The following is a 42,786-nucleotide window of genomic DNA, read 5'->3' on the forward strand; positions in this document are numbered from 1 at the left end:
AGATCGAGGAAGCTGCCTTCCTCCAATGTTTCCGCCCCGTGATGCCGCCTGAGGATCCCACTTTTCGCCATGGCGTATCGTCCCGTACCTTCGAGAAGAGGGCAGTCGCTTCATAAGCATATGGTTCCACGCCCTCGGCGGCCCGGGAGTGGACCCCTAGGGAGACCCCGCCGCCGCCTCGCGCCGCGAGAGCGGGATCCGCACACAGATCGTGACGCGGTAGAGGTCCTGGCCGTCCTTACGGCCGTACAGGGTCGCGGACTCCTTCATCTCGGCCGCGAGGCGGCGCTGGGCGAGCCGGGCGAGGGAGCGGGCCGCCATGGTGTTCACGAGGTAGTAGTCCCAGCCTTCGGGCAGCGCCTCACGCCAGGAGATCGCCTTGCGCCAGTCGGCGCGCGCCTCGTGCATCAGTTCGTCCCATTGGACGTCCAGCCGGGCGCGAAGCGCCCCCGCCTTCTCTCGGGGCCCATCGAGCGTGCCGCGTAGCTGGAGCTGGGCGGTGTAGTAGTGGCCGCTCTTGCGCGAGCACTCCGGGCAGGTGTGGTGATCGACCTTTACCGTGAGCGGGACCGCGACCTCCCGTTCGATCCCGCGGAAGCGCAGGCTCACCCGCCCGATGTACTGGTGCAGGAGCGCGCTCGACCCGGTTTCCTCCCAGCGCACCGTCCGGATGCCCACCTCGGGATGGGCCTCCAATGCCGGGGTCAGGTCCTCTCCGGTGGGGAGCAGAGAGGAGCCCGAGCGCTCCCAGTGCGATCCCACCTGCCGGGCTCCGCACGTCGGGCACAGGACTACGTTGAACCGCTGCGGGGCCCGCACGAGGATCGAGCGGCCCATCGTGCACTCCGCGCAGATCCCATCGATGAGCTCGACGTCCGTATGGCCACAAGCCGCACAGAACTCTCCCGTACCCATCTCGGCGCTCTCCTAGTGGCTCATGCTGAAGATCATCGCGTGCGGAACGCCGCCGAGGGTGCCGGATCCGCCGGCCCCGACGTACCCGGCCTCCTCGGCCGCTCGCAGAACTCGTGGGCCGAGTAGGTTCGCGCTCGTCGCTTGCTCGAGCGCCCAGAGGAGCTCCTCCAGCGAGACCTGGCGTTCGCCGTAGAACTGGGGGGTGACCTTCGTGGCGTGCCCCGGCCCGATGGGCAGCTCGCGGCCCAAGAGTTCGGCATCGCAGGCCGCCACGACGATCTCGGACCGTACGCGGTGGACCCGCATGACGATCCCATCTGCCGCGGCCACGGTCGATCCTCCGCCTTCTAGCACCAGCGACGGTTATGAGCGGCGCGGTCGGCGCCCGGGTCGGCCTCGCCTAGAAGCGTACGAGCTGGAGCGCTCCGGGCCGCGGCTCGAACAGCTCCCCGGAGTTCTTGAGGTAAGAGACCAACTGATCGACCCGGTCCTGGGGGATCCCCTGGGGCTCGGCGGCCGCCCTCAACTGCTCCAGGGTGAAGGTCCGGCCGGGGTCGTTCGACTGGAGGTCGCGCATGATCTTCAACAGCACGTCCTGGCGCTCCCGCTGGCTGCGGCTCGTCCCGGTCGTGACCAGATCGATGTCGAGCTTGCCCTCCGAGCTTGAGACGCGGTGCAGGAAGCTGTCCATGATGCGCGTCGCCCGTTGCGCGTCCTCGACCGTCACGACGTTCGACAGGCGCGCCCGCGCCGAGGCTTCGCTCATGCGGACCAGCGCCTCCAGTTGGCGCGCGGTGATCGGGACGGGGGCGTCCGGCTCCTCGCCCTGCCGTCGGACGGTGACATAGAAGTCCTCGAGCACAGTCAGCGACGCGTCGGAGAGCGCGGGCCGGATCTTCCGGCGCGCGTAGGCCACGTATTTCTTGAGGAGGTCCGCCGAGAACGGCGCGGCATGGGTCCCCGGGGTCCGGCCGGTCGCGTCAGGGATCGCGGGGAGCTCCGAATCGCGGTGCGAACCCAGGATCCCCTTCGCCAACGTCCGGTCCCGCTCCTGGTTGGGCCGGTCCTTGATCGAGTAGATCACGTCGAACCGGGAGAGCAGCGTCGCGGGCAGATCGATCTGTTCGGCGATGGTCCGGTGATCGTCAAAACGCCCCCATTTCGGGTTCGCTGCGGCGAGCACGGGGCATCGGGCATTCAGGGTCGCGGTGATCCCGGCCTTGGAGATGGAAACGGTCTGTTGCTCGAGGGCCTCGTGCATCGCGGAGCGGTCCTCGGGGGTCATCTTGTCGAGCTCGTCGACGACCGCCATCCCCCCGTCGGCGAGCACCAGCATGCCCGCCTCGAGGACCCACCGCCCTCCGGCGAAGTCGTCCTTGACCGCCGCGGCGGTGAGACCCGCCGCGGTGGCCCCCTTCCCGCTCGTGTAGATGCCGCGCGGAGCGACATCGGCGATGTAGCGCAGCAGTTGGCTCTTCGCGGTCCCCGGATCCCCGACGAGGAGAACGTGCATGTCGCCGCGGGTCCGGATGCCGTCCGGGTGGCGTTTCGCGACACCGCCGAAGAGCTGGAGGGCAATCGCCTCCTTCTCCTCCTCCATCCCTTTGATCGTCGGAGCGAGGGAGAGGACGATCTTGTCGATCACCGTCGGATCGTCCTGGAACTGGAGGAAGAGCCGCTCCTCCTCCTCGGTGATCTCGATCTCGTCGTACTCGAGCTGCTTCGATTCGACCGAGTTGCCGATCAGCATGAGGTCGGAGACGGTGTTGCGTACGAGACCGCCTCGGCCGCCTCCGCTCGTGCGCTGTACTCCCTTCAGGATCCCGTTCGCGACGATCCGGTTCCCGGGAATGACGTGGCCGGCGAGGTCCTCCGTCAGCAGCACCGGTATCCCCTGGGGGTGGGCGCCTCGACGGAGCGACTCCGGGTTCTCCTGGACCTCGATCCGCTGGGAGTCGACGTAGGTCGACTTGTCGGCGAGGAAGCGGAACCGCGTCCGCCCCTGGGGCTTCCCGCACCCGCCCTGGGCCTCGGGGCATTCGAGTGGTTCCCGGAAGAGCATCGCGTCCGCGTCCTGCATCTCGTGGATTTCGGTCCGGCACGCAACGCACTCGAAGACCGCCTCCCGGACCTGGGGACGGACCTCCGTGACCTTGCGGACGATCCCGTCGAGCGCGAGGAATCGGCCGAGATCGGTCTCTCGGACGTCGCGGATCACCCGATGCACGGTCGGAGGGAGTCCCGTGATCCGCAAGCGCAGCCCCGAGAGCTCGGGCCGGTCGAGGGGCAGGAGCTCGCGCAGGCCTCGGACGCCGGCCGGAAGCACGTCCTCGGGCCGATCGAGCAGCAGGTCCCCGAGGGTCGTATCGATCCGATCGAGGGTCTGGAAGGGGATCTCGAGCGAGCGCTCCTCCGGGAAGCGGTCGGCGAGCCCGAGGATGTCGGCCCTCAGCCCCGCTTCTTCGAACACCGCTTGCCACCGAGCATGGAGCTCGGTCGGCGCGGGCAGGATCCGCTTCGCTGCGACCATCGATGGGTTCCCCTCACGGTTCGAGCCGGTAACGGTCGCGAGGGAATAAGCGCGCCTCCCGTATGTTCGGGAGGCGGGCGAGTGCCTGAACGAGACGGTCGATGCCGAGCCCCCAGCCGCCGTGCGGTGGCATGCCGTACCGGAACGCCTCGAGATACCCGGAGAACGACGCCGGGTCGAGCCCGGCTTCGCGGATCTGCGCCTCGAGACGATCGAGGCGGTGCTCGCGGGGACCCCCGCTCGCGATCTCGAGGCCCTGGTAGTCCAGATCGAAGTAACCCGTCAGGCTCGGGTCGTCGTCTCGTCGGCCCGCGTAGAACGTGCCGGCCTTGACGGCCGTCGGGTAATCGATCAGGAAGTAGAACGGGTTGCCAAACCTCTCCACTGCGATCTCTCCGATCACGCGCTCATCCTCGGTGCCGAAGTCGTGGCTGAGGTCGGTCCGGTTCAGCCACGAGGCGGCGGTCGCGAACGGGATCCGCGGGAACGGCACCACGATCTCCGGCAATCCGGCCGCGAGAGGATTGTCGGCGCGCATGAGCTGTTCTCGGCTGCTGCGGATGGTGTCGGCGATCACGCCCTCGAGCGCGTCGCGGACGTCGTCGGGGCCATCGATGTAGCCGATCTCGGCGTCGAGGCTCGTGAACTCGGTGATGTGACGCACGGTGTCGGAGTGCTCCGCCCGGAACGCCGGCGCGATCTCGAAGACCCGTTCGAACCCGGCGCCGATGAGCATCTGCTTGTACAGCTGGGGGCTCTGTGCGAGAAAGGCCCGCCCCTCGAAGTACTGGACGGGAAAGAGCGTCGCGCCTCCTTCGGCTCCCTGGCGCAGGAGCTTCGGCGTCTCGATCTCCAGGAACCCCCGCTCGATGAACGAGTGTCGAAATCCGCTCAGGAGGGCGGCCCGCAGTTCGAAAATCGCGCGCACGGAGGGCTTGCGCAGATCGAGGACGCGGTGGTTGAGCCGGGTGTCGAGCTCCGCCGGGACCTTGTCCACGACGCCCAGCGGGAGCGGGACCTCCGCCCGAGAGATGAGCCTCACGCGCTCGGGGAGGAGCTCGATCCCCCGGTTCGCGCGCTCCGATCGATGGACCGTCCCCTCGACCTCAACAATCGATTCCCGAGGGAGTTCGCCGAGGAGCGCGAACAACGCGGGGTCGGCCTGGCCCTTCTTCAGGGTGACCTGGGTCGTGCCCGACCGGTCCCGCACGAGAGCGAATGCGACTCCCCCGAGCGCGCGGTACTCCTCGAGATGGCCGGCGATCCGAACGGACGTGCCGTCCAGTTCGCGCAGCTCACGGGACGATCGGCGGGGTAGCGGCAGGGGTCGGCACCTCCTTGCGTGCCAGTGCGGCCCGGACCAGGGCGAGGTAGAGCGGATGCGGGGCCTCGGGGCGAGAGAGGAACTCCGGATGGAACTGCACGCCGACGAAGAACGGATGGTCCGCGAGCTCGAAGGACTCGACGCGGCCGTCCACCGCGTGCCCCGTGATGTTCAGGCCATGTGCCTGGAAGCGATCGAGGTAGGCCGGGTTGATCTCGTAGCGGTGCCGATGCCGCTCCCAGATCTCGGTGGCGCCGTAGCACTGCGCGATCTTCGATCCCGGGGTCAGCACCACGCGCTGCGTGCCGAGACGCATCGTGCCTCCCATCTCCGAGAGTCCCTTCTGCTGCTCGAGCAGACAGACCACCGGGTCGGGGGTTTCGGCGTCCACCTCGGTCGTGTTGGCGCCGGGAAGCGAGAGGACGTTGCGCGCGAATTCGATCGCCGCCATCTGGAACCCGTAGCAGACCCCGAGGTACGGGATCCCGCGCGTGCGGGCGAGCTCGATCGCGAGGACCTTCCCCTCGACGCCGCGCGCGCCGAACCCACCGGGCACTAGGACCCCGTCCGACCGCTCGAGGCGGCCGAGGAGCGTCGGGTTCTTCGCGATGTCCTCGGCGTCGTACCATTGCAGCCGGATGTCGCACCCGAGGTGGCCCTGGCAATGGTGGAACGCCTCCGAATGTGAGAGGTAGGCGTCGCGAAGCTCGGTGTACTTCCCAACCACCGCGATCTCGATGGATCCCTGCGCGCGCCGGTAGGTTGCCAAGAACTCCTTCCACGCACTGTAGTCCGGGCGGCGCTCGGGCAGGCCGAGGAGACGTTCGAGGAGTGGGCCGACGCCCTGGGCCTCGAGCACGAGGGGAACCTCGTACACGGTCGACTGGTCCGGCACCGAGATCACGGCCTCGGGCGGAACGTCACAGAACAGCGAGATCTTCGCCTTGATATCCGGGGCGAGGGGCAACGGACCGCGCGCCACGATCAGGTTCGGCCGGATCCCGATCGCGCGCAGTTCGCGGACCGAGTGCTGAGTGGGTTTGGTCTTGGCCTCGCCGACCGGCCCGACGACCGGAACGAGCGTTGTATGGACGAACACCATGTGGCCGTCCCCCAGCTCGTAGGAGAGCTCGCGCAGGGCTTCGAGGAACGGCATCGACTCGATGTCTCCGACGGTGCCTCCGACCTCGACCAGGACCACCTCGGCACCGGCCGACTGCGCCACCTCGCGGATCGCCCGCTTGATCTCGCCGGTGACATGCGGGATAATCTGAACGGTGTTGCCGAGATAGTCGCCACGTCGCTCCTTCTCGATGACCGCTCGGTAGATCTTCCCCGTGGTCAGGTTGTGGGTCCCGGACAGGCTCTGTCCCAGGAACCGTTCGTAGTTGCCGAGGTCGAGGTCGGCCTCGGTCCCATCGTCTAGCACGAAGACCTCGCCGTGCTGGTACGGGTTCATCGTGCCCGCGTCGACATTGAGGTAGGGATCGATCTTGAGGATCGTGACCGGGATCCCGCGGGCCTTGAGCAGACGTCCGAGCGAGGAGGTGGTGATGCCCTTCCCGAGGCCCGAAATCACGCCCCCGCTGACCACCAGGACCTTCACAAAACACCTCGGCCGCGGGTAAGGAATCCCTCCCATAAGGTCTCTGGGCGAGCATTGGAATCTGCCCCGGCGTGACGGCCGGTGCGCGCTCTCGGAGACCCGCCTCAGAGACGCACGCGCCGTCCCGCGGGGTCGCGCTTGAACGCGCCGAACTCCGGAAGCTCGAGAAGCTTGTCCGTGGGGAAGACCGGTCCTTCCACGCAAACGTGGAACGGCCCGAGCGCGCAGGCGTCGCACATCCCCAGCGCGCACTTCATCTGACGTTCGACCGACCCGTACGACGCGACCCCGCGCGCCTGCGCGAGGAGGGCGACCTTGCGCATCATGATCTCCGGCCCACAGCTCCACACCGCGTCGAACGCGTGCGCCGCCAGGAGCGGCTCGACGACGACGGTTACGTACCCTCTCGTGCCCGCGCTCCCGTCGTCGGTCGCGACCTCGACCGCCGCGCCCATCGTGGCGAACCGTTCCCGGAACAGGAGTTCCGCTTCGGTCGTCGCCCCGAGGGCGACCGTGACCTTCGCGCCGCCCGCGATCGCCCGCTCGGCCCCGGGGGCGAGCACCGCTGCTCCCGATCCCCCCGCAACGATCAGGATCCGCCTCGGGGAAAGATCGAATCGGTTCCCGTACGGTCCCCGGATCCCGAGGCGGGTCCCCGTTTCGATCCGCTGGACGTTCCGGCTCGTCCCGCCCATGGCCTTGACGGTGATCCCTTTGGAGGCGCCTTCGGTGTAGGAGAGCGACATGGGCAGTTCATCGTCCCCTGGGATCCAGACCATCACGAACTGACCCGGCTCTGCCGTAGGAACGTACGGAAAGCGGAGCGTGACGGTCGAGGGGGTCTCCTCGACTCTCTCCTGTACCGTGACGATCGTCCGCACGCTCCCCGTCTACCCCGAGCGCGATATATGCCCTGGGGCGAGCCGGGCGTCGCGCTCTCGAGCGGAACCGACCCTCAGCTTGTCGCGGAGTGGGCGACCCCGGTGGCGTCGCTCGCCCGCGCGAAGCCGAGCCTGTCGAGCAGCTCGGAGAGCTCCCGGCCGATCCGGCCGAACGCGCCAATCCCCTCGAATGCGACCTGGGTGCCGATCTCCACCGCGCTCGCTCCCGCCATGAGGTATTCGAGGACATCCCGGCCTGACGCAATCCCTCCCACCCCGATGATTGGGATGCGGACGCGCTCGCGGATCTGCCAGACGCAGGCGAGCCCTATCGGCTTGATCGCCGGCCCGCTGAATCCCCCGAGCCGGTGCGAGAGGATCGGGCGGCGCAGTTCGACGTCGATCGCGAGCGCACGCAACGTGTTGATTGCGCTGACCGCGGCCGCTCCCCCTCGCTCGGCCGCGGCTGCGAGGCCGGCCGGGTCCGCCGCATTGGGGGTGATTTTCGCGATCACCGGAAGCGGAACGGCGCGCGTGACGGCCCGGACGACCTCCTCGACCTGCGTTGGATCGCTGCCGATCTCACTGCCGTATCCCTTGGCGTGCGGGCAGCTCAGGTTCAGCTCGATCGCGCAGACGCCCGTCTTCGCCATCGCCGCCGCGAGCCTGGCGAACTCCTCGGCATCTCCCCCGAAGACGGACCCGATCACGGTGGCGCCGGCGCCCAGGGCGATCGCTATCTCTTGGGGGTACTCCTCAATCCCGGGGTTCGGCAGGCCCATGGCGTTGAGCATGCCCCACCGGTCGTAGCTCTCGATCGTTGGGTTGGGGTAACCGGGCCTGGGGAGCGACCCGATCGATTTCGTGATCACGCCCCCGGCGCCGGCCTTCCATGCTCCGACCAGCGATTCCCCGCTCTCCCCCCAGATCCCCGACGCGAGCAAGAGAGGATTGCGCAGTGCGATCCCCGCGCAGCGGACCGAGAGCTCGGGCATGTTCCAGGGGACTGGTGGTGCGCTTAAATCGGCTCGCTGAGATGTATCGGTTCCGATGCATCTCGACCGCCTGACCGATGCGGGGCGCGAAGCGCTCGAAGGCGCGTTTCGCCGCGCATCGGACCTGAGACACCCGGCCGTCGAGCCGGAGCACCTGCTCTCGGCCCTCCTCGAGGCCCCTCAGGGACCCACGAGCGTTCTGTTGCAGGCGCTGCACGCTCCGGTCGACACGATTCGCGCACGAGTTACCGAACGGCTGGGCGAGCTCCCGACCGCCGACCATGTCACTCCGTCCGACCAGTACGTCTCGCGCGCGCTCACCCAGGTCCTCGATGCCGCGGAAGCGCAGGCTGCGAAGCGCAAGGACCGGTACACGAGCGTCGACCAGCTCCTCCTCGGCTTACTGTCGGTCCCCTCTCCAGCACGGCAGATCCTCGAGGATGTCGGGGTCCACCGGGCGGGCGTCGAGGCCCAGCTCAAGGAACTTCGCGGAGGGGACCGCCCGGTCACAAGTCGCTCGGAAGAGGCCCAGTATCAAGCGCTCGAAAAGTACGGTCGCGACCTGACCGCGCTCGCGCGCTCGCGGAAGCTCGATCCCGTGATCGGTCGCGACGAGGAGATCCGCCGGGTCGTCCAGATCCTCTCGCGCCGGACCAAGAACAATCCGGTGCTGGTGGGAGAGCCGGGGGTCGGCAAGACCGCGGTCGTCGAGGGACTCGCCGTTCGGATCGCCCAGAACGATGTGCCGGAATCGCTCCGCGAACGCCGGATCGTGGCTCTCGATCTCGGCAGCCTCCTCGCGGGAGCGAAGTTCCGAGGCGAGTTCGAAGAGCGGCTGAAGGCCGTTCTCCAAGAGGTCGAACGCTCCCAGGGCCAGGTGATCCTGTTCATCGACGAACTGCACACGGTCGTCCATGCCGGTGCGACGGAAGGTGGGGCGCTCGATGCATCGAACCTACTCAAGCCGGCCCTCGCGCGCGGAGTGCTCCACTGCATCGGAGCCACAACCACCCAGGAGTACCGGAAGTACATCGAGAAGGACGCCGCCCTCGAGCGCCGGTTCCAGCCGGTTCCAATCCAGGAGCCCACGGTCGAGGACACCATCTCGATCCTACGGGGCCTGCGGGAGCGCTACGAACTCCACCACGGAGTCAAGATCCACGACGCGGCCCTGGTCGCGGCCGCGACACTCGCCGCTCGGTACATCCCCGACCGCCGCCTTCCGGACAAGGCGATCGATGCGGTCGACGAGGCCGCCTCGATGGTGCGTCTCGCGCTCGACTCTCGGCCAAGCGAGCTCGATCAATTGACGCGTCGCGTTCGCCAGTTCGAGATCGAGCGGGCGGCGCTCAAGCGGGAGAAGGACGTCGCGTCCCGAGACCGGCTCTCCAAGCTCGAGAAGGAGCTCGCGAGCCTGAAGGAGTCGGAGAACGCGCTCCAATCCCGATGGAAGCACGAGCGAGAGCGGGTCGCGGGTCTGCGCAAACTGCGCTCCGAACTGGACTCAGCGAAGGCCGCCGAGGAGGCCGCAGAGCGCGACGGCGATCTCGAGGCCGCGGCGCGATTGCGATATGGAACGATGCCGGAGCTCCAGAAGAAGGTCGAGTCGCTCACCGCCGAGGTCGAGACCCCCGTCGGGGGAAGCCTCCTGCGCGAAGAGGTCACCGAGGAAGACGTGGCCCACGTCGTCTCGAAATGGAGCGGCATCCCGATCAGCCGGATGCTGGAGGGCGAAAAGGAGCGGCTGCTCCATATGGAGGACGAGCTGCGCCGGCGGGTCATCGGGCAGAACGAGGCCGTGGAGGCCATCTCCAGAGCCGTGCGCCGGGCCCGCAGCGGGCTCGCCGATCCGAACCGGCCGATGGGTACCTTCCTGTTCGTTGGTCCGACCGGCGTCGGCAAGACGGAGCTCGCGAAGGCGCTCGCGCTGTTCCTGTTCCACTCCGAACGCGCGCTCGTGCGGATTGACATGAGCGAGTACATGGAGCGGCACACGGTCGCGCGGCTGATCGGAGCACCGCCGGGGTACGTCGGGTACGAGGAGGGCGGTCAACTGACCGAGGCCGTGCGCAGCCACCCGTACACGGTGATCCTCTTCGACGAGATCGAGAAGGCCCACGCCGAGGTCGTCAACGTGCTCCTCCAGCTGATGGACGAAGGTCGCCTGACGGACGGACAGGGACGCACGGTCGACTTCCGCAACACGCTCGTCATCATGACGAGCAACCTCGGATCCGAGCTCCTCAGCGGGGTCAGTTCGGATTCCGCCCGCCGCGCGCTCATCGAGCCGGCGCTCCGGGAACACTTCCGCCCGGAGTTCCTCAATCGGTTGGACGAGATCGTGCTCTTCCACGCGCTCACCGAGAAGGAGATCACCGAAATCGTCGGGCTCCAGATCGCTCAGGTCGAGGCGCGATTGAAGGACCGACGCATCGCGTTGAAGGTCACCGCGAACGCGAAGAAGCTGCTCGCGCGCACCGGCTTCGACCCGGTCTTCGGCGCACGTCCCCTCAAACGAACGATCCAGCGACTCGTGGTCGACCCGCTCACGGAGAAGGTCCTCTCCGGCGAACTCAAGGACGGGACCGAGATGACGGTCGACGTGCGCGACTCAGAGATCGTCCTCCGTTCATCGAATCCGCGTGCGGGGACCGTTCCGTAGGAGGTTCGGTGGCCGGAGTCACGATCGCGATCATCGGCGCGCGGGACATCGCGAAGGAGTTCGGCAAGAAAGGCACGGCCTCGGACGTCACGCTGTTCAACCAGGTGGCCGAGGGTCACGTGATCACGTGCGTCGAACCCACCAACTTCCCCGAGAAGGTCCCGCCGCTCTTCGTGACCCTGGGGATGGCCGATCGCTGCCTGCTGGTCATCGATCAGCTCTCCCGCCCGATCGCCGAAACGATCGCGGTCGCCGATCTGTACGATCTTCTGACCACCGTCGTCCTCGGCCCGGCTGTCGGAGAGGAGGAGGTCGGCCGCCTACTGACGGGCACGCGCTTCGAGAGCGCACCGAGGTCCGCGCTCGACTTTCCGGCGCTCCGGCAGCTCCTCGACGGATGGACCCCTCGTGTCAAAGAGGGACCGGTCACCGTCCCGATCGACCATGCGTTCCCCGTCAAGGGGGTCGGGGCCGTCGCGCTCGGCGTGGTCCGTGTCGGTACTCTCCACGCTCACGAGAAGCTCCGACTCTGGCCAACCCCGAAGCTCGTCGAGGTCCGGTCGATCCAGGTCCATGATGTGGAAGTGCCGGAAGCGTCGAACGGGGACCGGGTCGGCGTCGCGCTGAAGGGGGTGGACCCCGACGAGCTCGCCCGCGGCCAGATTCTGGCGCCCGAAGGGTCGCTCCACGCGAGTGCGTCGCTCCGAGGAACGGACCTCGTCCCGTGCCGCTACCACCGCACGCCTTGGGGAGAGGGCGCCCAGATGCATCTCGCCGCCGGGCTGCAGGTCGTTCCTGTATCGGTCGGATCGCGCGACGACCATCAGGCGGTCTTTACCGCCGATCGCGCCGTAGCCTTCCGCCCCGGCCAACGGGCGTACGTCCTCGATCTCTCCTCGACCACCGGACCCCGGGTCGCGGCGCGGGTCGCCCTCCAAGACGGGCCGGACTGACGGCCCCGCACCGGGCCTCGCCGGCCACGAATCCCGCTCGCCCGGCTTAGGCGAACATCGTGACGGACTCCTTGCGGAGTTCCTCTTCGCCGATGACCTTCTCGATCGCGCGGTCGAAGTCGACCGCCGTGACCTGGTCCCGCTCTTCGCGGATCGCCCACATGCCGGCCTCGGTGCAGATCGCCTTGATGTCGGCCCCCGTGGCGCCTTCGCAGCGTGTCGCGAGCGCTTCGAAGTCGATCGGGTCGCGGATCGTCATCGGGCGGGAGTGGATCTTGAAGATCTCGGCGCGTCCGGACGCGGCCGGCACCGGGATCTCGATGATGCGGTCGAAGCGGCCGGGTCGCAGCAGCGCCTCGTCGAGGATGTCGGGCCGGTTGGTCGCGGCGATGATCTTCACGTTCGACAACGGCTCGAAGCCGTCCATCTCGGCAAGCAGCTGCATCAGCGTACGCTGGACCTCGCGGTCTCCGCTCGTCGCGACCTCGAGTCGCTTCGCTCCGATCGAGTCGACCTCGTCGATGAAGATGATGGTGGGCGCCTTCTCCCGGGCCATCTGGAATAGCTCGCGGACGAGGCGGGCCCCCTCCCCAATGTACTTTTGAACGAGCTCGCTGCCGACGAGGCGCACGAACGTAGCGTTCGTGTGGTGCGCGACCGCCTTCGCGATCATCGTCTTGCCCGTTCCCGGGGATCCGATGAGGAGCACTCCGCGGGGCGGGTCGACCCCGACGCGCTTGTACAGCTCGGAGCGCAAGAGCGGATACTCCACCGACTCTCGGATCTCGCGGATCTGTTCGGAAAGACCTCCGATGTCCTCGTAGGTGACGGTGGGCTTGTCGACGATCTCGCTCGCGGTCACGAGCGGATCGAGCGAGGCGGGGAGCACGCCCATTACGGCGAGGGTCTGCTTGTTGAGCGCGACGCGGCTGCCGATCGTCATCTTCGTGTGTTCGACCGTCTCGGCGGAGTTGACGACGAAGTCCGGCCCCGTGGACGACTTGACAATCACCCGGCCGTCCGTAAGGACATCCCGCACGCTTCCGACGATAAGCGGAGGGTAGCGCAGGCGATCGAGCTCCGTCTTCATCCGCTTGACCTCGCGCTGGAGCCGCAGGATCTCGGACTCCATGTAGTGGCGTTCGCTCTCGATGCGCTTGATCGCTTCGGCGAGCTGGGTGTTCCTCAGCTCGAGGAAGTTCACTCGGTCAAACGCATCCTGCGGCGGTGCGGAGGAGTCCGGTTCGCTCATGTCCGTAGAAGTGCGACGAACGTTCGGCTCGTCCGCCGTTAGCATAACGCCTCGGTTTATAAGGAGTCGTCAGTCTCTATCGGGAATCGGTTCCAGCGCATGCACGGAATCCGTACGGCGCGCGCGTTCGCTCCCGGCCATGTCACCGGCATCTTCGCCCCCGATTCGACCGGTCCTGATCCGCGAGCCCGAGGCTCCCGGGGCGCGGGCGTCGTGCTGGAGCTCGGCGTGGTCGCCGCGGCCGCCTGGCGGCCGGGCGCCGCGCGACGCCTGCGTATTCTCAACGGAGGCCGGGAAGCGTTCCCCATCTCCACCGACGTGGCGCGGCGGCTGGTGGGCAATCGCCGCGGCTCGCTCACCGTGCGACTGCACCACGAGTTGCCGATCGGACAAGGATTCGGAATGAGCGCCGCGGGTGCTATGGCGACTGCGCTCGCGGTCTCGGCCGCGCTCGGCCGTCCTCGCGCAAGGGCCATCGAGATCGCGCATCTCGGCGACCTCTTCGGGGGCGGCGGACTCGGCGGTGTGGCCGCGATCCTCGGCGGCGGGCTCGAGTTTCGTCGAACTCCTGGCATCCCACCGTTTGGGGACTCACTGCGCGTGCCGTGGTCCCCGTCCGTGTTCGTCGGTGTCGTCGGGCGTCCCATGCCCTCTCCGCCGAGACTCCGGGACGCACGCTTCCTCCAACGAGCCGGCGCGAGCGCTCGCGGGCTCGATGCATTGCTCGAACACCCCGATCCCGTCCGGTTCTTCCGGGCCAGCGAGCGGTTCACCGACCGGATGGGCGTCGCATCGGTGCGTTTGCGGCGCATCCTCCGCGAGCTGCGGACCGACGGGGCGTGGGCGTTCCAGGCGATGTTCGGGGAGAGCTTCCTGGCCGCTCCCCGATCGCTCGCGGCCCGGGAGCGCGTGATCCGCAGCTTGCGTGCGCGAGGGATCCCCGCGGTGGAGGTCCGTGTCCCGGCTCTCGGCGCACGACGGCTCTCTGCCCTGGCCCACCGATAGCGAGCGATACGCAACCATTTTAACGGAACCCCCGTCTCGCCCGCGCCCATGACGCGAAAACCGGCCCGTATGTACCGCAAGGTCGAGGGCCAGATCTACACTCGCCAGGAGTACATGGGAGGCATTCCCGTCTGCCGCGTCACGCAGTTCGACACGGGCAACCTTCGGCAAGACTTCCCGGTCGAGCTCACGCTCAACACCGAGGAAGCGGCTCAGGTCCGCGACATCGCGCTCGAGGCCGCGCGCATCAGCGCGGTCCGGGTCCTCGAGAAGGGCGCCCCGAACGAGTACCATCTCAAAGTTCGACGGTTCCCGCATCAGATTCTCCGGGAGCACAAGATGGCCATGGGAGCCGGGGCGGACCGTATCTCCTCGGGGATGCGGCGGGCGTTCGGGAAACCCGTCGGACACGCGGTGCGCGCTCAAATCGGCGTCGAGCTCATGTCGATCTATACGACAGCGGCCCACATTCCGGACGCCAAGGAAGCCCTGCGCAAGGCCTCCCACAAGCTCCCGTGCCCGACCCGCCTGCGGATCACGACGAAGGCGTCGTAGACCGCGGGTGAACGACTAGCACCGGGCATTTCACGGCGTGCAAAATCGCGGCCGATACGCTCCCCAGCAAGAGCCTCTTGCCGCGGGAGAGACCGCGAGATCCGATCACCAATAGGTCGGGTGGGTTCGCCTCTACCTGGGCCAGGATCTCGTCCACCACGACTCCCTCTACGCAGATCCCCTTCGCGCGGACCCCGGCGGTCTTCGCCTCCTGGACCGCGCGGTCCAAAAACTGGCGATAATACGGGGTGTCCGTATCGGGAGACGTCGCGGGCACCCAGGGTTCGGAAGAGGCAACGTAGAGCGGCACGAGGGGAGCGACCGTGAGGACCGTCAGTTCGGCCCCGTACTTCTTCGCGAGATCGATGGCGTATCCCAGCGCCTCGCGGGCGATGGGCGAACCATCGGCCGCCACCGTCACACGCTGGATGTTCGGTTCGGTCATCGCTCTCCTCGAGGAGTCCGGGCCTACAAGGTCATTGCGCCCCCTTCCGGAGCTTCCGAGGGTCGATTCAGAACTTCGTGCACCGCCGGGGCGGCGGATAGCGGGGCATGGATTTGAACCATGGATCTACGGGTTATGAGCCCGTCGGGATTTCAGGACGGCCGGCGAGGCCGACCGTTTTCCTGACTACCCTACCCCGCTGCGGGTCGGCCCAGTGAGTCGGTCTATATGAGAGGTGGGAACCGCCCGGAGCCCGGGAGGCGTTCGCACCTTCAACTCGACCGGTAATCCATCCAATCGATGTACGGAGGCTTCATGTTGAGGTAGCGGTGGCGAAAACCCGACGTTTGCATGAGGGAGACCTCGGAGCTCGTAGGGGCTCACGCGCGCTTGGCCGGAGCGCAGAGGCTCCACCCGCGACACCGGCACCGCTGCCCAGGGGAGGAGGCTCAACCTCCCCGTAGTGGACGGGCACATCATCCGCGGCCGTCTCCGTGACTCAGGCCGGGTCCCCGTAGACCGTATAGTGCCAGCCTTTGCGGGCCTGACCCGTTAGATCGATGTAGATGTTCTTGACGACCGTGTAGTCGTTCAGGGAATCGCTGCCCAGGTCCTTCCCGAACCCGGACTGCTTGAACCCCCCGTGGGGCGTTTCCGATCCGAGTGGAAGGTGGTCGTTGATCCAAACATCGCCGAAGCGAAGTGCGTGGGCGGCTTTGAGCGCGGTACGGACATCCTTCGTCCACGCGCTGGCCGCGAGGCCGTACTCCACGGAGTTCGCGATCTCCATCGCCTCGTCGAAGCTGGAGAACTCGAGCACGCCGAGCACCGGGCCGAAGATCTCCCGCTGAGCGATCATCATGTCCGGCGCGACCTGGTCGAAGACGGTCGGGGTCACGAACGCCCCGCTCGCCAGGGACACCGGCGGAGGCGTCCCACCGATGACCACCTTCGCCCCCTCCTGTCGCCCGCCTTCGACGAACTCGAGGACGCGATCCCGGTGACTGGGATGGACGAGGGGTCCGAGATCGGTCGACCGCTCGAGCGGGTTCCCCATGCGAATGGTTTTGATCCGATCCACCAGATGTTGCACGAAGCGGGCTCGGATGGACTTGTGAAGGATGAGCCGAGTTGCGGCCGTACAGTCCTGCCCGCCATTGACGAACCCTCCAACCATCGCGCCCTCGACCGCCGCTAGGAGATCCGCATCCTCGAACACGATGAACGGCGCCTTCCCGCCGAGTTCCAGTTGAAGCCGTTTGACGGTCCCGCTCGCGGCCTCCATGACCTTGCGCCCGGTTTGAGTGTCTCCCGTGAGGCTTGCGAGGTCGACCTTGGGATTCCGACAAAGCTCGTCCCCCACTTCATCCCCAGGTCCCGTAACGAGGTTCAGCGCGCCCTTCGGGAGCCCCGCCTCGTCGAGCGCTCGTACGAGCTCGACCGAGCTGAGCGGGGTCCAGCTGGCCGGCTTCAGCACGACCGTGTTCCCCACGATGAGCGCGGGGGCAATCTTCCACACGGCCATCATGATCGGGTAGTTCCAGGGCGTGATCGAGGCGACCACCCCGACCGGCTCTCGACGGAAGATCGTCGTTCCCTCGCCGGTGAACTCGCTCGGGCTCTTCGCGTCGAGCGTGCGACCGGCGCCGGCGTAGAAGATCAGGTTGTCGATGGCGAACGGAAGGTCGGCGTCGGCGGCCTGCTTGATCGTCTTGCCCTGATTGCGGCTTTCGATTCGAGCGATCTCGGGGAGCCGCCCCTGCAGGATCGACGCGGCTCGCAGGAAGACCTCCCCCCGCGCGCGCGGCGGCAGGTGGGGCCAAGGTCCCCGATCGAATGCCTCGCGTGCCGCGTCGATGGCCCGGCGAGCGTCCTCGCGAGAGCCCTTGGGAACCGCCGAGAGCATCGCCCCGTCGAAGGGGCTCCGCACCTCGAAGGTGGCCCCGCTCGCGGCCCCGGTCCACTCCCCTCGTACGAACATGACGTCGGGCATGGCGGTTCGACCGGTTAGGCGAACTGAGTTCAAATCTTGGAGGGATGCGGGCGAGCCGTCGGCGCGCAGGCTCGCCGCAGGATATATGTCTCCCAACGCCTATGGGCGGCCTTCTTGGCTCCGGAGGGGAGAACATGGATCCAAAGTGGCGGAATGTAATCGTCCTCGTCATCGTGGTCGTGATCGTCGTCGCCGGAATCGGGGTGTACGTCGTGCACACCCAGAGCTCCAACGGAGGTGGTTCATCGGGCACGTGTAGCCAGCCGCTCGCGTCGACGAATCCCATCAAGATCGATCAGCCGGAACTTCCCGACTACCTCGACCCGCAGCAGACGTTCACGACCCCGGGCTGGGCGGCGGTCCAGCAGGTCTACCAGGGCCTTGTGGTTTACAACGGCTCGAGTCCGACGAACTTCTCGGGCGTCCTCGCGAAGAACTGGACGACGTCCTCGGACGGCCTCCACTGGAACTTCACCCTCCGCTCCGGCGTCACCTTCTCGAACGGGGACCCGTACAACGCCTACGTGCAATGGTTCAGCTTCTACCGGAGCTTGCTGCTGAACGCCGGCCCGCAATTCATCCTGTCCCAGAATTTCTGGTATCCAGGATTGAACTACTACTCGAACTCGACGGCCATCGCCAACGAGGAGACGAATCTCTCGGCGTTTCTGAACACCACGGACTTCTTCGCCCCGACCCCTGGCGAGATCCAGGTCATGACCGCCTCGAACCAGTCCTTCCAGGTGCTCAACGCGAACATGATCGAGCTCAACCTCGGGTTCGGGTACCTGGGCCAGGTGCCGTACAACTACCTGTTGCCTTCGATCTCGGCGCCCAACTCCTACGCCGTCGACCCGGCGTTCGTCCAGCAGAACGGAGGCGTCGTCCCGGGCGTTCCGAACACCTACCTCGACGCGAACACGCTCGGCACGGGCCCGTACACGCTGACCGCCTACAATCCGATCGGTGGAGGAGGGTACACGCTCGTCCCATCCTCCCACTACTGGGGAACCTCCGCCGCGCGGGCCCAGCCTTGGAACAACGCGATCCAGCCGGCCAACACCACCGTCCAGATCGTCTTCTCCCAGACCGACACCTCTACGATCAGCGATCTCTTGAACGGCCAGGCCGCCAGCGCCTCATTCGCCTATACCGGACCGTCGACCATCAACCAACTCACAGGAGACCCGTGTCTGGTCGTCCAGCCGCTGTCCACCATCTATGGGGCGACTAGCGGTTCGTGGTGGGTGTTCATGAACCAGTCGGTGTTCCCCTTCAACAACCTGAGCGTACGGGAAGCGATCGTCCACTCCATCAACTACCCGCAGATCATCCAGGACGCGTTCGGAGGATATGGGAGTCAATGGGTGGGCCCCGTGCCGCCATCCTATCCGTACTACAACCCCCAGAGCCTCCCACCGTACGCCTACAATCTGACGCTCGCCCAGCAGGAGATCCAGAACTCGCCCTGCGCCAACAATGCGTGCGCGGGGACGGTCTTCAACTACGAGTACCAAACTCCGGGCGCCGACTGGGCGGATGCCACGAGCATCCTCCAGAGCGATCTCGCTCAGATCGGAATCACCATCAAGCCGATCGGCATGAGCGTCTCTCAGCTGCTCAGCGAGCAGCTCGTCACGAACGGCGTCTGCACCAGCTCCACCACGCTCAACGGGGGACCGTTCTACATCGGTCAGGAATTCTACACGTCGGATTACATCAGCCCGGACGATTGGACCCAGAACGATGCGATCAGCTACGGAAGCGCGAACCTGTGCATGTCGGGCTATGCCAACGCCACAATGGACAACCTCGTCTTGACCGCGGCCGGGACTTCGAACCCCACCCTGCTCAATCAGTACTACACCGAGATGACGAACCTAATGTACTACAATTACACCAACGCCTGGCTCGTCGTTCCGACGGCCGTCGCAGTCTACAACATCCACGTCCACGGGATCATCGAGAACCCCATGGCGAGCGCCGAGCCGTTCGCCTTCTTCTTCAACACCCAGTGGGCCCGCTAGCGAGACTGAACCCGCGCGCGCCCGGCCCGCTCAGCTCGAGGGTAGGCGGTCGGGTGGCGCCGGACCCGATCCGATCAGCGTCTCGGGCGGGATGGAACCGACCTCCTCGGCCCGGTGGCAGGCCACGAGCCGGTCGGGAAACTCGGCGACCGGGCGCAGCGGTGGATCCTCGACCCGGCAGCGCTCGATGACGAACGGGCAGCGCGGAGCGAAGCGGCAGCCGTGTTTCGGATTGATCAGGGTGGGCACTTCGCCGGAGATTCGGTACCGTGCACGCCGACGCTTCGGATCGGGTACGGGCACCGCGGCCAGGAGGGCCTTCGTGTACGGGTGGACCGGCTGGGTGAGCACCGCTCGGACCGGACCGATCTCAATGAGCTGGCCCACGTACAGCACGGCCACTCGATCCGCGGCGTATCGGACGGTCGCGACGTTGTGGGTGATGAGCAGATAGCTCAGGCCCCGTTCGCGCTGGAGACCGACGAGCCGGTTGAGGACCTGCGCCTGAACGGCGACGTCGAGCGCGCTGGTCGGCTCGTCGAGGACCACCAACGAAGGGTTGATGCTGAGCGCACGGGCCAGCGAGAGCCGCTGACGACCCCCGCCGGAGAATTCGTGCGGGTACTGGTCGAGGCAATCGGAAGGGAGTCCGACCTGCGGGAGCAACTCCGCGACCCGCTCGCGTACCGCGGCCCGCCTCAGAGGGAGCTGGGCCCGGATCGGTTCGCTCACGATCTGCCAGACCCTCAGGCGAGGGTCGAGAGAACCGACGGGGTCCTGGAAAACGATCTGAACGTTGCGACGCCAGGCACGAAGCGCGGAGCCGGATAGATGCGTCACGTCCTGCCCCCGGAAGCGGATCGTGCCCTGGGTGGGTTCGTGTAGGCGGGCCACGAGCCAGCCGAAGGTGGTCTTTCCCGAACCGCTCTCCCCGATGAGGGCGAGGGTCTCTCCGGACCGGACCGTGAGCGAGACCTCGTCCACGGCATGGATCGAGCGGGCGGGGGTACGCCCCAGCCAGTCCCGAGCGCTGACCGCGAGGGGGAAGTACTTCGCGATGGAGATGGTCTCAAGGAGGGGTTCGGAGGCCGCGTCCGTCACTACGTCACCTCCTCGGCATGCCAGCAGGCCGTGCGGTGCTCCCCGGCGGGCGCGGTCCCGATCGGCCGCAGCGGCGGCGCGGGATCGGTTGGGCACTTCTCCCGCGCGAAGGCGCACCGGGGATGGAAGACACACCCCATCGGGAGGCGCGCGAGGTTCGGCACCGTTCCCGGGATGGAATCGAGCGGGCCCTCGTCCTTGAAGCGGTTCGGGGCGGCGTGGAGGAGGGCGCGCGTGTACGGATGGCGAGGTCGTTCGAAGACCTCTGCCACCGGACCGAGCTCGACGAGCCGGCCGGCGTACAGGACGCCCACGTCGTCCGCGATCTCGGCGATCACGCCGAGGTCGTGGCTGATGAAGAGGATCGAGGTGTGGAGCTCGTCGATCAACTCCTTCATCAGGGTGAGCACTTGGGCTTGGATCGTCACATCGAGGGCGCTCGTCGGCTCGTCGGCGATGAGGAGCGAAGGGCGCTCCGATAGCGCTTGCGCGATCATCACGCGCTGGCGCATTCCTCCCGAGAGTTCGTGCGGATAGAGCCGGACGATGGTCTCGGGGTCGTTGATCCGCACGAGCGTCAACGCCTCGATGACCTCGTCGTGCATCGAAGGATCGTGTAGGCCCCGCGTCTTGAGATGCTCCTGGACCGCACCGCCGGGAAGGATCGGGCGGGTCAGCGTCGCGGCGGTGGAGGGGGATTCGGGCCTCGAGTAGTCGAACGGAGCTCCCTCCGGATGCGTGGCTCCCGCCCCGCGCTCCCGGATCCTCCGGATCCGGATCGCCTCGGCCACTTGGTCGTAGATTCGGAAGGCGGGATTGAGCGAATTGAGCGGTTCCTGGAAGATCATCCCGATCCCCGTGCCCCGCACCATCGGGAGCTTCCATCGGGGCAGCTTCGTGAGGTCGATGCCACGGTAGACGATCCGACCTCCTCGGACCTGCGCCGCGGGGACGGGCAGGAGCCCGGGGATGGCATGGGCGAGCGTGCTCTTCCCGCAGCCGGTCTCCCCGACGATGCCGGTGACCCGGCCCGGGAGGATCTCGAGGGAGACGTGCGAGAGGGCGTGAACACTTCCGCTGGCGGTGGCGTAACTGACGCTCAGGTCCTCGATCGAGAGGACGGGCTCGGTCACGGCGCGACCCCCGCGTACGGGCCGCTCTCGGCCTCGGCGGTGGGGAGCTCGGCTCCGGCGGGTAGCGGGAGGGCCGCCCCGGCTTGAGCCGTGATCCGGCGGCTGCGCGGGTCAAGCAAGTCGCGCAGTCCATCTCCCAGGAGGCTGAAGGCGAGCACCGTGACGAAGATCGCGAGACCGGGGAAGATGACGGTCCACGGCAAGCTGTTCACGCGATCGGCGTAGAAGGCGATCATCGCTCCCCATTCGACCGGGGGGCTCGTCGGGTACGGCACCCCGCCGGTGACGAACGCCACGGTCGAGAAGGTGACGATCACGGTGCCGATGTCGAGCGTGAAGTACACGATCACGGGCTCGAGGATGTTCCGTAGGACGTGGCGCAGGACGATCCGGCGCTCGGTCACCCCCGCGGCTCGCGCGGCGGCGATGTACGGTTGGTTCTTGACCGCGAGAACCTCTCCCCGCACCAAACGAACGTAGTACGGCCACCACGTGAGAAAGACGGCGAGCACGATCGGGAGCACTCCTCGACCCAGGGCCACCGTGATCGCGAGTGCGAGGATGAGGCTCGGGAACGCGAGAAAGAGGTCGGTGAGGCGCAGGATCGTCGTCGACGCGACCGCGCTCAGACTTCTCGGCCGGTCGTAGTAACCCGCCAGAATCCCCAGTCCTCCCCCGAACAGGAGGGACGCTCCGGCAATCGAGACCCCAATCCCGAGATCCGTCGGAAGGGCCGAGAGGACGTTCGAGAAGATGTCTCGTCCGAGCTCATCGGTCCCGAAGGGGTGCGGCCAGGTGGGACCCTGGCTCAGAGGGCCGGTGAAGATCGCGAGCGCCGGGTACGGCAATACGGCCGGATCCGCCCAGATCACGACCGCGGCGACCGAAAAGATGACCACGAGGACGAACCCGGCGAACGAGAGGGAGTTGGTCCTCAGGGAACGGAAGGCCGTCGCCGCGCCCCGGCCCACTCCCCGTGCGACCGATCCCATCCTCCCCGAGCGAGTGCCGCCGGGCAACCCTGGCCGATCCGAAGATGGGGGATGGGGCTCCATGCGTCCCTACCTCCACGCTACCTTCGGGTCGAGAAAGCCGTAAAGGATGTCGGCGATCAAATTCGCGACGACCGCTCCCACCGCGAAGACGATCGCCACGGCGACGGTCCCGGGGATGTTACTGCCTTGGATGGCATCGTAGGCATACAGTCCGATCCCCGGCCAGCGAAAGATCTCCTCGACCACGACCGTGCCGCTCAGTAAGCCTGCGATGGTGATGCCGAGCACCGTGGTGGTGGAGATCAGGGCCGTGCGAAGGGCGTGCTTGTACATCACGGTAAATTCGCTGAGGCCTTTCATCCGTGCGGACTTCACGTAGTCGAGCGGGAGCACCTCCAGCATCGAACTTCGGGTCATCCGGGTGATGATCCCGAAGTTCAGCACCGCGAGCACGGCCGCGGGCAGGATGAGATGGGCGAGGGCGTCCTCCGTGTACGGAAGGTTCCCTGCTAAGATGGCGTCCAGGACTGACATGTGGGTGATCTGAGGGAACGGCGGAGGACTGTTGGTGTACTCTCCCACGCTCAGCCCGAAGTACGGGGCGACGTAGAACGCCGCCACGAGCGCTCCCAAGTACGTGGGCGTCGCCCAGCCCCCGAGATAGAAGACCCGGACGAGGTGGTCGGCCCATCGACCGTTCGACTGGGCGGCGATGACCCCGAGCGGGATGCCGATCAGAACGATGAGGAGCAGCGACGCGATCACCAACTCGAGGGTGGCGGGGAAGTACTGCTCGATCTGGAGCAAGACGGAGAATCCCCCGGGAGCGGTGCCCCAGTTGCCCGCGAGGAATTCCTTGAGGTAGAGGAAGTACTGGACGACGATCGGTTGGTTGAGGCCGAACGTGGCCTGGCAGGCGTTGATCGCGCTCTGCTTGGCGTGACCCCCGAGCCAGATGATGCAGGGATCCGGGTAGGCGATCCGGATCAGGATGAATGCGATAGCCGTGACGCCGATGACGATGGGAATCAGGAACAGCGCACGCTTTCCGATGAACCAGAGCAGGTCGGAGGTGTTCCGTCCCACGACCGTCCCACTCTCCCTACTCAACCCGATACGGGTCGCGAGATCGCGTCATTCCGATCGAACAGTGTCTATTCGTACAAAAAGGTACGAGGTGACGGCGACTCCCCCACGCCTCCAAGGAGGTGCGCGAAATCGGACGACGGGACCTGAATCTCCGAGAACCCACTGCCGCTCCGATTCACCGGGGCGCGGGTCGGCCGTAGGGGCCGAGCGGCGCCTCCGGTGGCGTTATCGCCGACTCGATCCCACGGCGCTCGAGAGCCGTTCGGAACGACGACCCCGGCACGCACCGCTCCGGAGGAAGGACTCCCCATCCCTGGATATCGCCTCGAACGATGAACTCCGCACCGATGGCCCCGGCGACTCCCACGGCGTACTCGGTGGCCGTGAGACCCCAATCGGGTCGGGCCGGGAATCGCGCAACGGCGTGACGTTCCACTGCCACCCCGCCGGTCGAGCCATGGATCTCGAGGTCGCAGACCTCCGCGTCCTCGACGGTCACGCCTTCGGGAACACCGAGGAGCTTCTCTCGACGCAGAAGCGCCAGGAGGAACTCCCGCGGCCGCACCGATTGTCCTCCGACCACCAACGGGGCATCCGAGGCGAGCCCGAGCAGCGCCATGATCCGCAGGAGATCGATCCCCGGCCCTCCCTCCTTCCATTCGCAGTGCCGGAGTCCCTTGTCCCGGAGGCTCTCGGGAAGTGTCGCGGGCTCCGAGTGCAGCGTCCGATAGACTTTCACGGCCCCCACGGGGGGTGCGAAGGCGTACACCTCAGCCCCGCTCATGGGCGGATAGTCCCGGTACGCTCCGTTCTCGTAGATCACCGCAGGGAGGATCATCTCGTCAAGGAAGGTGCTCGGCGACCAAGTGAATAGAACTTCGGGCCCGTTGTGGGTCAGATCGATCCAGCCATCGCGGATGATAATGGAGTCCACTCGATCGAGATCTCGAGTGGCTTCCATGGCGAGGACATTGGAGACTCCCGGGACCTGCCCGAGACCGGGAACGGCGAGGAGATGCTCGCTGCGGTACGATTCGTCCAGCTCGAGCTGGCGCCGCGTCATGTGGAAGAGTCCCCCGAAATCGAGGTACGGGATGCGAGCGGCCCGGCAGGCGGCCATCACCTCGAGGTTGAAGGCATACTGGACGGCGTTGACACAGACCGAAGCTCCCTCCAGGAGTCGGATCAGCGCCGCTCGGTCGCGAACATCGATCTGCGCCGCCTCGACTCGGTTCCCACCCGCCCTCCTGCGCGCTCGTTCGGCGAGAGCCGGATCGAGGTCGGCCGCAAGGACCGAGTCGAACTCGACGGAATGGGCGAGGTCCCGCACGGTGCATTGCCCGGTGAGCCCGCCGCCTCCCAGGACGACGGCGCGGGTCATCGGCACCCACCCCCCGTCCTCGAGCGGGCGGTGGACGGGGTCCGGTCCTCGACCATCCTTCGCGCGGTAGGTTGCGAACTAATGGGCTTTTGCATGGGCCCGATCGATCGCGATGGACCCGGACGGGCCCGGCATTCGCGGTCCATTCCGGCGAAAGGAGGAGGGCCGTGGTCGAGGCTACACCGACTCTTCGATCTCGCCCACTTCTAGGCTACCGGCAAGTTGAGGAGCGGCGTCCGCGAATATCTCCAAGTGGCGGTCGACGTCCTTCTCGGTGTGCTGGACCGAGAGCGTCCATTGTTCGTCCGGGCCGGTCCCCGAAGGGATGAGCCCCCGGTTCAGGCACAGGTAGTAGTAGCGCATCGACCGGTCCCCGTCCACGGTCAGGAAGTCGCGCCAGTTCCGCACGGGGTGGTCGGAGAAGTAGACGGTCCCCGAAGGGCCGTCGTGCGAGACGTGAGCGGTGACGTGAGCGTCGTGGAGCACCTCGAGGTACCCCCGTGCGAGACGGTCGTTGAGCCGGGCGCTCTGGGCGAGAGCTTCGTCCGTTAGGATGTGGTCGAGCGACGCGAGGCAGACCGCCATCGCGAGCGGGTTGGAGTTGTAGGTGCCCGCGTGCGCCACCTTGCGGGGTCCGACCTCGTCGAGGATCCCCGTGCGGGCGGCCACGACCGAAAGGGGAACGCCGCACGCGATCGATTTCCCGAGCGTCATCAGATCGGGGCGGACGCCGAGCCGGGCCGCCCCGCCATGCGGATACTTGGCCCCGGTCTTGATCTCGTCAAAGATGAGCAGCGCCCCCACCTCGTCGCAGAGCTCGCGGACCCCGGGCAGGAACCCGGGTTCGGGTAGAACGAATCCCATGTTCATCGGGATCGGCTCGGTGATGATTGCCGCGAGGTCGTGGGCGTGTTCCCGGACGATCGCGCGGGTCGCGTCGAGGTCGTTGAACGGGGCTACGAGGGTTCGCTCCGTGGTCTCGGGAAGGAGGCCAGGGGAGGCCGCGGCCGACCGCGGGCGGTCCGATGGGCCGGCCACCTCCGGACGTGGTTTCACGCCGACCAGGAGCGTGTCGTGGGAACCGTGGTAGCATCCCTCGAACTTGAGGACGTACGGCCGGTGCGTGAAGGCGCGGGCGAAGCGGATCGCGTGGTGGGTGGCCTCGAGTCCGGTCGTGCTGAACCGGGCCTGAGCCATGCCAAAGCGGCGGCAGATCCGTTCCGTGACCTCGGGAGTCCTCTCCCACTCGTAGCCGTAGATGGTTCCGGCGTCGATCTGCCGCCGCATCGCCTCGACCACTTGGGGATGGGCGTGGCCGCTCTGCAAGGACCCGAATGCCATGTTGAAATCGAGGTAGGCATTGCCATCGGCATCCCAGAGTGTGACCCCCTGGGCCCGACGAACGTAGAAGGGGTACGGGTCCGCGAACCGGTAGTTCGAGTGGACGCCCAGCGGGGTCCATTTCCGCGCCTGTTCCCAGAGCGCGGCGGATCGAGGAGTCCGGCGACGATACTCGTCGTATGCGGCTTCCCCTCTAGGATCCATCGTCCCATCTCCGGATGCTCGGCGCGTAAAGGCGTGAGATTGAGGTCGGGGGCTTACAAAAGGATTGATGTGAGCCGAACCGGGCGCCACGGACCTTCTCCCGGAGGTCGATCCATCTCGTTCGCGTCGCCTCGGGAGATCGCGAGGTCGCTTGGATCCCTAAGGGAAAGCCGCGGGAGGGGTTCGAACCCTCGACCTGCTCCTTACCAAGGAGCCGCTCTGCCAGCTGAGCCACCGCGGCACTGTCCCGAGCCGAGCGATATCAGTTCTTCCGCTTTCCGCCTGCCCCGGGTCTTTGCGAGGCCCCTTCGCTCCATGGGAATCCCTTCGAGATCGTCGCCCAATCCAGGCGGGCCCCGGTCCGGAACGGTTGCTTCGCTAGGAAGGCCTGCATGCCGGCCTTCTGGTCGGGGGTCCCGAAGAGGTGGGCCCAAAGATCGAGCTCGTAGGCGAGACCCTCCTCGATTCCCGGGTCGATCGAGCGAAGGAGGGCGAATTTCGCCGCGGCGAGCGCGACCGGGGGCTTTTCCGCGAGTTCCCCCGCGAGCGCGAGGGCCGTGGAGAGGAGGTCCGCACGAGGTACGACCTGGTCGACCAGCCCCAGCGCGTGGGCTTCCTTCGCGGAGACCGATCGGCCCGTCATGATCCACCGTCGGGCCGCCGCGAGACCGATGCGGCGGGGGAGACGCCGGGTCCCGCCCCACCCGGGCATTACCCCGAGGTTGATCTCCGGCTGCCCGAAGGAGGCATCGTCGCTCGCGATGATGAAATCGCAGGCGAGCGCGATCTCGCAACCCCCACCGAGACATACCCCGTTCACGGCGGCGATCACCGGAAGCGGGAGCCGCTCGATCCGTCGGGTGGTTCCCTGCCCGCGCTCGCCATGGTCGTGCGCCTCAGTCGGACCCATCGGAGCCATCTCGCGGATGTTCGCGCCGGCCGCAAATGCCCGATCGGACGCGCTGGCGAGCACCACCGCACGGACCTCGGGGTCGGCTTCCGCTTCGTCCAACCGGCGGACGAGGGCGTCGAGCACCTCGCGGCCGAGCACGTTGACGGGAGGGTGGTCGATCATCACTACGGCGATCGGGCCCTGGCGTTCGTAGCGAATGGGCCCGTCGGACGATGGGTCCGTCACATCCGGTGGAGCGGCGAGCCATAATTAACGGTCGCCGGCCCGATGCGACAACCCTTTTCGGACCGGCACGTTCGCCCGCCGTGCGCGGGTCCGTGTCGGGGAGCTGGCAGGGGATGGGGGGGACCTGAACGATGCCCCGGGAAGCCGTCTCGACATGGTTTGGCGCTTTCCTGCTCGAGGATGGGAAGATTGTCCGGTCGTATCCCTGTCCCAAGGATGCGGCCGCGATCCACGAACGGATCGCGCTCCGCCGAGCCGGAGACCTCACCCCGGAGGACGCGCATCTGGTGCGGGAAGCGGCGGGCGCCGACGTGGGAACGCGCGACCGGCGCCTCGCCGAGCGAGGTCTGCGGCTCGACCTTCGACTTCGCGGTTCGGTGGATCCCACGACCGTCGGCTTCGACCCTCGCCTACTGCGGGATCCCCTCTTGGAGGAGGCCGATCGAGCGCTGCACGCGGGCTGGGACCCTTCAATCCACGTCCAGGAGGCCGTGCGCGCGATGACCGACCTCGATCACATCCGCAACCTCCTAGGCGAGCGCATCGGCAGCTGGAGCTCGCGCGACGCTCCCGAGACCGATCCCGGCGATCACGCGGCCGCCGCACGGCTGCTTCTCGAGGACGGCACTCCGGCCTCCGGACTCTCCCCACCGGATCCGAGCCTCGCCCGAGCTCGCCGACGGCTCGCCGAGACGTACCGGTCCATCGAGTCGGTGCGCTCGGATCTGGACAAGGCGGTCGAAGAAACGGTTCCCAAGCAGTGTCCGAATCTTTCAGCGCTGCTGGGTCCGGCGCTCGCCGCCCGCATGCTCGCTCAGGCCGGGGGCCTCGATCGCATGAGTCGGATGCCGGCGAGCACGATCCAGGTACTCGGAGCGGAGCGGGCGTTCTTCGAGCACCTGCGCGGACGGGCACCTCCGCCTCGGCACGGCCTCTTGTTCCTGCACCCGCGGATCCAGTCGGCCGGCCGGACCGAACGCGGCCGCCTTGCCCGCGCCCTCGCCGGGAAGACCGCGATCGCGGCCCGGCTCGACCGCAACGGCGCCCCGCTCGACCCCGATCTCGCACGCCAGTTCGAGAATCGGGCGACCGTGATTCGCGCGAACCCCCGCAGGCGCGGGGCTCCGAGATCACGCACGCCACTTCACCGAGCAACCCAGCACCGGTAGCTCCGCGGGTGCCACGGGCTTGCCGGCAAGGGCGGCGTCCAGCGCCGCCTCCAGGTACGGGTGGTGGACCGCTTCGGGATGTTCGTGATTGTCGTCGATGCGGCCCTGGAAGATGAGGCGGCGCTCGCGGTCGAAGAGCATGGCGTGCGGGGTCACGAGCGCGCCGTAGGCGTGGGCGATCTCCTGGGACTCGTCCCGCAGGTACGGGAACGGGTAGGCATGCTCCTGGGCCCGGCGCGCCATCATCTCCATTCGGTCGTCGGGGTACGCGACCGCGTCGTTCGCATTGATCAGGACGATCCCGACGCCGCGGGGGCCGTACTTCTCTCCGATCTCGACCATCCGACCCTCCCAGGCCCGGACGTACGGACAATGGTTGCACCACCAGACCACGAGCAAGAGCCGGTCCTTCGCGAACTCATCGATCCGATGCACCCGCCCGTCCGTTCCGCGGAGTGCGAATGCCGGGGCGACGTCGCCGGGATGGAGCTTGAACTCGGAAAGCTCGGCCACGGGTTGCCTAGAGAGCCCGACCTCTTAGCGGTTGAGCGTCGGGGATATCCCCCTCTCCGCGCTTTCCCCGGCGGACGAGTGGATGGACGAGGAAGACGGGTCCCCGATCGATGCGGAGGAGAACGAGCGACGGGACGAAGCGGCCTTGCGCCGGGCGAGCGTCGCGTGGAGAGCCGCAACCGTAGCCACGCGATCCCTCTCGATCGGAATCGGAGTCCCCGCCACGACCGCCTGGGTGGACGATGCCCGGCGCCGCGGGATCCCGATCGTCCGGCGTCGCACCGGCGGCACCGGAGTCCTGCACCTCGCCGGGGACCTCGTCTGGTCGATCGTCCTTCCCCGGGAGGATCCCCGCGTGGGCCGGGACTACGCGCACGCGTACGCTCGGCTCGGCGCCGGCGCGACCCGATTCCTCACCGAACTCGGATTGGAAGCAAGGTGGACAGCCGCTCCGTCTCTTTCGAGATCCTGCTGCACGCTCGGAGAGCGAGGGTGCGTGCTCACGGCGAAGGATCGCGTGGTGGGAGGGGCGGCCCAGCACCTCACGCGAACGGCCCTTCTGCATCACGGTACAATCTCCGTGACGGTCGATCGACCTCTGGTGCGCTCGCTGTTCGACCTGAGGAGCCCGTCGGACGCGGACCGGCTGGCGGGCATCGCGGAACTGGGAGTCGGGCTCTCGGGAGCGCGGCTCGCCGCTCGGCTCTCGGAGTCGCTCCGGGCGGAGTTCGCCTAACGGGGCGGCTCCGTTCCCGGGGCGGAGGCTCCGGGGGGTCGCGCCTTCCAGAGCGGATCGGCCTCGCGCTCGGCGTCGCGTCGGATCTCCTCCCACGAGGCGCGGGTGAGGGTCCGGCCCCGGACGACACACTCGCCGTCCACGTAGACCGAATCGATCGCTCCTTCCTCTGCCGAGTAGGCGAGGTGCGAGACGATCGCCTCCGGCCGAGCGGGAACGAGCGTCGGATGGTCGAGGCGGAAGAGCGAGAAGTCGGCCCGCTTGCCGACCTCGAGCGAGCCGAGGTCCTGGCTCCGCCCGAGAAGGTGGGCCCCTTCGATCGTTGCCATGTCCAGAAGGGTCTGGGCGGGTAGCGCGCCCGGGTCCCATCGGTGATGCTTCTGGAGGAGGCCCGCGACGTGCATCTCGCGCAGCATCGAGAGGGAGTTGTTGCTGGCGACCGAATCGGTGCCGATCCCGACCCGAACCCCGGCGCCTTGGAGCTCGACGACGGGGCAGACCCCACCCACCGCGAGCTTCAGGTTCGAGCTCGGGCAGTGGGCCACGCCCACGCCGCGCGTCCCCAGGATCTCGATCTCCCGCCGGGTCAGCCAGACCCCGTGAGCCCCGATCATGCGCGGGCCGAGGAACCCGATCTCGTCGAGCCACATCACGGGCCGTTTGCCCGTCTTCGCCTCGTGCTCGTGGACCTCGCGGCGCGTTTCGGAGAGGTGGAAGTGACAGAGCGTCCGCGTCTCCTCCGCGAGCGCGCGGGCGCCGAGCCACGTCTCCTTCGAGCAGACGTACACCCCCTGCGGTGCGGCGAGCGGCGTGACCCGGGGATGATCCTTCCATCGGCCGATGAACGCTCGGGCGTTGTCGAGCGGTCGGCCTTTCTGGGTGGTCAGTTCCGGGTCGAGGACCGCCCAGCCCAGGAACCCGCGGATGCCGAGGCGATCGACGGCGCGCGCGACCGCGTCCTCGTGATAGTACAGATCGAGGAAGGAGGTCGTCCCGCCGAGGAGCATCTCGGCGATCCCCGCGGCAGCCCCGACCTCGACGTCCTTCTCGACCCGGCGCGCGTCGACCGCGAACAGGGTCTCTAGGAACCCGGAGAGATCGCGCTCGTCCGCGATCCCGCGCAACAGCGACATCGCGACGTGCCCGTGCGTGTTGACGAACCCCGGTACCGCGGCGAACGCCGTCGCATCGACGACCTCGGCGCCCGTCCGCAAGGCGTCGGGGCCGACATGGGTGAAGCGGCCGCCTTCGATGCGAAGATCTCCGCGCACGACCCGGCGCCGGGCGTCCTGCGTGACGAGGAGCGCCCCGGTGAGCACGACCGGTCCGGTCTTCGCCCCGTCGCTCACGACCGGGCTACGGGGCTCGGGGTAAAAGGGGTTCGGAAGGGGCCGTGCTCGCGGCGGCATCGAGCGAGACTTCGGGAAGGTCCCGCATGCCCTCCCGGCTGGTACGCTCGAAGCCCCCCAGACCTCGCATCAGGCTCAGGACCCAAGGCCGCGTGAAGACGATCACGATCGGCACGACGGACGTGGCGGCGAGGATCACGACGACCCAGAACCCCGAGACCCAGCTCGCGCTCGGCATCCCGAGAATCGTTGCGGTCGTGTTCGGGATGAGCACGACCGCCCCGATGAGCGCGATCACGAGCGCGAGGTAGGCGATCCCGAGCATGCGGATATTGGAGGTGTTGGCGAGCGCGCTGATCTGGTTGGATATCCTTCCGAGCTCCACCGCCGATTCGGAGATCCGGTTCCCGTCCTGGCTGGTCCGCAGCAGAATGACGTCCCGGAGTACGCTCTGGATCTCCGTGCACAGCGCCTCCTGGCGCGCCGCCTCGCTACGGATCTCCGGGAGGACCGGGCCGATCTCGGGGAACGCGGAGCCGAGCGACTCTCCGAGCTGGCTGACGAGCGAGACGAGTCGGATGACCCGACGCCGCGCTTCCGCCACCTCGCGGGAGGTCGCCTCCATCTCCGCGATCGGGATCGACGCCGCCGAGGTGGGCCACGAGGCGAGCCGCTCGTCCAGCCCCACGAGGTGTTCGGTGTAGTTGGCCCAAGCGTACTCGACGAGATCGACCAGGAGCGCCGTCGATCCGGAGAGCTGCGAAGTGGTCGAGCGCACGCTCCGCGGAACGGTGCCTCCGAGCGGCAGCACTTCGCTGCCGGCGAGCCATAGTCCCTGCCACTGGAGTGCCCCGCGCGGCCCGAAGATCCCGAGCGCGATCAGGGTCCCGTTCGGGCCTCGCGTGACGACCGTTCGAGGCACCCCCGGCCCACCGGGATGGATCGTGCGAAGGGCCTCCGCGACCGTCGTCACCGGGGCCATCCGCCAGCGCCTCCTACTAGATGTCGAGGTTCGTGACCTCGACCGCGTGCTCCTGGATGTACAGGCGTCGGGGTTCGACCTCTTCCCCCATCAGGATCTTGCATAGATCGTTCGCTTTCTGGGCATCCTCGATCGTGACGCGCAGGAGCGAACGCGCGCCGCGCTGCATCGTCGTCTCGCGCAGCTGGTCCGCGTTCATCTCGCCGAGTCCTTTGTAACGCTGGATCGTGACGCCCTTCGGGCCTCCCATCGATTTCGCTTCGCGGTCGCGCTCCTCGTCGGAGTAGGCCCAAGCGACCTTCGAGCCCTTCTGGAGCCGGTAGAGCGGCGCTTGGGCGATGTAGACGTGTCCTTCATTGATCAAGTCGGGCATCTTGCGGTAGAACAGCGTCAGGAGCAGCGTGCGGATGTGCGATCCGTCCACATCGGCATCCGTCATCAGGATGATCTTGTGGTACCGCAGCTTGGAGAGGTCCTCTTCGTCCCCGATGCCGATCCCGATGGCGGTGATCAGGGACCGGATCGCGTCGTTCTGGAGCATCTTATCGAGCCGCGCCTTCTCGACGTTCAGGATCTTGCCTCGCAGGGGGAGGATCGCCTGGAACTCCCGGTCCCGGCCCTGCTTTGCGGTCCCCCCGGCGCTGTCGCCCTCTACCAGGAACAGCTCGCACTCGGTCGGGTCACGCGAGTGGCAGTCGGCGAGCTTCCCCGGGAGTCCCCCCCCCTCCAGGAGTCCCTTGCGGCGCGTCAATTCCCGCGCTTTGCGCGCCGCCTCGCGTGCCTGGGCGGCCTGCACGGCTTTGGAGATCAGCGCTTGTCCGACCGCGGGGTGCTCCTCGAGGTACTCGGCGAGCTTGTCGTTGACCGCGCTCTCGACCTGGCCCTTGACCTCGGAATTCCCGAGCCGGGCCTTGGTCTGGCCCTCGAACTGGGGTTCGAGCACCTTGATCGAAAGGACGCAGGCCAGCCCCTCCCGGACGTCCTCGCCCGAGAGACTCTCCTTGTCGCCCTTGATGAACCCGCGGGCGCGGGCGTGCTCGTTGAGGGTGCGCGTGAGCGCGGCCCGGAGACCGATGACGTGGGTCCCGCCGTCGACCGTGTTGATGTCGTTGACGAAGGCGAGCGTCGTCTCGTTGTACCCGTCGTTGTACTGGAGTGCGACCTCGATCTCCGTCGTGTCGCGCTTCGCGTGCAGGTAGATGGGGGGTTTGAACAACGGATTGGTCGAGGTGTTGAGGTCCTCGACGAACTCGATCAATCCTCCCGCGTGATGGAACGTGACCTGGGTCGCGTCCCGCTCGTCGGCGAAATAGATCGTGACGGCCGGGTTCAGGAACGACAGCTCCTTGAGTCGCCGCTCGACAACATCGCGGTCGAAGATGAGCGTCTCGAAAATCTCCCGATCCGGCTTGAACCGCTGCTCGGTGCCGGTTCCGTCGGCCTTCCCGATGACCTCGAGGGGAGCGACCGGGGCGCCGCGCTCGTACCGTTGGAAGTACTCCTTCCCGTCCCGTCGGACCCGGACCTCGAACCATTCGCTCAGTGCGTTGACGACGTGTAGGCCGACTCCGTGCAGGCCCCCGGAGACCTTGTAGGCGGCTCGATCGAACTTCGAGCCGGCGTGCAGGACCGTCATCACGATCTCAAGCGCGGGGCGCTTGTACTTGGGATGGATCTCGACCGGTATCCCGCGTCCGTTGTCACGGACGGTGCACGTCCCGTCCTTGTGCAGCGTTACCCAGATCTCGGTACAGGCACCGGCAAGTACCTCGTCGATCGAGTTGGCCACGACCTCGTTGATCAGGTGGTGCAGCCCGCGGGTGTCGGTCGAGCCGACGTACATGCCCGGGCGCCGACGGACCGCGGAAAGTCCCTCCAGAACCTGGATGGAACTCGCATCGTATGCAGGGGTGGAAACCGACTCCGGAGGCATGGCGGAAGCGACGGAACTACCCGTCATTTCTACCGAGCCGGGCGCGCATTATAAGCGTATGTCCTCGGCGGAAAATCGACTCTCCGGACCCCCTCGGTCCGGCGCGTGTGGGAAGGCCGGCGAACCCTACCATCCGGGGACCTCCCGGGGCCCTTGCGGTCGGCAATCGCCGATGCCGAGTTCGCCATGATAAAGACCCAAATAGCCCCCGCTCGTGAGCGCCTCGATGGCCGATGTTGAGGAGGCCCCTCCACCGATGACCGCCCCCAAGGCGGCTGCGCCGGAGGCGAACGACGATTGGGCCACCCGCTACAAGTACCTCCTCGCCGATTTCGAGAACTATCGACGGCGGACCGAGCGCGAGCGGGAGACGATTGCGCGGCAGACCCGCGCGTCGGTGCTGCTCGATCTCATCCCGCTGTACGAGGCCGTCCAGGGTGCGGGCGTCGCGCTCGCGGTAGGTCACTCGGCCGATGACGTTCGGCGCGGACTCGACCTGCTCGATCGGGAGTGGCAACGCCTGATCCTGCGAGAAGGCGTCGAACCGGTCGCCCGGATCGGTGCTCCGTTCCGCGCTGATGAGGCCGAGGCCGTGGCCGAAGCCCCTCCGACCGGAGACCAGACCGAAGGCACGGTCGTCGAGATCGTCCAGCAGGGGTACCGGTTTCCCGGGGGCCTGTTGCGACCTGCGAAGGTGGTCGTCGCCCGCGGCCCCCGCCAACCCGAGCCCGATCCGGCGGCCGCTGCACCCGAGTTGCCCGACTCCCCGGAGCGCGCCCCATGAGCGAGCGGTCCTCGGAGATCTCCGGTCTGTATCGACGCACGATCGAAGAGCGGCGAGAGCTCGTTCGCGAGTGGGCCGGGCTGACGGAGGCCGAGGTTCGCTCGTACGAGTTCCCGCCCGGGATCGATCCCGCAACGATCGACCGGATGATCGAGAACGTGATCGGGGTGTTCCCGATCCCCCTCGGGGTGGCCACGAACTTCCGCGTCAACGGTCGCGATCGCCTCATTCCGATGGCGATCGAAGAGCCGAGTGTGGTCGCAGCCGCATCGAACGCGGCGAAAGTCACGCGGGCCACGGGTGGTTTTTCGGCAAGCGCGACCGCTCCCGTGATGATCGGGCAGGTCCAGATCCTGGACGTCCCCGATCCGGCGGCGGCGCGGCTGCGGATCCTCGATGAGCGCGATCGCCTCCTCGAGGCTGCGAACGCGAAGGATCCCGTGCTCGTGAAGTTCGGCGGCGGCGCCCGCGACCTCGAGGTCCGCCTGCTGCAGACTCCCCGAGGATCGATGTTGATCGTTCACCTGTTGGTGGACGCGCGCGATGCCGGCGGGATGAACGCGGTCAACACCATGTGCGAAGCGCTTGCGCCCGAGCTCGCGCGTCTCGCCGGGGGCCGCAGCGTGCTCCGCATCATCTCCAACCTCGCCGTTCACCGGCTCGCCCGCGCCCGAGCGACCTTCCGGGTCGACCTGCTCGCCACCGACCGGGCGACCGGCCCGGAGGTCGTCGAGGCGATCCTGGACGCGTACGCGCTCGCCGTCGCGGACCCCTACCGCTGCGCGACGCACAACAAGGGGATCATGAACGGTATCTCGAGCGTGGTCATCGCGACCGGCAACGACTACCGCGCGATCGAGAGCGGCGCGCACACCTACGCGGCGTGGTCCGCCGAGCCAGGCGCTGTCGTCCGGCCCTTGACCACCTACGAGAAGGACGCCGACGGCAATCTGGTCGGATCCATCGAGCTCCCCACGGCCCTCGGGCTCATTGGCGGCGCGACGGCGGTCCATCCGACGGCGAAGGCGAACGTCAAGCTCCTCGGTGTGAAGACCGCTCGGGAGCTCGCCGAGATCGTCGCCGCGGTCGGCCTCGCGCAGAACTTCGCGGCGCTCCGCGCCCTCGCGACCGAGGGGATCCAGCGGGGTCACATGGAGCTCCATGCCCGCAATCTGGCGACCAGCGCCGGCGCGCGCCCCGATGAGGTCGACCGCGTCGTCGCGCGCTTGGTTCAGGAACACGCCATCCGCTTCGATCGGGCGAAAGAGGTCATCGAGGAGCTGCGAGCATCGGGTCCCCGATGAACGTCGGGGTCCTCGCCCTGCAAGGGGATGTCCCCGAACACTTTCGCGCCTTGCGACGGATCGTTCCGGAGCGGCGCATCATTTGGGTGCGACGCCCGGAGGACCTCGTTGGTCTCGACGCCCTCTTCCTTCCCGGAGGGGAGTCCACCACGATCGCCGACCTCCTCGCGAGGACGGGACTCTGGGGCCCGATGAAAGAACGCATCGAAGGCGGCCTGGCGATCCTCGCGACGTGCGCCGGTCTCATCGTGCTCGCGCGCGACTTGGAGCCGAGCCCCGGCGGCCGTGACCCGCTCACCTTCGCGTTGCTCGACATCCGCGTCCGACGCAACGACTACGGGCGGCAGCGCGAATCGTTCGAAGGTTCGGTGCGGGTGGAGGCCCTCGAGGGACCGCCGTTTCCGGGCGTGTTCATCCGGGCGCCGCGGATCCTATCGGTCGGGCCGGCGGCACGGGCGATCGCCTGGAGGGCCGAGGAGGTTGTCGGGGTGCGCCAGGGCTCGATCTGGGGGTTCACCTTCCACCCGGAGCTCACCAGCGACCTGCGTCTTCACCGCGCCTTCCTGAGGTCGGTCTCGCCGGGCTCTCCCTGAACGCCGCTTCTATCGGAACGGAAAGGCGAGGTACCGCACGATCGGGAGGAGCGCGACGCCCTAGCGCACCGGGGCCGATGCATTCCTCCACCGACGACGAAGATGAGCACGGGCGCGAGCGGCCCGGCCGATATGGCTCCAGGGGCGCCGGCCTCCGCTGGTCGAGCCGCGGGTCCCGAACCGGGCGGACACGGTCTCGCGGTCGCTCAGTGGTAGGTATCGAACCGGTACGGGTCGAGGGGCAGTTCGCCAATCGCCATGAGAAACTCTGGCGGGGTGAGCAGGGGCTTCGGGTAGAGCGCGCTATCGTCGAGCGCAATCCGAGGACATGCCGTGTTCACGTACGCCTCGACGTTGCGTCCCTCCAGATCCCGGGGATCGATGCGGGCGAAGGATAGGATCTCGGCCTGGCGCCCGCGCGAACGCGCGCGCTCCTGGAGCGCGAGGGCGGTCGCCGTTCGGTTCTGTCCGGCAAAGGTGGAGACGAGGATGCCCCAGCGGTCGACGTTGCGCACGGAGGCGACCAAGAGCTGACGGCGCCGCACGAGCGCCCCGCGATCGATGGGGCTCTCGATCGTGTTCTGCAACGGATCGAGCGACCAGACGGGTCGGTCGACCGCGAACGCGAGGCCGATCGGATGGAACCGGCCGGTCCCGAGGAACAGGAAGGCGTCGACCTCCGCCGCGGTGGCCTCGGCGCCCGTGTAGTTGCACCCGAGCGCCTGGGCGGCGTACGCCAGTCGACGATCTCCCTGCCCCACACGGACCACGTACCCTCGCGCGGTGAGCGCCTCCGAGAGCGGCTCCACGAGATCGAGGTGCTGCACAGAGGCCACGATGCCGAGCCGCCGGGGGATCCCGGCCGCCTCGAGCGTCCGGACTAGCCGTTCGGGGTCTCCTGCGGGCTCCCGCATCTCGACGAAGTAGGTGGGCATGGGAAGCGCGACGTTCGGGATCGGAGCGTGCCCGAGCACGACGGAGACGTCCGCGTTCGGCACCTCATCTCGGGACGGAACGTCACATGCACCGAAGCAGGCCCGACCCGCGAGCACCACCGGGATCCCGGTCTCCTCCCGGATCTTCTCGGCAAGATCGGCCGCGTTGCGCACGAGGCCCGCCGGCACCTGCAGGGCGATGCGGCGGGGACGATCCTCGCGGAGCGCGTCGAAGAGCCCGGGGCCGAGCGTAGGGAACCGGCGCACGCGTGTGGAGGCGTTCGGTGGCGCCTCGGCCGTCATGGTCCCACCCGCTCGAGAAGGCGGCCCACGGCGGCCCGATTGTCCGCGTAGTGCAGGCGCTCCACGGCCTCTTCCGGGGTCACCCAAGCATACAGGTCGTGTTCCTCGCTCAAGCGAGGGGTCCATGCCGGGTCGACCTCGACCCCGAAGGCGTGGAGCCTCCACGTCCCTCCCTCCGGGCCTTCGAACGTCACATGCCAATCCAGAGCGAACAGGCGTTTGGGGGTCTCGAGCCCCGTCTCCTCCCGCAGCTCGCGGCGGATCGTCGCTTCCCAATCGGAGTCGGCCGCGTCGACCTTGCCGCTGATCGGCACCCAGATCGATTCGCGCGCGGGCGGACGCCGCAGGATCATGACGCGCATGGGCAGACGGGAAAAGAGGTACCCCTCGACGCACTCCTGCTGGATCGAACCGCTCGGCGTCGTCACCCGCTCCCCCGGCGCGCGAGGAGGGCCAGGATCGCTTCGGCGGGCTGGCCGTGGGCCCGGAACAACGCTTCGGCTGCCTCCTCCCGCGAGACCCCCGCTTGCTCCATGACGAGTTGGACGTCCTCCTCCGGAGGGCCGACGGCCGGCACCGCGGCCGCTCCCGTCGAGGACGCCGTTCCTCGGGGCCGAATCTCGGGGTGGCCTGCGACCTGGTAGGTCCGGACCCCCTTCACCGTCAGGACGGTGACCTCGGGGGCTCGGAAGACGTGCTCCTTGGTCTTCGTCCGCACGACGACCTCCTCGACCCCGTCGATGGTCTCGGTGGTCATGCCGAGGCGGCGCATCATGGCCTGCATATCGCGTTCGCTGCGGGGTCCGCCGGGCATCATCGAGTCAATCCTCTCGGTCGCTGGTGGCCCGACGGATGCGGGCCTCGAGCTCGGGCGTAGCCGGTTCCGAGTCCGCCGGCATGCCACGCCGTTGCGTGCGCCGTTGGCGACGTTGCGACTCCCGCGTGCGCTGGACCTGCTCCGTGAGCTCGTCCATGAGGGCCGCGATCCCGGCCAGGAAGTTCCAGCCGGTGTGGGAGGCGTAGAAGATTCCGCGGTCGGTGTGCAATCGCGCCTCGACGGTCGCGTCGGCCGTGCGGTGCGTGGCGTGGGGCTCGAAGTGCAGGCTCAATAGGGACGGCTTGACGTGGCGGGAGATTCGGCGGAGCCCCGCGGCGACCAACCGGTCGATCTCGGTCAGCGTGGTGGGGTCGCTCGAACCGCGCAAGCCCGTGATCTGGACGTAGACGTCCCCCAGCCGGTCGCCCTGCGCGCTCGCGCTGCCGACGGCGAGCCCGAGGAGGTCGGTCTGAGCCACGACCGCGGTCGGTCCGGTTGGGTCGACGACGAAGACGCTCGATACGTTCTCCCGGGTCATCCGCCGCGCGGCCTCGACAGCGGAGGTCCCCGCGGGGACCGTGACGGCCGGACTGTGCATGATCGTTCCGATCTCGACGTCGTAGACCGAGCCGCCTTTCTCGGCGTCGCGCTTTCCTCCGACCGTCGGGCGCCATAGGACGCGCGCGAGATCGGAGACGCCGACGGCTCCGACAAGGTGACCCTTCCGGTCGAGCACGGGGAGCGGATGCTCTTCGAGGAGGCGGATCTGGGCGAGGAGTTGGCGGATCGGGTCGCTCTCGTGGAAGGGGTGCCCGATCGAGCGGGAGATCTCGTCGACCCGATGATCGGGGATCTGGCGAAGGTCGGGAAACGCGCGGACGAGGTTCGTCCGGCTGACGACACCTAAGAGCTCTCCGCGGCGGCCGACGACGGGGGCCGCCCGCAGGCCCGTGGCGAGGAGCTGCTCGGCGAGTTCGGGATAGGGCGTGGCAGGGGTGACGAGCGGCGGGATCAGCAGGAGATGTTCGACCTTCGTCGAGAAGGAGAGGTTGGCGCGTCGAGCGATCGACTCGAACGTGATCATCCCGATCAGCTTCGACCCTCGAAGCACGGGCATTTCGTGGAAGGCTCCGGTGCTCATCTTGCCTAGGGCGTGGGAGAGGAGTGCGTCGTGGGCGACGGTCACGGGGTCCTTCGCCATGAGCGTCCCGGCGGTGGGCCATGCAGCGGACATCGACGCCTCAACTGCAGGCGATGGTCATATGGCTGGCGGGAGGGGCCGGGGTTTGTGGGTGGCCTTCAACCGACGTCCCGAGCCATCTGGTAGCCGTTCTCGCCGTCGGAATAGTAGCCGCGCAGCAGATCGACCACTGAGAATCGGAATCGGGCGTAGAACCGGATCGCGGTCGCATTGCTGACCCGCACCTCGAGGGTGACCCGCCGCAGCTGCTTCTCTCGGCAGTGCACGAGGAACTCGTTCATGAGGAGTGTTCCCAGGCCCCGGCCCCGGTGATCGCGATCGACCGCGAACATCAGGACGCGTCCTTCGCCTTCCACCTGGTGGACCCCGAGCAGGAAGGCGATGGGGACATCGCTCGGATCGGTGGCGACGAGGAATCCTTCGGGCCAGTTCGCGCTCAGCGACGGGTAGAGCGCCGGGTCGTAGTGTTCGCGGAGCGCGTCCGCCACGATCGGAGTGATGTACGGCACATCGCTCACTCGGAACCCACGCAGGGTCGCAGAGGATCGCGGGGTGCCGTCGCCGGTCCGTTCGCGTGTCGCGGAGGCGGGCTCAGCGATACATCTCACCCGGCCCGACGGTCTCCCCTGCTCGGGGGGTCTGGGATGCCGTCTGCTGTTCGTCGAGATGGTGACGGACTTCCGCCTCGATCTCCTTCGCCTTCTGCCGGAGCGGGCGGGTGTTCAACACCATGAGCGGGACGAGGGGGTTGACCGCCTCGATCACCTTGGCCGCCGCGCGGGCATCCGGATAATCCTTGTGTGCCTGCGCGATCACGCACAGCACCGGCAAGGGCCGGCCGAGCGCGTTCAGGAGGAGCCCGCCCGCGAACCCGGTCACGACTCCGCTCGCCGTGGTGAAATGGTACTTGCTGAGGAGCGGCGCTGCGGCCCGGTTGGCCATCGCGACGACCCGGGCGTCGCCCTTGTCGTCCTTGTCGATCGGCTGGCCCTCGACCGCGATCACGAGCTCGATCCCCTTCGCTTCGGACCAGTCCAAGAGCGCGCGGCCGAGGCGCGAGAGCAGCCCGGCCGGGGGTTGGATGTCGGAGATCGCGACCACGAGCTGCTGGCAAGAGCGATCGGGGCCGCAGACGAGCTTACTCGCGTAGAACCGGATCGGGGCGTTCACAACCCCCTCGTCCATGACCACGGTGGGTGGGAACTCTTCGCCGACCATGTAGGCAACCTGGGTCATGTCGAGGGTATGGACAAGATACGAGGCGGCCACGGAGCCGACCAAGCCGTGCGTGGGGAACCCCACGACCATCATCGCCCCCCGCAGCGAGTCGCCGCGCGTATCGACCACCTCGAGATCCACGTTTGCCTCCCTCGAATGGCTGGGCGCGTTCGACCGACTCATGAGAGACGACCGCGCTTATGCGGTTTCGCTCCCCACCGAGAGACCCCGGGCCCCAGTGGTGTGAAGAAATCGGTGGATGACGCCCCTGGCGTGAACCGTCATCTGCACCCCCTCCGACCCAAATAACGGTGCAGGGCGAGCTCGTACGTCCCCCTACGGGTCTTCCGAGCCAGCAGCATGACGAGTTGGTTTCGTAGACCTCGTCCCCACCATGCCCACTTCCGCTTGCATCGATCCGCGATCATCCCCATCACCCGCTCGACTCCGTTCGAGGTGGCCGGCAGGTCGATCCCGTAGACCGCTACCTCGGCGAAGACGACCAGCGCCTTCGCCTCCCGACGGATCGCTCGGGCGGAGCGAGGGCAGGCGGCCCGCTCCAGGCGCCGTGCCAGCACCTCCAGTTCCTCGAGGGTGGCCCGCACCCGGTCGGTGATGGCCCACCACTCTCTTCGAAGTCGGTGGAACTCCACCGACCTTCTCAGGTGGGCCAAGAGGCCCCGAGCCGGGGCCAGGATCGCCTCCCGTTCGAGGAGTCCCACGCCTTCCTCCCGGAGGAGTTCGCCCAGCAGGCGGAGGAAGTGCACGTGACAGAGCTGGTGCACTCGCGCGGGGTAGGCCATGAGGCCGGTGTCGTCGTCGGTCACCAGGTGTTCGACGGACAAGCCATCGAGCACCGACGTCGGCGCTCCACCAATCTTCACCTCAGCGAGGTGGACGTGGTGGTTCGGATCCAGGGTAATGGCCACGTGGATGGCGTGCTGATTCCCCCTCTTCTCCTGGCTCTTCACGAAGGTCGAGTCGGCCTCATGGACCGAGTGCTCGATCGGGAGCGGCGTAGAGGGAGCGTGGAGCGCTCGCTCCACGCCCACGGCGATCTCCTGGAGGAAGTTCCAGATGGTCCGACGGGGAATGCGCAGACCGAGGTCTCGTTCGAGAACCTCGGAGGCCTCTCCGTAGGAGGTGCGAGTAGCTAGTGGACCGGCCACGCGGGATGTTCGGGATTCGTACCTCGTAGCCACACCGGGACTTTCGCCAGGTGGCGTCGGTCCCCTCTCACCGTGTCCCGGAACCTCTTCCCCCGCTTCTCTCGCTCTTCGTTCCGATAGGTCACCGCCCGATCCAAGGCATCCCCTACCTCGACCACCGAGGTGAACTCCGTGCCGGGCAGGGCCAGCTCCTCGATGCCTTTCGCGTGCGTCTCGACCGGGTTCATCCAACTCGCATGGGTCGCCGTCGGCACC

40 protein-coding genes and 2 tRNA genes (1 of these 42 cut by a window edge) are annotated in these 42,786 nt (G+C 67.5%); 10 read left to right on the plus strand and 32 right to left on the minus strand.

The window, feature by feature from the left end:
• The 8 genes from sepF to VMV28_03440 all read right to left on the minus strand — a co-directional run.
• On the minus strand, positions 1-71 hold the 5' portion of the coding sequence (sepF, locus tag VMV28_03405; GenBank protein HUZ79647.1) for a cell division protein SepF. The gene continues 304 nt to the left of window position 1, outside the view; 71 of the gene's 375 nt are visible here — the first part of the coding sequence; it begins with the start codon at positions 69-71; its stop codon lies off the left edge, out of view.
• An 85-nt stretch (positions 72-156) separates the two neighbouring features.
• On the minus strand, positions 157-915 hold the full coding sequence (locus VMV28_03410) for a 60S ribosomal export protein NMD3 (protein HUZ79648.1): 759 nt from the start codon (positions 913-915) through the stop codon (positions 157-159).
• A gap of 12 nt (positions 916-927) precedes the next feature.
• The gene (locus VMV28_03415; protein ID HUZ79649.1) at positions 928-1,245 is read right to left on the minus strand and encodes a DUF424 family protein; all 318 of its coding nucleotides are present in this window, start codon (positions 1,243-1,245) and stop codon (positions 928-930) included.
• A 70-nt stretch (positions 1,246-1,315) separates the two neighbouring features.
• Positions 1,316-3,445, minus strand: a complete 2,130-nt coding sequence (locus VMV28_03420) for a minichromosome maintenance protein MCM (GenBank protein ID HUZ79650.1) — start codon at positions 3,443-3,445, stop codon at positions 1,316-1,318.
• Between the two features lie 13 nt (positions 3,446-3,458).
• Complete coding sequence (aspS, locus tag VMV28_03425) at positions 3,459-4,859, minus strand: aspartate--tRNA(Asn) ligase (protein HUZ79651.1); 1,401 nt, start codon at positions 4,857-4,859, stop codon at positions 3,459-3,461.
• Positions 4,741-6,375 carry a CTP synthase gene (locus VMV28_03430; protein HUZ79652.1) on the minus strand — a complete coding sequence of 545 codons (1,635 nt, stop codon included), beginning with the start codon at positions 6,373-6,375 and terminating at the stop codon, positions 4,741-4,743. Before VMV28_03430 ends, aspS begins: the two co-directional genes overlap by 119 nt.
• A 104-nt stretch (positions 6,376-6,479) precedes the next feature.
• On the minus strand, positions 6,480-7,256 hold the full coding sequence (locus tag VMV28_03435) for a dihydroorotate dehydrogenase electron transfer subunit (GenBank protein ID HUZ79653.1): 777 nt from the start codon (positions 7,254-7,256) through the stop codon (positions 6,480-6,482).
• A 74-nt stretch (positions 7,257-7,330) separates the two neighbouring features.
• A complete protein-coding gene (locus tag VMV28_03440; protein ID HUZ79654.1) occupies positions 7,331-8,251 on the minus strand; it encodes a dihydroorotate dehydrogenase in 921 nt (306 codons plus the stop codon).
• Positions 8,252-8,306: 55 nt separating this feature from the next.
• On the opposite strand from VMV28_03440, the gene clpB reads away from it, so the two are divergent.
• Together clpB and VMV28_03450 are read left to right on the plus strand one after the other, a co-directional pair.
• Positions 8,307-10,913 (plus strand): ATP-dependent chaperone ClpB, encoded by a 2,607-nt coding sequence (gene clpB, locus VMV28_03445; protein ID HUZ79655.1) that lies wholly within the window; start codon positions 8,307-8,309, stop codon positions 10,911-10,913.
• Positions 10,914-10,921: 8 nt separating this feature from the next.
• Positions 10,922-11,866, plus strand: coding sequence for an EF-Tu/IF-2/RF-3 family GTPase (locus tag VMV28_03450; GenBank protein HUZ79656.1), 945 nt, complete (start codon positions 10,922-10,924; stop codon positions 11,864-11,866).
• A gap of 46 nt (positions 11,867-11,912) precedes the next feature.
• Here the strand turns inward: VMV28_03450 and VMV28_03455 are convergent, their stop codons facing one another.
• Positions 11,913-13,118 (minus strand): proteasome-activating nucleotidase, encoded by a 1,206-nt coding sequence (locus VMV28_03455; protein HUZ79657.1) that lies wholly within the window; start codon positions 13,116-13,118, stop codon positions 11,913-11,915.
• 99 nt (positions 13,119-13,217) lie between these two features.
• Between VMV28_03455 and VMV28_03460 the strand changes: the two genes are divergently transcribed.
• Entirely contained in the window at positions 13,218-14,123 is a 906-nt protein-coding gene (locus tag VMV28_03460) for a hypothetical protein (protein HUZ79658.1), read from the plus strand.
• A 48-nt stretch (positions 14,124-14,171) separates the two neighbouring features.
• Complete coding sequence (locus VMV28_03465; protein HUZ79659.1) at positions 14,172-14,678, plus strand: 50S ribosomal protein L16; 507 nt, start codon at positions 14,172-14,174, stop codon at positions 14,676-14,678.
• Here the strand turns inward: VMV28_03465 and VMV28_03470 are convergent.
• From VMV28_03470 to VMV28_03480, 3 genes are all read right to left on the minus strand, one after another.
• The gene (locus VMV28_03470; GenBank protein ID HUZ79660.1) at positions 14,659-15,123 is read right to left on the minus strand and encodes a universal stress protein; all 465 of its coding nucleotides are present in this window, start codon (positions 15,121-15,123) and stop codon (positions 14,659-14,661) included. The two genes, VMV28_03465 and VMV28_03470, sit on opposite strands and share 20 nt — an antisense overlap.
• 98 nt (positions 15,124-15,221) lie before the next feature.
• Positions 15,222-15,324: transfer RNA gene (locus VMV28_03475), tRNA-Met, on the minus strand.
• Between the two features lie 298 nt (positions 15,325-15,622).
• Entirely contained in the window at positions 15,623-17,116 is a 1,494-nt protein-coding gene (locus tag VMV28_03480) for an aldehyde dehydrogenase family protein (protein ID HUZ79661.1), read from the minus strand.
• A 134-nt stretch (positions 17,117-17,250) separates the two neighbouring features.
• Here VMV28_03480 and VMV28_03485 point away from each other — a divergent pair, with 134 nt between their 5' ends.
• Positions 17,251-19,143, plus strand: a complete 1,893-nt coding sequence (locus VMV28_03485) for an ABC transporter substrate-binding protein (GenBank protein ID HUZ79662.1) — start codon at positions 17,251-17,253, stop codon at positions 19,141-19,143.
• 30 nt (positions 19,144-19,173) lie between these two features.
• Here VMV28_03485 and VMV28_03490 read toward each other — a convergent pair whose 3' ends face one another.
• From VMV28_03490 to VMV28_03525, 8 genes are all read right to left on the minus strand, one after another.
• Positions 19,174-20,244 (minus strand): oligopeptide/dipeptide ABC transporter ATP-binding protein, encoded by a 1,071-nt coding sequence (locus VMV28_03490; GenBank protein HUZ79663.1) that lies wholly within the window; start codon positions 20,242-20,244, stop codon positions 19,174-19,176.
• Positions 20,244-21,377 carry an ABC transporter ATP-binding protein gene (locus VMV28_03495; protein ID HUZ79664.1) on the minus strand — a complete coding sequence of 378 codons (1,134 nt, stop codon included), beginning with the start codon at positions 21,375-21,377 and terminating at the stop codon, positions 20,244-20,246. The genes VMV28_03490 and VMV28_03495 overlap by 1 nt, the downstream gene beginning before the upstream one ends.
• Positions 21,374-22,432 (minus strand): ABC transporter permease, encoded by a 1,059-nt coding sequence (locus VMV28_03500; GenBank protein ID HUZ79665.1) that lies wholly within the window; start codon positions 22,430-22,432, stop codon positions 21,374-21,376. The genes VMV28_03495 and VMV28_03500 overlap by 4 nt, the downstream gene beginning before the upstream one ends.
• 6 nt (positions 22,433-22,438) lie before the next feature.
• Positions 22,439-23,458 (minus strand): ABC transporter permease, encoded by a 1,020-nt coding sequence (locus VMV28_03505; GenBank protein ID HUZ79666.1) that lies wholly within the window; start codon positions 23,456-23,458, stop codon positions 22,439-22,441.
• A 178-nt stretch (positions 23,459-23,636) separates the two neighbouring features.
• Positions 23,637-24,842: a saccharopine dehydrogenase C-terminal domain-containing protein gene (locus tag VMV28_03510; GenBank protein ID HUZ79667.1), complete on the minus strand. Its 1,206-nt coding sequence runs from the start codon at positions 24,840-24,842 to the stop codon at positions 23,637-23,639.
• Between the two features lie 177 nt (positions 24,843-25,019).
• Positions 25,020-26,387, minus strand: coding sequence for an aspartate aminotransferase family protein (locus VMV28_03515; GenBank protein ID HUZ79668.1), 1,368 nt, complete (start codon positions 26,385-26,387; stop codon positions 25,020-25,022).
• Positions 26,388-26,555: 168 nt separating this feature from the next.
• A tRNA-Thr gene (locus tag VMV28_03520) sits at positions 26,556-26,628 on the minus strand.
• 21 nt (positions 26,629-26,649) lie between these two features.
• Positions 26,650-27,525, minus strand: coding sequence for an enoyl-CoA hydratase/isomerase family protein (locus VMV28_03525; protein ID HUZ79669.1), 876 nt, complete (start codon positions 27,523-27,525; stop codon positions 26,650-26,652).
• Positions 27,526-27,656: 131 nt separating this feature from the next.
• On the opposite strand from VMV28_03525, the gene VMV28_03530 reads away from it, so the two are divergent.
• On the plus strand, positions 27,657-28,694 hold the full coding sequence (locus VMV28_03530) for a hypothetical protein (GenBank protein ID HUZ79670.1): 1,038 nt from the start codon (positions 27,657-27,659) through the stop codon (positions 28,692-28,694).
• Here the strand turns inward: VMV28_03530 and VMV28_03535 are convergent.
• Entirely contained in the window at positions 28,656-29,207 is a 552-nt protein-coding gene (locus VMV28_03535) for a thioredoxin family protein (GenBank protein ID HUZ79671.1), read from the minus strand. The two genes, VMV28_03530 and VMV28_03535, sit on opposite strands and share 39 nt — an antisense overlap.
• Before the next feature lie 82 nt (positions 29,208-29,289).
• Here VMV28_03535 and VMV28_03540 point away from each other — a divergent pair, with 82 nt between their 5' ends.
• Complete coding sequence (locus tag VMV28_03540) at positions 29,290-29,943, plus strand: hypothetical protein (GenBank protein ID HUZ79672.1); 654 nt, start codon at positions 29,290-29,292, stop codon at positions 29,941-29,943.
• On the opposite strand, the gene VMV28_03545 is transcribed toward VMV28_03540, so the two are convergent.
• From VMV28_03545 to gyrB, 3 genes are read right to left on the minus strand one after another with little or no spacing between them, the layout of a single operon-like run.
• Positions 29,940-31,292, minus strand: coding sequence for an amidohydrolase (locus VMV28_03545; protein ID HUZ79673.1), 1,353 nt, complete (start codon positions 31,290-31,292; stop codon positions 29,940-29,942). The two genes, VMV28_03540 and VMV28_03545, sit on opposite strands and share 4 nt — an antisense overlap.
• A 7-nt stretch (positions 31,293-31,299) precedes the next feature.
• Positions 31,300-32,274, minus strand: a complete 975-nt coding sequence (locus VMV28_03550) for a hypothetical protein (protein ID HUZ79674.1) — start codon at positions 32,272-32,274, stop codon at positions 31,300-31,302.
• A gap of 16 nt (positions 32,275-32,290) precedes the next feature.
• Positions 32,291-34,234 (minus strand): DNA topoisomerase (ATP-hydrolyzing) subunit B, encoded by a 1,944-nt coding sequence (gene gyrB, locus VMV28_03555; GenBank protein ID HUZ79675.1) that lies wholly within the window; start codon positions 34,232-34,234, stop codon positions 32,291-32,293.
• A gap of 199 nt (positions 34,235-34,433) precedes the next feature.
• Here gyrB and grpE point away from each other — a divergent pair, with 199 nt between their 5' ends.
• From grpE to pdxT, 3 genes are read left to right on the plus strand one after another with little or no spacing between them, the layout of a single operon-like run.
• Positions 34,434-34,991, plus strand: a complete 558-nt coding sequence (grpE, locus tag VMV28_03560) for a nucleotide exchange factor GrpE (protein ID HUZ79676.1) — start codon at positions 34,434-34,436, stop codon at positions 34,989-34,991.
• Positions 34,988-36,295: a hydroxymethylglutaryl-CoA reductase, degradative gene (locus VMV28_03565; GenBank protein HUZ79677.1), complete on the plus strand. Its 1,308-nt coding sequence runs from the start codon at positions 34,988-34,990 to the stop codon at positions 36,293-36,295. The genes grpE and VMV28_03565 overlap by 4 nt, the downstream gene beginning before the upstream one ends.
• The gene (gene pdxT, locus VMV28_03570; protein ID HUZ79678.1) at positions 36,292-36,888 is read left to right on the plus strand and encodes a pyridoxal 5'-phosphate synthase glutaminase subunit PdxT; all 597 of its coding nucleotides are present in this window, start codon (positions 36,292-36,294) and stop codon (positions 36,886-36,888) included. The genes VMV28_03565 and pdxT overlap by 4 nt, the downstream gene beginning before the upstream one ends.
• Positions 36,889-37,094: 206 nt before the next feature.
• Here pdxT and dph2 read toward each other — a convergent pair whose 3' ends face one another.
• The 8 genes from dph2 to VMV28_03610 all read right to left on the minus strand — a co-directional run.
• Positions 37,095-38,126, minus strand: coding sequence for a diphthamide biosynthesis enzyme Dph2 (dph2, locus tag VMV28_03575; GenBank protein ID HUZ79679.1), 1,032 nt, complete (start codon positions 38,124-38,126; stop codon positions 37,095-37,097).
• Entirely contained in the window at positions 38,123-38,554 is a 432-nt protein-coding gene (locus VMV28_03580; protein ID HUZ79680.1) for an NUDIX domain-containing protein, read from the minus strand. Before VMV28_03580 ends, dph2 begins: the two co-directional genes overlap by 4 nt.
• The gene (locus tag VMV28_03585; protein HUZ79681.1) at positions 38,551-38,943 is read right to left on the minus strand and encodes a nascent polypeptide-associated complex protein; all 393 of its coding nucleotides are present in this window, start codon (positions 38,941-38,943) and stop codon (positions 38,551-38,553) included. The genes VMV28_03580 and VMV28_03585 overlap by 4 nt, the downstream gene beginning before the upstream one ends.
• A 4-nt stretch (positions 38,944-38,947) precedes the next feature.
• On the minus strand, positions 38,948-40,177 hold the full coding sequence (locus VMV28_03590; GenBank protein ID HUZ79682.1) for a CBS domain-containing protein: 1,230 nt from the start codon (positions 40,175-40,177) through the stop codon (positions 38,948-38,950).
• 65 nt (positions 40,178-40,242) lie between these two features.
• Entirely contained in the window at positions 40,243-40,662 is a 420-nt protein-coding gene (locus VMV28_03595) for a GNAT family N-acetyltransferase (GenBank protein HUZ79683.1), read from the minus strand.
• A gap of 73 nt (positions 40,663-40,735) precedes the next feature.
• Positions 40,736-41,503 (minus strand): PAC2 family protein, encoded by a 768-nt coding sequence (locus VMV28_03600; protein HUZ79684.1) that lies wholly within the window; start codon positions 41,501-41,503, stop codon positions 40,736-40,738.
• 140 nt (positions 41,504-41,643) lie between these two features.
• A complete protein-coding gene (locus tag VMV28_03605; GenBank protein ID HUZ79685.1) occupies positions 41,644-42,531 on the minus strand; it encodes a hypothetical protein in 888 nt (295 codons plus the stop codon).
• The coding region (locus VMV28_03610; protein ID HUZ79686.1) for a hypothetical protein at positions 42,516-42,786 on the minus strand (271 nt) is incomplete at its 5' end. The genes VMV28_03605 and VMV28_03610, both read right to left, overlap by 16 nt.

Source organism: Thermoplasmata archaeon, assembly GCA_035532555.1.
Classification (GTDB): domain Archaea; phylum Thermoplasmatota; class Thermoplasmata; order Lutacidiplasmatales; family UBA184; genus Lutacidiplasma.

Coding starts and splice junctions, on each gene's coding strand:
- VMV28_03480 (HUZ79661.1), bottom strand. CDS start 17,116: ATGCCCGACGTCATGTTCGTACGAGGGGAGTGGACCGGGGCCGCGAGC.
- gyrB (HUZ79675.1), bottom strand. CDS start 34,234: ATGACGGGTAGTTCCGTCGCTTCCGCCATGCCTCCGGAGTCGGTTTCC.
- VMV28_03510 (HUZ79667.1), bottom strand. CDS start 24,842: ATGACCCGCGCCGTCGTCCTGGGAGGCGGCGGGCTCACCGGGCAATGC.
- clpB (HUZ79655.1), top strand. CDS start 8,307: ATGCATCTCGACCGCCTGACCGATGCGGGGCGCGAAGCGCTCGAAGGC.
- VMV28_03590 (HUZ79682.1), bottom strand. CDS start 40,177: ATGTCCGCTGCATGGCCCACCGCCGGGACGCTCATGGCGAAGGACCCC.
- VMV28_03565 (HUZ79677.1), top strand. CDS start 34,988: ATGAGCGAGCGGTCCTCGGAGATCTCCGGTCTGTATCGACGCACGATC.
- VMV28_03500 (HUZ79665.1), bottom strand. CDS start 22,432: ATGGAGCCCCATCCCCCATCTTCGGATCGGCCAGGGTTGCCCGGCGGC.
- VMV28_03530 (HUZ79670.1), top strand. CDS start 27,657: ATGCCCCGGGAAGCCGTCTCGACATGGTTTGGCGCTTTCCTGCTCGAG.
- VMV28_03550 (HUZ79674.1), bottom strand. CDS start 32,274: ATGGCCCCGGTGACGACGGTCGCGGAGGCCCTTCGCACGATCCATCCC.
- VMV28_03460 (HUZ79658.1), top strand. CDS start 13,218: ATGCACGGAATCCGTACGGCGCGCGCGTTCGCTCCCGGCCATGTCACC.
- VMV28_03515 (HUZ79668.1), bottom strand. CDS start 26,387: ATGGATCCTAGAGGGGAAGCCGCATACGACGAGTATCGTCGCCGGACT.
- VMV28_03470 (HUZ79660.1), bottom strand. CDS start 15,123: ATGACCGAACCGAACATCCAGCGTGTGACGGTGGCGGCCGATGGTTCG.
- VMV28_03455 (HUZ79657.1), bottom strand. CDS start 13,118: ATGAGCGAACCGGACTCCTCCGCACCGCCGCAGGATGCGTTTGACCGA.
- VMV28_03410 (HUZ79648.1), bottom strand. CDS start 915: ATGGGTACGGGAGAGTTCTGTGCGGCTTGTGGCCATACGGACGTCGAG.
- VMV28_03420 (HUZ79650.1), bottom strand. CDS start 3,445: ATGGTCGCAGCGAAGCGGATCCTGCCCGCGCCGACCGAGCTCCATGCT.
- VMV28_03465 (HUZ79659.1), top strand. CDS start 14,172: ATGACGCGAAAACCGGCCCGTATGTACCGCAAGGTCGAGGGCCAGATC.
- VMV28_03540 (HUZ79672.1), top strand. CDS start 29,290: ATGGACGAGGAAGACGGGTCCCCGATCGATGCGGAGGAGAACGAGCGA.
- grpE (HUZ79676.1), top strand. CDS start 34,434: ATGGCCGATGTTGAGGAGGCCCCTCCACCGATGACCGCCCCCAAGGCG.
- VMV28_03440 (HUZ79654.1), bottom strand. CDS start 8,251: ATGCCCGAGCTCTCGGTCCGCTGCGCGGGGATCGCACTGCGCAATCCT.
- VMV28_03585 (HUZ79681.1), bottom strand. CDS start 38,943: ATGATGCCCGGCGGACCCCGCAGCGAACGCGATATGCAGGCCATGATG.
- dph2 (HUZ79679.1), bottom strand. CDS start 38,126: ATGACGGCCGAGGCGCCACCGAACGCCTCCACACGCGTGCGCCGGTTC.
- pdxT (HUZ79678.1), top strand. CDS start 36,292: ATGAACGTCGGGGTCCTCGCCCTGCAAGGGGATGTCCCCGAACACTTT.
- VMV28_03485 (HUZ79662.1), top strand. CDS start 17,251: ATGGATCCAAAGTGGCGGAATGTAATCGTCCTCGTCATCGTGGTCGTG.